General features: G+C 41.1%; 52 protein-coding genes (2 of these 52 only partly in view). 36 read left to right on the top strand and 16 right to left on the bottom strand.

Annotated features, from left to right (window positions below):
* Positions 1-193: the 5' end (the start) of a hypothetical protein gene (locus J7384_RS01540; protein WP_209110530.1), read on the bottom strand. Its footprint begins 323 nt before the window's first position; only the first 193 of its 516 coding nucleotides appear in the window; its start codon is at positions 191-193; the stop codon falls past the left edge of the window.
* 82 nt (positions 194-275) lie between these two features.
* Complete coding sequence (locus tag J7384_RS01535) at positions 276-668, bottom strand: phasin family protein (RefSeq protein ID WP_209110528.1); 393 nt, start codon at positions 666-668, stop codon at positions 276-278.
* Positions 669-922: 254 nt separating this feature from the next.
* On the opposite strand from J7384_RS01535, the gene J7384_RS01530 reads away from it, so the two are divergent.
* From J7384_RS01530 to J7384_RS01485, 10 genes are all read left to right on the top strand, one after another.
* On the top strand, positions 923-2,089 hold the full coding sequence (locus J7384_RS01530; RefSeq protein ID WP_209110526.1) for a 4-phosphoerythronate dehydrogenase: 1,167 nt from the start codon (positions 923-925) through the stop codon (positions 2,087-2,089).
* A 68-nt stretch (positions 2,090-2,157) separates the two neighbouring features.
* Positions 2,158-3,177, top strand: coding sequence for an aspartate-semialdehyde dehydrogenase (locus tag J7384_RS01525; protein ID WP_209110524.1), 1,020 nt, complete (start codon positions 2,158-2,160; stop codon positions 3,175-3,177).
* A gap of 448 nt (positions 3,178-3,625) precedes the next feature.
* Positions 3,626-7,219: a FimV/HubP family polar landmark protein gene (locus J7384_RS01520; RefSeq protein ID WP_209110516.1), complete on the top strand. Its 3,594-nt coding sequence runs from the start codon at positions 3,626-3,628 to the stop codon at positions 7,217-7,219.
* A gap of 81 nt (positions 7,220-7,300) precedes the next feature.
* Positions 7,301-8,086, top strand: a complete 786-nt coding sequence (gene truA / locus J7384_RS01515; protein WP_209110514.1) for a tRNA pseudouridine(38-40) synthase TruA — start codon at positions 7,301-7,303, stop codon at positions 8,084-8,086.
* A 201-nt stretch (positions 8,087-8,287) separates the two neighbouring features.
* Positions 8,288-9,148: an acetyl-CoA carboxylase, carboxyltransferase subunit beta gene (gene accD, locus J7384_RS01510; RefSeq protein WP_209110512.1), complete on the top strand. Its 861-nt coding sequence runs from the start codon at positions 8,288-8,290 to the stop codon at positions 9,146-9,148.
* 94 nt (positions 9,149-9,242) lie between these two features.
* Positions 9,243-10,535, top strand: coding sequence for a bifunctional tetrahydrofolate synthase/dihydrofolate synthase (gene folC, locus J7384_RS01505; RefSeq protein WP_209110510.1), 1,293 nt, complete (start codon positions 9,243-9,245; stop codon positions 10,533-10,535).
* Between the two features lie 95 nt (positions 10,536-10,630).
* The gene (locus J7384_RS01500) at positions 10,631-11,293 is read left to right on the top strand and encodes an SPOR domain-containing protein (RefSeq protein ID WP_209110508.1); all 663 of its coding nucleotides are present in this window, start codon (positions 10,631-10,633) and stop codon (positions 11,291-11,293) included.
* Positions 11,294-11,387: 94 nt separating this feature from the next.
* A complete protein-coding gene (locus J7384_RS01495) occupies positions 11,388-11,870 on the top strand; it encodes a CvpA family protein (protein WP_209110507.1) in 483 nt (160 codons plus the stop codon).
* Between the two features lie 36 nt (positions 11,871-11,906).
* On the top strand, positions 11,907-13,427 hold the full coding sequence (purF, locus tag J7384_RS01490) for an amidophosphoribosyltransferase (protein ID WP_209110505.1): 1,521 nt from the start codon (positions 11,907-11,909) through the stop codon (positions 13,425-13,427).
* A 188-nt stretch (positions 13,428-13,615) separates the two neighbouring features.
* On the top strand, positions 13,616-14,575 hold the full coding sequence (locus J7384_RS01485; protein ID WP_209110503.1) for an alpha/beta hydrolase: 960 nt from the start codon (positions 13,616-13,618) through the stop codon (positions 14,573-14,575).
* Positions 14,576-14,618: 43 nt separating this feature from the next.
* Here the strand turns inward: J7384_RS01485 and J7384_RS01480 are convergent, their stop codons facing one another.
* On the bottom strand, positions 14,619-15,776 hold the full coding sequence (locus tag J7384_RS01480) for an agmatine deiminase family protein (protein ID WP_209110501.1): 1,158 nt from the start codon (positions 15,774-15,776) through the stop codon (positions 14,619-14,621).
* Positions 15,777-15,799: 23 nt separating this feature from the next.
* Entirely contained in the window at positions 15,800-16,411 is a 612-nt protein-coding gene (locus tag J7384_RS01475; protein WP_209110499.1) for a PilZ domain-containing protein, read from the bottom strand.
* 131 nt (positions 16,412-16,542) lie between these two features.
* On the opposite strand from J7384_RS01475, the gene J7384_RS01470 reads away from it, so the two are divergent.
* The 3 genes from J7384_RS01470 to lolE all read left to right on the top strand — a co-directional run bounded on the left by J7384_RS01470 (position 16,543) and on the right by lolE (position 19,862).
* A complete protein-coding gene (locus tag J7384_RS01470; RefSeq protein WP_209110491.1) occupies positions 16,543-17,799 on the top strand; it encodes a lipoprotein-releasing ABC transporter permease subunit in 1,257 nt (418 codons plus the stop codon).
* Between the two features lie 74 nt (positions 17,800-17,873).
* Entirely contained in the window at positions 17,874-18,563 is a 690-nt protein-coding gene (gene lolD, locus J7384_RS01465; RefSeq protein WP_209110489.1) for a lipoprotein-releasing ABC transporter ATP-binding protein LolD, read from the top strand.
* On the top strand, positions 18,564-19,862 hold the full coding sequence (lolE, locus tag J7384_RS01460) for a lipoprotein-releasing ABC transporter permease subunit LolE (protein ID WP_209110487.1): 1,299 nt from the start codon (positions 18,564-18,566) through the stop codon (positions 19,860-19,862).
* A gap of 1 nt (position 19,863) precedes the next feature.
* Here lolE and J7384_RS01455 read toward each other — a convergent pair whose 3' ends face one another.
* Positions 19,864-20,376 (bottom strand): DUF2062 domain-containing protein, encoded by a 513-nt coding sequence (locus J7384_RS01455; protein WP_209110485.1) that lies wholly within the window; start codon positions 20,374-20,376, stop codon positions 19,864-19,866.
* 32 nt (positions 20,377-20,408) lie between these two features.
* Here J7384_RS01455 and J7384_RS01450 point away from each other — a divergent pair, with 32 nt between their 5' ends.
* The 7 genes from J7384_RS01450 (at position 20,409) to J7384_RS01420 (ending at position 28,036) form a co-directional block, all read left to right on the top strand.
* Positions 20,409-22,913 carry a DNA internalization-related competence protein ComEC/Rec2 gene (locus J7384_RS01450; protein WP_209110484.1) on the top strand — a complete coding sequence of 835 codons (2,505 nt, stop codon included), beginning with the start codon at positions 20,409-20,411 and terminating at the stop codon, positions 22,911-22,913.
* A gap of 104 nt (positions 22,914-23,017) precedes the next feature.
* Entirely contained in the window at positions 23,018-24,766 is a 1,749-nt protein-coding gene (gene msbA, locus J7384_RS01445; protein WP_209110482.1) for a lipid A export permease/ATP-binding protein MsbA, read from the top strand.
* A gap of 15 nt (positions 24,767-24,781) precedes the next feature.
* Positions 24,782-25,840 (top strand): tetraacyldisaccharide 4'-kinase, encoded by a 1,059-nt coding sequence (lpxK, locus tag J7384_RS01440; protein WP_209110480.1) that lies wholly within the window; start codon positions 24,782-24,784, stop codon positions 25,838-25,840.
* 70 nt (positions 25,841-25,910) lie between these two features.
* Complete coding sequence (locus J7384_RS01435) at positions 25,911-26,087, top strand: Trm112 family protein (protein ID WP_209110478.1); 177 nt, start codon at positions 25,911-25,913, stop codon at positions 26,085-26,087.
* Between the two features lie 78 nt (positions 26,088-26,165).
* Positions 26,166-26,933: a 3-deoxy-manno-octulosonate cytidylyltransferase gene (gene kdsB, locus J7384_RS01430; protein WP_209110476.1), complete on the top strand. Its 768-nt coding sequence runs from the start codon at positions 26,166-26,168 to the stop codon at positions 26,931-26,933.
* Positions 26,934-26,961: 28 nt separating this feature from the next.
* Positions 26,962-27,627: an SDR family oxidoreductase gene (locus J7384_RS01425; RefSeq protein ID WP_209110474.1), complete on the top strand. Its 666-nt coding sequence runs from the start codon at positions 26,962-26,964 to the stop codon at positions 27,625-27,627.
* Between the two features lie 37 nt (positions 27,628-27,664).
* Entirely contained in the window at positions 27,665-28,036 is a 372-nt protein-coding gene (locus J7384_RS01420) for an MGMT family protein (RefSeq protein WP_209110472.1), read from the top strand.
* 83 nt (positions 28,037-28,119) lie between these two features.
* On the opposite strand, the gene lipA is transcribed toward J7384_RS01420, so the two are convergent.
* The 7 genes from lipA to ribE all read right to left on the bottom strand — a co-directional run bounded on the left by lipA (position 28,120) and on the right by ribE (position 32,964).
* On the bottom strand, positions 28,120-29,088 hold the full coding sequence (lipA, locus tag J7384_RS01415; RefSeq protein ID WP_209110466.1) for a lipoyl synthase: 969 nt from the start codon (positions 29,086-29,088) through the stop codon (positions 28,120-28,122).
* A complete protein-coding gene (gene lipB, locus J7384_RS01410; protein ID WP_348523834.1) occupies positions 29,078-29,722 on the bottom strand; it encodes a lipoyl(octanoyl) transferase LipB in 645 nt (214 codons plus the stop codon). The genes lipA and lipB overlap by 11 nt, the downstream gene beginning before the upstream one ends.
* Positions 29,723-30,190: 468 nt before the next feature.
* Positions 30,191-30,454, bottom strand: coding sequence for a DUF493 family protein YbeD (ybeD, locus tag J7384_RS01405; RefSeq protein WP_209110464.1), 264 nt, complete (start codon positions 30,452-30,454; stop codon positions 30,191-30,193).
* Between the two features lie 119 nt (positions 30,455-30,573).
* Complete coding sequence (locus J7384_RS01400) at positions 30,574-31,029, bottom strand: phosphatidylglycerophosphatase A (protein WP_209110462.1); 456 nt, start codon at positions 31,027-31,029, stop codon at positions 30,574-30,576.
* Positions 31,030-31,072: 43 nt separating this feature from the next.
* A complete protein-coding gene (gene thiL / locus J7384_RS01395; RefSeq protein WP_209110461.1) occupies positions 31,073-32,041 on the bottom strand; it encodes a thiamine-phosphate kinase in 969 nt (322 codons plus the stop codon).
* A 23-nt stretch (positions 32,042-32,064) separates the two neighbouring features.
* A complete protein-coding gene (gene nusB / locus J7384_RS01390) occupies positions 32,065-32,478 on the bottom strand; it encodes a transcription antitermination factor NusB (RefSeq protein ID WP_209110459.1) in 414 nt (137 codons plus the stop codon).
* A 15-nt stretch (positions 32,479-32,493) separates the two neighbouring features.
* Positions 32,494-32,964, bottom strand: a complete 471-nt coding sequence (gene ribE, locus J7384_RS01385) for a 6,7-dimethyl-8-ribityllumazine synthase (protein ID WP_209111264.1) — start codon at positions 32,962-32,964, stop codon at positions 32,494-32,496.
* 128 nt (positions 32,965-33,092) lie between these two features.
* Between ribE and J7384_RS01380 the strand changes: the two genes are divergently transcribed.
* Positions 33,093-33,401, top strand: a complete 309-nt coding sequence (locus tag J7384_RS01380; protein ID WP_209110457.1) for a DUF6170 family protein — start codon at positions 33,093-33,095, stop codon at positions 33,399-33,401.
* A 101-nt stretch (positions 33,402-33,502) separates the two neighbouring features.
* Here the strand turns inward: J7384_RS01380 and serA are convergent, their stop codons facing one another.
* The 4 genes from serA to J7384_RS01360 form a co-directional block, all read right to left on the bottom strand.
* On the bottom strand, positions 33,503-34,732 hold the full coding sequence (serA, locus tag J7384_RS01375; RefSeq protein ID WP_209110455.1) for a phosphoglycerate dehydrogenase: 1,230 nt from the start codon (positions 34,730-34,732) through the stop codon (positions 33,503-33,505).
* 166 nt (positions 34,733-34,898) lie between these two features.
* Positions 34,899-35,558, bottom strand: coding sequence for a ribose-5-phosphate isomerase RpiA (gene rpiA / locus J7384_RS01370; protein ID WP_209110453.1), 660 nt, complete (start codon positions 35,556-35,558; stop codon positions 34,899-34,901).
* A gap of 140 nt (positions 35,559-35,698) precedes the next feature.
* Positions 35,699-36,328 carry a 5-formyltetrahydrofolate cyclo-ligase gene (locus tag J7384_RS01365; RefSeq protein WP_209110452.1) on the bottom strand — a complete coding sequence of 210 codons (630 nt, stop codon included), beginning with the start codon at positions 36,326-36,328 and terminating at the stop codon, positions 35,699-35,701.
* 116 nt (positions 36,329-36,444) lie between these two features.
* On the bottom strand, positions 36,445-37,932 hold the full coding sequence (locus J7384_RS01360; protein WP_209110450.1) for a peptide MFS transporter: 1,488 nt from the start codon (positions 37,930-37,932) through the stop codon (positions 36,445-36,447).
* Between the two features lie 302 nt (positions 37,933-38,234).
* Here J7384_RS01360 and J7384_RS01355 point away from each other — a divergent pair, with 302 nt between their 5' ends.
* The 15 genes from J7384_RS01355 to J7384_RS01285 form a co-directional block, all read left to right on the top strand.
* Positions 38,235-40,937 carry an SLBB domain-containing protein gene (locus tag J7384_RS01355; protein WP_209110449.1) on the top strand — a complete coding sequence of 901 codons (2,703 nt, stop codon included), beginning with the start codon at positions 38,235-38,237 and terminating at the stop codon, positions 40,935-40,937.
* A gap of 195 nt (positions 40,938-41,132) precedes the next feature.
* Positions 41,133-42,137 (top strand): Wzz/FepE/Etk N-terminal domain-containing protein, encoded by a 1,005-nt coding sequence (locus J7384_RS01350; protein WP_209110447.1) that lies wholly within the window; start codon positions 41,133-41,135, stop codon positions 42,135-42,137.
* Between the two features lie 20 nt (positions 42,138-42,157).
* Positions 42,158-43,204: a UDP-N-acetylglucosamine--undecaprenyl-phosphate N-acetylglucosaminephosphotransferase gene (gene wecA / locus J7384_RS01345; protein WP_209110445.1), complete on the top strand. Its 1,047-nt coding sequence runs from the start codon at positions 42,158-42,160 to the stop codon at positions 43,202-43,204.
* 9 nt (positions 43,205-43,213) lie between these two features.
* On the top strand, positions 43,214-44,290 hold the full coding sequence (rfbB, locus tag J7384_RS01340; protein WP_247741563.1) for a dTDP-glucose 4,6-dehydratase: 1,077 nt from the start codon (positions 43,214-43,216) through the stop codon (positions 44,288-44,290).
* Between the two features lies 1 nt (position 44,291).
* Positions 44,292-45,158 carry a glucose-1-phosphate thymidylyltransferase RfbA gene (gene rfbA, locus J7384_RS01335; RefSeq protein ID WP_209110444.1) on the top strand — a complete coding sequence of 289 codons (867 nt, stop codon included), beginning with the start codon at positions 44,292-44,294 and terminating at the stop codon, positions 45,156-45,158.
* A complete protein-coding gene (locus tag J7384_RS01330; RefSeq protein ID WP_209110442.1) occupies positions 45,151-45,858 on the top strand; it encodes a GNAT family N-acetyltransferase in 708 nt (235 codons plus the stop codon). Before rfbA ends, J7384_RS01330 begins: the two co-directional genes overlap by 8 nt.
* Positions 45,859-46,989, top strand: a complete 1,131-nt coding sequence (gene rffA, locus J7384_RS01325; RefSeq protein ID WP_209110435.1) for a dTDP-4-amino-4,6-dideoxygalactose transaminase — start codon at positions 45,859-45,861, stop codon at positions 46,987-46,989.
* A complete protein-coding gene (locus J7384_RS01320; RefSeq protein WP_209110433.1) occupies positions 46,979-48,394 on the top strand; it encodes a polysaccharide biosynthesis C-terminal domain-containing protein in 1,416 nt (471 codons plus the stop codon). The genes rffA and J7384_RS01320 overlap by 11 nt, the downstream gene beginning before the upstream one ends.
* Positions 48,378-49,649: a glycosyltransferase gene (locus tag J7384_RS01315; RefSeq protein WP_209110431.1), complete on the top strand. Its 1,272-nt coding sequence runs from the start codon at positions 48,378-48,380 to the stop codon at positions 49,647-49,649. Before J7384_RS01320 ends, J7384_RS01315 begins: the two co-directional genes overlap by 17 nt.
* Positions 49,650-49,654: 5 nt before the next feature.
* Entirely contained in the window at positions 49,655-50,737 is a 1,083-nt protein-coding gene (locus J7384_RS01310) for a hypothetical protein (protein ID WP_209110429.1), read from the top strand.
* Positions 50,737-52,650: an asparagine synthase (glutamine-hydrolyzing) gene (asnB, locus tag J7384_RS01305; RefSeq protein WP_209110427.1), complete on the top strand. Its 1,914-nt coding sequence runs from the start codon at positions 50,737-50,739 to the stop codon at positions 52,648-52,650. The genes J7384_RS01310 and asnB overlap by 1 nt, the downstream gene beginning before the upstream one ends.
* 14 nt (positions 52,651-52,664) lie before the next feature.
* Positions 52,665-53,783 (top strand): glycosyltransferase family 4 protein, encoded by a 1,119-nt coding sequence (locus J7384_RS01300; RefSeq protein ID WP_209110425.1) that lies wholly within the window; start codon positions 52,665-52,667, stop codon positions 53,781-53,783.
* 11 nt (positions 53,784-53,794) lie between these two features.
* Positions 53,795-55,207, top strand: a complete 1,413-nt coding sequence (locus J7384_RS01295) for a mannose-1-phosphate guanylyltransferase/mannose-6-phosphate isomerase (protein WP_209110423.1) — start codon at positions 53,795-53,797, stop codon at positions 55,205-55,207.
* 22 nt (positions 55,208-55,229) lie between these two features.
* Positions 55,230-56,651 (top strand): phosphomannomutase, encoded by a 1,422-nt coding sequence (locus J7384_RS01290; protein WP_247741562.1) that lies wholly within the window; start codon positions 55,230-55,232, stop codon positions 56,649-56,651.
* A gap of 110 nt (positions 56,652-56,761) precedes the next feature.
* Positions 56,762-57,671, top strand: partial view of a nucleotide sugar dehydrogenase gene (locus tag J7384_RS01285; RefSeq protein ID WP_209110421.1) — the 5' portion only. It continues 257 nt past the right edge of the window; the window shows 910 of its 1,167 coding nt (coding positions 1-910); it begins with the start codon at positions 56,762-56,764; its stop codon lies off the right edge, out of view.

The following is a 57,671-nucleotide window of genomic DNA, read 5'->3' as shown; positions in this document are numbered from 1 at the left end:
TGCTTTTTACTTTCGCTTTTAATTCTGACTCGACTTTTTCGCCATTTTCGATTAACTCGTTGACGACTTTGTTGGCGTCGTCAATTGTCAACGTAACTTTATCTGATAAGTATTCCCAACCTTTAGCATAACCACCTAAAGTTGCGAGTAATGCTTGTCGGCCTACTTTTTCAACGTCTTTTAAATTTGCCATTGAACTGTACTCCTCAAAAGGAAAAACTAACGGCGCTGGACTAATAGCGCTTGATATTAGGTGCCGTTAGTTTTAAAAAAGATTACTTTTCAAGTTTGCTTAACGCTTCGGTTAAGGTATCGATTTTTGCTGAAAGTTCGTCAATCTTTTTGTTAGTGTCATCGTTGTCTAAACCTAATTTGCTGCGAACTTCTGCAACGCGTGTTTCAACATTTGACTTAACATTTTCACTTTCAGTTTTAAGCTTGTCTTTTGCTTCAGTCTCTAGCTTTTCACCTTTTTCAACAAGTTCGTTGAAAAGTTTAGTTGCTTCGGTATTAAGTTTTTCGTATTGACCTTGTGCTTCATCAAAGCCTTTGCCGTATGCACCGATACCAGCTAACCAAATTTTGCGTGCTAGATCTTCAGCTTGGTTTACTTTTTCTTTCAGCGTATCAATGCTTACTTTTTCTTTGATAGTGTCGATTTTAGACATTTTACATCTCCTGGTTCTTGAATATGTGAAGAGTGTAAAAAAGTAAATTAGAAAGCGCTGTCTAAAGACGAAAAAAAAAATTAAAATATTTTATTTGTCGAAAAATAAAATGTTAAAAAATAGGGCGCAAAGTCAATAATATAAAGCCCTGACAGTGTTTTTGCTTTATACTGATATTATTAAAAAATTTTCCCGCCTGTAGTAACTGAAGGTTAAAACAGCCAAAAGATAAACAATCAGATAAATAACCGATAATGAAAATATTTTTTGATGAAAATATGCCATTTGCCCGCGAATTTTTTGCCGACTTTGGCCTGTTAACTGCGTTTAATGGTCGAACGTTACGTTCAGAACACGTAACAGATGCCGATGTTTTGTTGGTGCGCTCGATTACTAAAGTGAACCAACAATTACTCGCGGATAATAAGCAAATAAAATTTGTTGGCAGTGCGACTATTGGTGTTGATCACGTTGATCAGGATTATTTGGCGACGCGCAATATTCCCTTTTACTCGGCTCCAGGCTGTAATGCCATTTCCGTGGGCGAATATGTGATTAGCGCTTTGGTGGTGATGGCTGAGCGCTATTTACTCGACTTATCTCAATTGACTGTTGGGATTGTTGGCGCCGGTAACACAGGTTCACGGGTTAGTGAAAAGCTCACAGCCATCGGAGTTAAACACCATTTATGTGATCCACCACTAGCGAAAACCGATGACCCACGCGATTTTGTCGAGTTAGAGCAAGTGTTGAATTGTGATGCTATTTGCTTGCACGTACCTCTGACCAAATCTGGTCCAGATGCGACTTATCATTTGTTAAATCAGGAACGACTCGCAAAGCTAAGCGACCAGCAAATTGTGATTAATGCTTGTCGCGGCGAAGTTATCGACAACAAGGCACTACTTGCGCAGAAACAGCAAGGTCATGGCGTTAAGTTGGTGTTAGATGTTTGGGAAAATGAGCCGGATATTTTATTACCATTGATTGACCATGCAGACCTTGCTACCGCCCACATTGCTGGTTATAGCTTAGAAGGAAAAGCACGTGGCACCGAAATGCTCTATCGGGCATTATGTCATGAGCTACATTTACCTGTAACTAAGTGCCTAGCTGATTTTTTACCACAGCCTGTGGTTAGCGAATTAAACGTTGACGCAGCAAGTTTGGTCGAGCACAAACAAGCTCTACCATTCGCGTTAACGGCAAGTGAGCAATCACAGCAAGTTTTGCTAACCCCAATGGTAAAAATGGTTTACGATGTCAATCGAGACGACGGGCTATTTAGACAGCAAATTAACCAGCATGGTTTTGACTTTATCAGGAAAACATACCCGACTCGTCGAGAGTTTTCTTCGCTAACGGTTAATGACGGCAACAGTCAGTATAGTTCGAGTATTAGAGCACTTGGTTTTAGTTAACTTTTGGTTTTAGCTAAATCAGGTATGAATAGATAAATTAAGGCAACAGAGAGAGGAAGTTTGAGATAATGGCACAGCAATTTGATGTTTGCGTACTTGGCGCAACAGGCTTAGTGGGTAAAACCATCATCGAGATTTTGGAACAACGCGATTTTCCAATTAACAAGTTATACCCATTGGCGAGCTCGCGCTCGGCGGGTGGTTTTATTGAGTTTAAGGGCGAGAGCATTGAAGTTATCGATGTTGACACCTTTGATTGGAGCTTAGCGCAAATTGGTTTCTTCTCTGCTGGCGGATCGGTATCTGCTAAATACGCACCGCTAGCTGGTGATGCAGGCTGTATTATTATCGACAATACTTCAGAGTTTCGTTACGAACCAGATATTCCTTTGGTTGTTCCAGAAGTTAACCCACAAGCACTTGCCGACTATCGCAACCGCAATATTATTGCTAACCCGAACTGTTCGACAATTCAAATGATGGTGGCGTTAAAGCCAATTTATGACGCTGTTGGTATTGATCGTATTAATGTCTCGACCTATCAATCAGTATCGGGCGCCGGTAAAGAAGCGATGGATGAACTTGCCAAACAATGTGCTGATTTACTCAGTGGCAAGCCGGTAGAGCCGAAGGCGTTTTCACGTCAAATCGCGTTTAACGTGATCCCTCAAATTGATGTTTTCCAAGACAATGGTTACACCAAAGAAGAAATGAAAATGGTTTGGGAAACTAAGAAAATCTTGGGTGATGACAGTGTACTAGTGAACCCAACCGCAGTTCGTGTACCTGTATTCTTTGGTCACGGTGAAGCGCTTCACATTGAAACTGGTGCACCGATTTCGGCAGAAGAAGTGAAAGACTTATTAAAGCAAGCGCCCGGCTTAGAAGTGTGTGAAAAAGATGAAGATTTTCCAACGCAAATTGGTGAAGCGAGTGGCGTAGACGCAACTTTTGTTGGCCGTATTCGCGAAGACATCAGCCATAACCAAGGCATTAACATGTGGATTGTTGCAGACAACGTCCGCAAAGGTGCGGCAACTAACAGCATTCAAATTGCTGAGCTGTTAATCAAAGAGTACTTGAGCTAGTAGGTTTACACTGCTCGGCTGTTTTTGATTATTCAGCCTATTAAAGTATTAGCAGTAATTTAAACAAGCACTTAGTTTAGCGACTAGGTGCTTTTTTATGGCCGATAGAAAATATAATGTGGCTGGTAAGCAGTAAGTTGAGTTAATTCTTTGCAACACTCGGCTGGTTGACCCTGCGGAAGACGATATTGACATGACTCAAGCTTTTTCCTAAAGAAATTAAGCTTCTAGCCGACATGGTGAAGGAGGACACCGCGATCTAATGAAAACAGATAAAACTATTTTGTTCTCTTTTGTTATTCGTTATTATTCAGACATGGTTGTTTATTGAATGGTATAACTATTGCTACCTGATTCACATGCAACAATACCGTGCGCAGAACCGCGTTAATGTGGTCAATAATAAGTCAAAAAATTGGCAATAGAATTAAGGGTTAGGAAAGGCTGAATGCAACGAATGTTACGCCTGTGTATATGGCAGTTAGTTTTTATAAGCTTTGTTTCGTTTATTGGTAGTTCTTGTGCTGCAGAGCAAGGTGGTATTCGTATTAGAGGCCCGAAAAGCTCAGATGCTTTTCCGTATGACCGCTATGGCCCTGTTACCAAAGCCGATACCTTGTGGAATATTGCCTTAAAAGTGCGCCCCGACCCGCGTTTGTCTGTTTATCAGGTCATGCAGGCGCTCTATCAAACTAATCCACAAGCATTTAAAGATAATAACCTCAACCACTTAGTTTCAGGTCAATATCTCAAAATACCTTCAATCGATATTATTAGAGCGGTTAACTCTGAACAGGCTCGTCAGCGCTCTGATCAAGACGATGATGCGTGGCAAGAAAAAGTCGCAAAACTCAATTTAGCTAACAAAAAAGCGGCAAAACCTGCCGAGCAAACAGTTAAAAAGAAAGATCTAGAAGCGGCAAAATCTGAAATTAACGAGAAGTTAGTCGATTTTGGCTCTAGTCAGGAGCAAAAGCTCGCCACTATTCAAAACGATGTACTCGACTCAATCGACGGCTTGCAAGCTATTTTGAAAGAGAACGAAGCACTGAGAAAACGCCTTAGCAATTTCAATGAGCAACTTAATGTTATGCAAGAGGAAGTTGCAAAGGGTGAAGAGATCAAGCTGCAAATGGATGGCTTGTTAACTCTTCAACAAGAGTTAGTAGCAAAAGCCAACGCAAACGATCAGGAAAGGTTATTAGAAAAGCAACGCCGAGAGTTAGAAGAACAAAGTATTTTTAACAAAACTTGGTTTAACATGCTAATGGGCTTTGTTCCTGCTTTGTTGATTATGGGGCTCGTCATGTTTTTTATGATGCGCAGAAATCAACCCGCTGGCGAGACAGTTGAAAAAGCGCCGAAGAAAGCGAGTAAGAAGTCAAAAGAAAAAGCAGCTGAACCAGAAGTAGCTGCCGAGCCTGAAGAAGTTACCAAGGCTGATGACGATGAACTATCACTTGATGACAGTCTATCGCTAGACGATGAATTATCACTTGACGACGAGTTGGCGATTGATTTATCAGAAGATGATTTAGAACCATTAGCGGCCGATGATCAATTGTTCTCTGATGATGATTTAGACGATGCCCTCGACGATACACTTGATGATGCCTTAGATGAGCCAGAAGTCGATTTAGAAAATAATAAAGAGGGTGAAGATTTAGATGAAGTGATTCACCTCGATGACGAACTCGATGACTTAGAAGATATCTCGCTTGACTCAGGTGATGAGGGCGAAGTACTTGAAGGCGGATCACTTGACCAAGGTGATTTGGATGACTTGTTATCAGGTTTGACAGATGACAGTCAAGGCGAAGCGTTAGAAGGCGGCGAATTAGATCAATCTGCACTTGATGACCTATTAGCGGGCGATGATTTATCTGTTGCGGATGAACCTGAAGTTACCAGTGACGCTGAAGATATCGATGCACTGCTCGACGCTGATGACTCCGATATTGTTGAGGATTTGCAAGAAGTTAGTGAAGACTTAACAAAAGAGCTATCAGATCCTGACGATATTGATGCTTTACTCGATAACGTTACAGAAAGTGCAGTTGCCGAAGAGTTAACCGAAGACCTAACACAAGAGCTATCAGACCCTGACGACATTGACGCTTTGCTTGATAATGTTGCTGACAGTACTGTAGCCGAAGAGTTAACCGAAGAACTAACACAAGAGCTATCAGACCCTGACGATATCGATGCCTTGCTTGATAACGTTACAGAAAGTGCTGCTGCCGAAGACTTAACCGAAGACCTCACGCAAGAACTATCAGACCCAGACGATATCGATGCTTTACTTGATAATGTTGCTGATAGTGTAGCAGAGGAAGACTTAACCGAAGACCTAACACAAGAGCTATCAGATCCTGACGATATCGATGCTCTACTTGATAATGTTGCTGAAAGTTCAGCAGAGGAAGACTTAACCGAAGACCTAACGCAAGAGCTATCAGACCCTGACGATATTGATGCTTTACTTGATAATGTTACAGAGAGTATTGCTGAAGATACAGTAGAGGGCCCCGAAGAAGACCCCGCGACAGAAATATCTGAACAGGATGATATCGACGTCTTGCTAGCTGATCTTGGTCTTGAAGATGATGACATACAAGCAGATGGTAATGAAGAAATTACTGACCCAGATGATATTGATGCCCTATTAGGAAACATCGCGGGTAACGCAGCTGATGATACAGCAAGCGATAACAATAACGAATCGAACATTGATAGTATTGATAGTGCAGATGCAGACGCTGACGAAACAGATGCCCGAACTGAAGAAACATCTGAGGTATCTGAGCAAGATAGCAGCGCAAATAAAGCATTGATTGACAACTTTACCGAAGAATACGTCGCTCCGTTTTTAAATATCGACTTTAGTGATATTACTGAGCAATCAGCGACTGAAGATAGTGCAGACAATGTAGAAGTTGATACTGACACTGTTGAAACTGATACCGTCGAAACCGAGTCAGACTTTGATATTGACAGTATTATTGATGCTGGTGGTGAACAATCAACACCAAGCGCTGAGCAAGACGATTTAGCGATTGATGATGACTTAGATATCGACGCCTTGTTGTCTGAAAATGCGCCTACATCTGATGACAGTGATACCAATGAAGACGACATTCTTGACATTGGTGATGATCTCGACCCTGACCCAATTGCTGATCCATTAGAGAACGAGCAACCCGACTCCGAATTAGATAGCGCAGAGCAAGATATATTATCTGAGCAGGAAGATTCAGGCCTTGACGAATCAAGCTTAGACGACTCTGGTTCCGAAGATGATGCCGGCATTGTTGAGCAAGATGTTTTGGATACTAAGCAAGCTCAATTGGATGATGATGACTTGGCGGAAACCGACTTAGCAGAGCTAGAGCAAGCATTTGATGAGGCAGCGCTCAGCCAACTTCTCGATGAACAAGCTGAGCCACATGATGAACCAATAGAGCTAACACCTGATTTTACTGACGCCAGTGTTTTATCTGATTTATTGAGCGATCAAGATAACAACCGTGAAAGTGAGCAAGACGTTCTCTCAGAAGCTAGAGAGATCGATGATATCAAGGAACTCGACGATTTAGATTTTGACGAGCTATTGGCAAATATCGAGGAAGAAACCAAAGACAGCGGTGATGATCTGCTGACAGAGCTCGATGAGATTAGCAACCTCGACCAACTCGATATTGGCGACGAGTTACTGACGGCACCTGAAAGTGAAGATGATAACTTTGTCTCAGTCGATGATTTGTTGTCTGACACCCTTGACGCCAGTACTGAGCAAGAACCCTATGAGAAAACCAACATTGATGTCGGCCTCGATGAATTCCCTGAGTTCACTGATGGCGTTAACAAAATTGATGTTGATCAGGAAGATAGCGACGGCTTTAAAGCCAAGTTAGATCTCGCAAAAGTGTATCTGGATATGGATGATACCGATAATGCCGAAGTGATTTTACTTGAAGTATTAAAGCAGGGCAGCGTTGAGCAACAAGAAGAAGCTCAACGCCTGCTAGAGGGCTTAAAGTAGCGGCAGTAAATTAACGGTCGGGGCTTGGCAAACGACGGTTAAATCATGGATAATGCGCCTCCTTAAATCGGAGGCTTTTTTATGCGTTATGCGTTGGGTATTGAATATGATGGCGAAAACTACTGCGGTTGGCAGCGCCAAAACGAAGTCAGTAGCGTTCAAGAAACACTTGAGCGGGCGTTATCTAAAATAGCCGATGAACCGATAGAAGTTGTCTGTGCCGGTAGGACCGATACTGGTGTTAACGCGACCAATCAAATTGTTCACTTCGATACCACGAAAACTCGCAAAGATGTCGCTTGGACATTAGGCGTTAACACAAACTTGCCTAAAGATGTTGCGGTGCGCTGGGTGAAGCAAGTAGATGAAAGCTTTCACGCGCGCTTTAGTGCAACGGCGAGACGTTATCGTTATATCATTTGCAATACGATGTTTCGGCCGGCGATTTTGGCCAAGGGCTTGAGTTTTTGTCATCATCCGTTAGACGCCGACCTTATGCATCAAGCGGCTCAAACCTTAGTTGGAGAGCACGACTTTACTTCGTTCAGAACCGTGCATTGCCAGTCACATTCACCGGTGCGAACCATCAGCCACTGTAACGTTGAGCGCTTTGGCGATTACATCATTCTCGATATCAAAGGCAATGCTTTTTTACACCATATGGTTCGCAATATTGCCGGGAGCTTAATGCGTGTCGGTCAGCAGTTGCAAACCGTTGATTGGATTGGCGAAGTACTGGCAGCAAAAAATCGCTGTTTGGCTGGTATTACTGCGCCTGCGGGCGGACTCTACTTCGTTGCTGTTGATTATCCTGAACATTTTGACTTACCTCAAGCGCCAATGGGGCCGCTATTTTTAACTGACTAAGACAACCGACCAGTTTTTAGTATCAACAACCGCCTGAACTGTGTTTTAATTCATTGTTTATTATATATTTGGCTTGGTTGTTGTTTTATTGGTCATAGTATTGGTTATAATGAGAAACAGTTAAGCACGGGTTAGTAAGTGACATTGGTGAAAAATGCCAATGAGCACATAAGCAAGCGTTACAAAGGCAAAAAATAAATTATGAGCTGGATCGAAAAAATTCTCCCTAAGGCAAAAGCAACTCAAAAGCGCAATATCCCAGAAGGCGTTTGGAGCAAGTGTACATCGTGTAATGCGATGCTCTACAAAGCTGAACTAGACCGCCTGCTTTCAGTTTGTCCAAAATGTGACAATCACATGCGAATTTCAGCGCGCAAGCGTATCGACAGCTTTCTTGACCAAGGTGAACGCCTAGAGTTAGGTACTGAATTTGAAGCGCAAGATATCTTGAAGTTCAAAGACTCAAAACGCTATAAAGATCGGATTTCAGCGGCACAGAAAGCAACCGGCGAAAAAGACGCGTTAGTGGTCATGAAAGGTGAATTGCACGGCATGCCAGTTGTCGCCGCGGCGTTTGAATTCTCATTCCTTGGCGGTTCAATGGCTTCAGTCGTTGGTGCCCGTTTTGTCAAAGGTATCGAATATTGTCTAGAGCACAACTTACCGTTTATTTGCTTTTCAGCAAGTGGCGGCGCTCGCATGCAAGAAGCATTGTTTTCATTAATGCAAATGGCCAAAACCAGTGCTGCATTGGCTAAGATGAGTGAAAAGGGCTTACCTTACGTTTCTGTATTAACCGACCCGACTATGGGCGGTGTTTCTGCGAGTTTAGCGATGCTAGGTGATATCAATGTTGCTGAGCCTAAAGCACTCATTGGTTTTGCTGGCCCTCGCGTAATTGAACAAACGGTTCGTGAGACCTTGCCAGAAGGCTTCCAGCGCAGTGAGTTTTTACTAGAGAAGGGCGCAATTGATCTTATCGTTGATCGCCGTGAGATGCGCACAACGTTAGCGCGATTAATTGCTAAGTTTACCGGCCAACCATCGCCGTTAGCTTCGTAATTAATACAAGCCAATACAATGTAGGGTGGGTACGTATTTTGTACTCACCAAATGTATTTCTAACTAACGACTAGACCTCAATTCGAGAAATAATTTGAGTAGATTACCATCAAGCCATTGGTCAGAGCTAAATAGCTTAGACCAGTGGCTTTCTTATTTAGAACAGCTTCACAGCCAAGAAATTGACTTGGGTTTAGAACGGATATCGGCAGTCGCTGACAGGCTTAACATTAACCTAGATTTTGCCAAGGTGATTACTGTTGCTGGCACGAATGGCAAAGGGACCACTTGTGCTTTTGTTGAGCACGCGTTGCTTAGCCGAGGTCACAGTGTCGCAGTTTACTCGTCACCACATATCGAGGTATTTAATGAGCGCTTACGGCTAAATCGTGTAAATGTTAGCGACCAACCACTCATTGATGCCTTTATTAAAATAGAGCAAGCGCGCGCAGATATTTCGTTGACTTACTATGAATATACTACGCTGGCGGCTTTATTGGTGCTAATGATAGAGCGTCCTGAGTTTATTATTCTGGAAGTTGGCTTAGGTGGTCGTTTAGATGCGACCAATATGATCGACACTGACGTCGCGGTTTTGACGACAATTGATTTAGACCATCAAGCGTTTTTGGGCAACACGCGCGAGCTTATTGGTTTTGAAAAAGCAGGGATTATGCGCTCGGGTAAACCAGCCATTGTTGGCGACACTGAGGTGCCCAATAGCGTTATCGAGCACGGAAATAATATTGGTGCACAGTTGGTTGTTCGCAATCGCACATTTACCGTAACCACTTACGATGACAGCGATAGCTGGCAGTGGCAATTAGGACCACTTAGTTTAGCTGATTTACCGCCGACTAATATCCCTAGAGACAATGTTGCCACTGGTTTAGCAGTGCTTGCTAATCTCGGTTTGCCTTTGAGTGTTAGTGAAACGCGCCAATGGATTCTTGAAACCAAAGTTGCTGGTCGCACAGAGCTGTTTCCCGGACCGCCAGATGTGGTGTTAGACGTTGGCCATAACCCTCAAGCAGCACGTTACCTCGCCAGTTATTTGGCGGCAAAACTCGCTAATTCAAGCTATAAAAAAGTCTATGCTGTCGTTGCTATGCTTGCTGATAAAGACGTTGAGCAGACCTTAGCACCGCTAACCGATGTCGTTGAAGCCTGGTTTGTTTCTGAGTTAGATCTGCCAAGAGCCGCCGACAAAAGTCGTTTGCTCAACACGCTAAATGACTTAGGTCAGCAGGTAAATAGCTTTGACAATGTTAATATCGCCTATAAAATGGCAACACAAACAGCGGCTGAAGACGAGTTGGTTTTGGTATTTGGCTCATTTTTCACCGTTGCTGAAATTCGTCGTCGCCTCGTCGCTGATGTTGAATAAAACTATTAAATAAATGCGCGCATAAAAAGTCGTCTGCAAGCCAAACAACGCTTGTTTAGCGGCGAGATCATTGTTTTGACAAGTGGGAGTTTGAGTTGTCAACACCGTTTCAAAATCGTTTAGTCGGTACCGCGATTGTTGCCGCGGTTGCTATTATCTTTTTACCTGATTTACTCGATGGCAAAAAAGAGAAATATCAACAGCACTTTGCCGAAATCCCCCAACCACCAGAGTTAGCTCAGCGTCCGAGCTTAAAAACTCTGCCACAAGAGCGTATTGCCAAGCTCAAACCAGCCCCTTTGTCTGACGAACAAGCGCTTGACCAAGCTAGCGATTTCGAGCAACCAGCACTTCAACCTGAAGACAGAAATACTCAGACTAACGAAGTGACTCAGGTGACGGCGGCGATAAAAACAGCAAAAATCTCAGACGCTCAGAGCGCTGCGCAAAAAAGATCTAACTCAGATAATAAAGTTGTAAAGAAAAATCCACTGCCACCAAGAGCCAGTGCCCAACAGGCATGGGTTATTCAACTCGGCAGTTTTCGTCATCAACAAAATGTTGACCAGCTGCTTAAGGTTTTAAAAGCTAATGGCTACGTTGCTTTTACTAAGCCGATTAAAACAAGAAACGGCACCTTGACCAAGGTGTTTGTTGGCCCTGAGATTGTAAAGTCTAGCTTAGAGAAACAGCTACCAAAGCTTAAACAACTGACCAAAGTAAACGGAAAAATAGCCCGTTTTAGCCCTGCTAAATAGCCTTTACAAGTAATAGACTGGCGACAAAAAAGTAGCCTTTTATAAACTGCTTCTGATAGAATGCGCGCCTCTATTTAGTGAGAATGATCAGTTTATGGTTTGGATAGATTATGCCATTTTAGCGATTATCGGCATATCAACGTTAGTCAGTCTAATACGCGGTTTTGTCAAAGAAGCAGTATCTCTTGTCATCTGGATCAGTGCCTTCTTTATCGCGAGCAATTTTTACCTCAATCTATCGACATTACTCACCAATATATCCGACCAACTTCTGCGCAACGCTGCCGCCATCGGCATTTTATTTATTACCACGCTTATTCTCGGCGCCTTGATAAATTACATTATTGGTCAATTAGTCGCGAAAACCGGTTTATCGGGTACTGATCGCGTATTAGGTCTGGCATTTGGCGCTATTCGCGGCGTCTTAATTGTCAGTGCTTTGTTGTTTTTCACTGACGCCTTTACTCCAGCATCATCGGCGCATTGGTGGCAAAGTTCTCGTTTAATTCCAGAATTTACCTTGGTGATTGAGTGGTTTTTTGAATACCTCAAACAGTCATCAAGTTTTTTACGGTAAACAAGCAAATATTAAAGTTCGGCGGAGATTAGGTTCATGTGTGGTATTGTTGGCATTGTAGGTAAAACCCCTGTTAGCCAAGCGTTGTATGATGGTTTAACGGTATTACAGCATCGAGGACAAGATGCTGCTGGTATTGTCACTATTCACGACAATATGTTTAGGTTGCGCAAAGCAAATGGTTTAGTGAAAGACGTTTTTCACACTCGTCATATGCTGCGTTTGCAAGGCAATATTGGTATCGGTCACATCCGCTACCCAACCGCTGGTTCATCAAGCTCGTCAGAAGCACAGCCGTTTTACGCTAATTCACCGTTTGGCTTATCACTTGCCCACAATGGTAACCTAACCAATACTGAAGAGCTGAAAACTTGGCTCTACAACACTGCGCGTCGCCATGTAAACACGACTTCTGACTCAGAAGTGCTACTCAATATTCTAGCCCATGAGTTACAACACGCGGGCACACTCGATTTAACACCAGAGCATATTTTCTCGGCGATGGAAAACGTTCACCGTCGCGTTCGCGGCGGTTATGCAACCGTTGCTTTGATTATCGGTCAAGGCATGGTGGCATTTCGCGATCCAAATGGTATTCGTCCATTGGTTTTCGGCAAGCGCGAAACCGAGCAGGGCACTGAATACATGGTTGCTTCTGAGTCAGTGGCATTAGATGCCTGTGATTTTGAATTTGTCCGCGACGTAGCGCCAGGTGAAGCGATTTTCTTTAGCTTAGATGGCAAAATTCACAGCAAGCAATGTGCTGAGCATCCAGCAAATCGCCCGTGTATTTTTGAATTTGTTTACTTTGCCCGCCCAGACTCAACAATCGACAAAATGTCGGTTTACGCTTCACGCGTTGAAATGGGCAGAAAGCTCGGCGCTAAAATCGCAGACGAGTGGGAAGATTTAGACATTGATGTAGTAATTCCAATTCCTGAAACATCCAACGATATCGCCTTGCAAATAGCTCAGCAGCTTGAGATACCATACCGTCAAGGCTTTGTTAAAAACCGCTACATTGGCCGCACCTTTATTATGCCGGGCCAAGAAATGCGCAAAAAATCAGTGCGCCGCAAGTTAAATGCAATCGGTGCGGAATTTAAAGATAAAAACGTGTTATTGGTCGATGACTCAATTGTTCGCGGTACGACTTCAGAGCAAATTATTGAAATGGCTCGTGCTGCTGGTGCCAGAAAAGTGTATTTCGCGTCAGCGGCACCTGAAATTCGCTTCCCGAACGTTTACGGTATTGACATGCCAAGCGCTAATGAGTTGATTGCTCACGGTCGTGATTTAGACGATATTTGTGAATTGATTGGCGCGGATAAACTGATTTATCAATCAATTGACGATTTGGTCTCTGCGGTAAGCACGGGCAATACCGATATTAAAACCTTTGAAACTTCTGTGTTTGACGGTAACTATATCACCAATGACATCGATCAAGGTTACCTTGAAAAACTCGATGCCGCTCGCAATAACGAGAGCAAAGAAAAAACCGATAAAAACGCTGAGTCGATTATCGACCTGCACAATGAAGACGGCGACAGCTAATTTTATTTAGATGAGTTGTTCCGTTTAGGGCGCCACGAGCGCCCTTTTTTATTGTCGTAGTAGGAGAGCAATGAAAAGCGAGTGGTAGAGCTAGTCAGTGTTTTTACTATAATGAGCTAATATTTGACAGCCTGTCAGTTTGTTTAGTATTTTTACTCCAATTGATTGTTTAACTCTTCGAGGATGACGTGGCCTTAACCGAACTTTCTCAGTGGCATTATCAAACCAGCTATGGCTACCGGATTCACGGTTACCAACGACCATCAGTTGCTGAGCAAAGCTCACCTAGCGATGATGGCGGCGAGTTGATGAGCCACGCCCAAAAGCCTCGTATTCACTTTTTGCACGGTAACGGTTTCTCCGCTTTAACCTTAGCGGCGATGGCAGCTCAGTTGCCTGAAGATTGGCCATTGTGGCTGACTAATGTCCCCGGTCATGGCTTATCTGAACAGCCCAATCATCGCTGGCCAGATTGGCATGAAATGGCGTTTGCTGTTGCCCAGACCATAGCCGAACAAACTCAGGTAGCCGAGCAGGGGCCCGTGATTGGCGTTGGTCACTCGCTCGGAGGAATTTTAACGCTGCTGGCCGCCGCCGACCACCCTGAGTACTTCGAGCACGTGATTTTACTCGACCCACCTATGTATAAGCACTCATTTATTCTCGGCCATCGAATATTGCGAAAGACGCGAATACTACAAAATTCAAAATTTATTAAAGCGGTGCAAAGACGCCGTAGCCATTGGCCTGACTCTGAAGCAATGGCAAAAGACTTATCGAAAAAAGCGCTATATAAAGATTGGCATCCGCAAGTGATGCAGGACTTTATCAACAGTGCAACCAATAAAAGTGAGCAGAACAACGGCTTGTCGTTAGCGTGTTCACCACATTGGGAAGCGGGTATTTTTAGCTCTTACCCGAGTAAACTTTGGCAAAAGATCAAGAAGGTGCAAGTACCGGTTGATATTTTAACCGCTGATAACAGCTATAGCTTTATTCGCCCAGCGGTGACCAAAGCGGCTCGGTTAAACAGCCATATTCGCCAACACAAATTTGGTCAAAGTCACTGTTTTCCAATGGAGCAGCCGGTTGAGGCAGGTAAATTTTTACACAAGTTATTACTTGCGGCAGATCATAGTAAAGGTTGATAACAAGGCCACGCTCTAAATTATGAGGCTTGTTGTCCTATCATCAAGCTATCGCTGATAGCTCTACTTGAGCGGGAACTTGCATGGTTAAGCAGTGTAAGCTGCCAAACTGTTCAATAATCGGCAAGCAGTTAATGCCAACGATTTTTCTGTCAGGGTAAGCTTTAGCTATTTGCGCTAGTGCTATTGAGTCTTTCGCATCTTGGTAAGTTGGCACTAATACCGCGTTATTTATGATCAAATAGTTAGCATAAGTCGCCGGTAAGCGTTCGCTGTCTTGATTGTATTTGGCACTTGGCCAAGGCAGTGGAATAAGCTCAAAGGGCTGACCACTAGATGTGGTGAAGTTGGCTAGCTGTTGCTCCATTTGCTCAAGCGCCTCGAAATGGCTGTCGTTAGCATCATCACATTTGACGTACACCAGACGATTATCAGGTGCGAAACGGCACAGTGTGTCGATATGAGCATCGGTGTCATCACCCTCTAGTTCACCGTGGTCGAGCCATAAGACTTTCTTCGCCGTAAACCACTTTTTGAGTAAGGCATCGATTGCCATTTTGTCAAAACTCGGATTGCGGTTTGGGTTGAGCAGACAAGCACTAGTGGTCAAAATATGGCCGCAGCCATCACTTTCTATAGCGCCACCTTCTAAAACAAAATCAAGTGTTGCCAATACACTTGTTTGCAGCAAGCCTTGAGCGCTTAATTGATGATAAAGCGCTAGGTTAATGGCGTTGTCTTGCTTGGCTGCAAACTTATTGCCCCAGCCGTTAAAGGTAAAATTGAGTAACTTGCTCTTTGGCGCTTTGTCGGTGTCATTAACCTCGTTACCGTCTCGGCATGTTGACTCGATTAGCGTTATCGGCCCGTGATCCCTTGCCCAAGTATCGTCAGTGTTAGCAATGACACAATGTACTTGTTCCAGTGCTACGTTAGCGGCAGTCAAGAGCTGACAGATATGGTGTTTTAGTGCATGGTTATCAGCAACAATAATCAATTGCTGTTGTTGACAAATAGCTTTGCTAATCTCGATAAATACCGGTTCAACGCGGTCGAGTATTGAACCCCAGTCGGTGTTTTGGTGCGGCCAAGTGATAATAACTGCAGATTGTGGTGCCCATTCTGCGGGTAAAAAATAGTTTGCACAGTTGTTTGCAACGTGGTTTGCACAGTTATTTGAGCATTTGTTTACATTAGTCATCTTAAAAACTGTGGGGCTACTGTTTAGTCTTTTTGTGCTGCTTGATTGCGCTGTTTTGACAGAGCTTGTAATTGTTTTGATTGTTGGTGCAAGCTGGTACGCACCAGTTGTTCGCGGTCGGCTTCTCTTATTTGTTCAAAAATGACTTTATAGTTGCAGCCATCGTTTGACTGCTCAGTAATCTCTACAATTTCACCTAAGCAATATACCGCACAATTATCTTCAAGTAAGAAGATTTTCAAAATTAACTGCTCGCCGAGACTAAACGTTTGTTGGCTATTGAAAATAACGCCGCCGCCGCCAAATTGAACGCCGGTAAAACGGTTTTCTGGTTGGTCTTGTTGACTGAGAATATAGCCCACTAACATGTCTATTTTACTGGCTTGGTGCTGTAAATACTCCACCAGTTGGCCGGCACTATTACTCAAACCCTGCAAGGGCCTGAGGGCGGCTTGATCAATGCTGAGCATATCACCAGCCATCTTAAATGGCAGCGGGATTGAGTCGACAAAACCTTGATAATCAATATTGTGATCTGGCGCCAGTCGTTCAATATTGACATTAAATTTATGCTTGATGGAAAAGAACTCATCAAATTGCATCAGTTTGTCGTTTTCTGGTAAATCTGTCGTCATTGGCGCTCACTGCACTTTTATCTAATGTTAGATGTTTAATGTCAGAAATATAACACTATTTTGCTTCAAGGCTGAACTTTGATTTGCTATGCTAACTCGGATTTTCCCCGAGCAGAGATTTATTTCCGTTAATGCTGCAACCTATCAGTTTTTTTATCGGCTACCGTTATAGCCGAAGCCGCAGTCGATCTGGCTTTGTTTCTTTTATTACCTTTTTTTCGATAGCTGGAATTTTACTTGGCGTTGCCGCTCTAATCACGGTAGTTTCGGTGATGAATGGCTTTGAAAGCGAGCTAAAAAAACGGATTTTGGGGTTGGTGCCACATGTAATCGTTAGTCAATCACCATCTGTTGATCCCGATAACAAAAGACAAGACAACTTTGCCGATTGGCCGAGCTCGGCTAAACAGCTCAGTGATTATCAAGGGGTTGCTAACGTTAGTCCAATGCAGAGTGCAGAAGCCTTAATCCAATCGCCTTCCGGCCTAAAAGGGGTTTTGATGCAAGGGGTTATTCCCGAATACGAGCGCGATACAATTGCCGCGCAAAATATGGTGCTTGGCAGTTTTGAGAGTTTGGCGCATCAACCGTATTTTGTCGTACTCGGGCAGGCGTTGGCCAATAACTTAAAAGTCAGCTTGGGCGATCAGGTTCGACTTGTGTTGCCAAACAAGACTGTTTTTACGCCGATGGGCCGAGTGCCAGTACAGCGCAACTTTGTTGTTGGCGGCATTTTTAACGTCGGCTCTCAAGTTGATGACGGCTTGATTTACGTGCACGCCAAGTACGGCGCCAAATTATTGCGCCGCAAAAACGATGGTATAGGTCAGCTCAAGATAACCTTGGATGACGCTTTTGCCGCCGAAGACTTTGCTCAAATCCTCAACGCTGAGTTGCCAAACACAACGGTAACCACTTGGCAAACGAGTCAAGGGGCGTTGTTCTCTGCGGTTAAAATGGAAAAGAATATGATGTGGTTGATGCTTAGCTTAATCGTTGCCGTTGCCGCCTTTAATATTGTCTCAGCCTTAGTCATGGTCGTGATCGACAAGCAAGGGGAAATTGGTATTTTGCAAACCTTGGGCCTCAGCCGTACGGGTGTGTTAAAAATTTTTATCAGCCAAGGCATGATAAACGGTATTTGGGGCACAGTACTCGGCACTGCTCTCGGGCTCATTCTTACCCTGACACTAAATGATTTGCTAGCAGTTTTAGGTGTCAACCTATTGGGGAATGGCTATGTTAGCCAAGCGTTGCCGATCGAACTTGTTACCCAACACGTTGTGGTAATTGTTGTTGGCGCATTGGCAATGTCATTGTTGGCAACCTTGTATCCGGCTTATCGCGCGGCTCAAACCCAACCAGCCGAAGTACTGCGCAATGAGTAAGTCGCAGTACAGCTATTAGCTAGCGATAAATTTAACCGATAAAAAACACGTTGAAATAGAACGAGTAGAGCAGCATGAACAAAGTACTTGAATGCCTAAACTTAACCAAGGTTTACCAGCAAGGTCAAGAAAGCACGAAAGTGTTAAACAATTTAAACCTTTGCGTTGAAGAGGGCGAATTAGTCGCTATTGTTGGTCGCTCTGGTTGTGGTAAGAGTACCTTTTTACACTTAGCAGGTGCGCTCGATCTGCCAAGTTCAGGCCAAGTGAAAATTAACGATGTCGATATCCATCAGTTGAAAGAGCGAGAAAAAGCGGCATTTCGCAATCAAAATATCGGTTTTATTTATCAGTTCCACCATTTGATGATGGAGTTTTCAGCACAAGAGAATGTTGCTATGCCGTTGATGATTCGCGGTGATAAAGCAAAATCAGCAATGGCGAAAGCAAAGCAGATGCTCGAAAAAGTCGGCTTATCACATCGTTTACATCACCGCCCGTCAGAGCTTTCCGGCGGTGAACGTCAGCGGGTTGCCATTGCCCGAGCGTTAGTGACTGAACCTGCGTTAGTATTGGCCGATGAACCAACTGGTAATCTTGACTTTGATACCGCAGAGCAAATTTATCAGCTGTTGATTGAGCTCAATGCCAGCCTCAACATAAGCTTTGTGATTGTTACTCATGATCTGTCATTAGCGGCAAAAATGGATCGTCAACTGGCGCTCGACCACGGTCAGTTAGTCACTTCGGTGGAGCACGCATAAATGGCTAAGCAAGCGGCGGTTTATCGACCAATGAGTTTGTTTTTGGCGCTGCGCTATTTGGTTAGCCGACAAAAACGCGGGTTTGCCGCGTTTATTTCAGCCTCGTCGACACTGGGGATTGCGCTTGGTGTCATGGTGTTGATTCTGGTGTTATCGGCAATGAATGGTTTTGAGCGCGAACTAGCGCAGCGTTTGTTGTCGGTTGTTGCACACGGTGAGTTGATTAGTGTCAATCAGCCAATTGACAATTGGCGCACCGCTGTAGATAAAGTTGAACAGCAGGAGCATGTCACTGGCGCTGCGCCATTTATTAAAATTCCCGGCATGATGCAAAAGTCTAATGCCCTTAAGGCAGTAGAGTTTCGCGGCGTTGATCTGGCCTTAGAACAAAAAGTCTCTACTATCACAGAATACCTAGTGGAAGGAGACTGGCAAACATTAGCCAATAACAATAGTGTTGTTATTGGCAGTGGTGTTGCCAAAAAGCTCGGTGTCGGTGTTGGTGACAAAGTTCAGTTATTATTGCCACAGCAGCGGGCTAATGTGGGAAGTATTGGTGCTGGTCAACAGGGGCTGTCAGGGCGCTTTCCTGCACCTAAAGTGCGACACGTGACTATTGCAGCCATTTTTAAATTTGGCGGCACCATCGACGATACGCTCGCCTATATTTCTTTGGAACAGGCGACAGATATTCAGGGGTACCGCAAAGATCAAGTTGAAGGTATCCGACTGCAGGTTGATCAAGTATTTGCCGCGCAAAACATCGTTAGGCAAGTCGCCTACAGCTTTGATCACTATGTTTATATTCACGACTGGACCCGCACTGAAGGTCACCTGTTCAATGATATTCAATTAGTGCGAACCGTCATGTTTGTTGTCTTGATACTGGTTATCGCCGTTGCCAGCTTTAACATTGTCTCAACCTTGATTATGGTGGTGAATGAGAAGCAAGGCGATATCGCCATATTAAAAACCATGGGCGCGAGTAATGGTTTAGTGATGATGACCTTTGTTTTACAAGGTCTGGCTAATGGTATTGTCGGAGTTGTTTTAGGCGGAACACTGGGTGTCTATTTAGCCAACAATTTGACGGCATTAATTAGCGCAATAGAGCAGAGTGTTGGTGTTCAGTTTTTATCGGGCGATGTCTATTTTATTAATTACCTGCCATCGCACCTCATTTGGTCAGATGTTTATATCACAGTCAGCGTCGCTATGGTGATGAGCTTACTGGCAACTTTTTATCCGGCATGGCGGGCAACTAAGGTTGAACCAGCACAGGTACTCGGTCAGCTTTAAATCAGCGACTAAGCTGGCGTTTTTTCCAAGCGCTGCTCACCGAGTAGCGCCACAACCCTTGGATAAAACAGTAACCCAATATTGAAAATAGCACCGCCAACACGCCACAACCCAACAAAAATGCCGGGCCAATATTGGCCAAGCTATCAACCACCCACTGCCAACTAGCTTCAAACTCAAAAGCCTGTTCAGGCTCGTTTAAAATCCAAGTACCTACAAGATAACAAAAATAAAAAATTGCCGGCATAGTCAAAGGGTTAGTAATCCAAACTAAGGCAATCGAAAGCGGTAAGTTAGCGTGTACTATAATTGCAATAGCAGCGGCTAGTACCATTTGAAATGGCACTGGCACAAACGCGAAAAATAAACCAACAGCGAATGCTTTTGCAATAGAACGACGATTCAAGTGCCAAAGATTTGGATTGTGGAGTAAATCGCCAAAAATCTGCAAATGCTTATGACTTTTGATTTTTTGGTGATCTGGCATAAAGCGCTTAAAGGTTTTCTTAGGCATTGAGATACTTCTAGTCGAGGATAGACAACCACATGGAACGTTGGCTACTTACTTTCTTCTTAGGTGCTATATTGTCACTATTTTTGCCAATAGTGCCAGATCTTTTTTATGTCATTTCGGTGACTAGCGTTGGTATCGTGTTGTCGCTATTTACTATAACTCGCCTCTTTGCCGCGTTGTTATTAGGTATCGCGGTGGTGATTAACGCGGCGGCAAATTTGACCACTGTTCTACCAGAGATAGAGTCACAATACGGTTTGAACATGACCAAGCCGGTTGTTGTCGTTGGCGAAATCTTAACCATACCTTCTGTAGATGAACACGGTAGCCGTTTTAATTTTCGTATTATTCAAATAGAACAGCGTGCGTTGGATAACACCTTTGATGTCCGTTTGCGATGGTACAACCCTTGTCGTCAGTTTGTCAGCGTTGATGAGGGTAATCATAAAAGAGCTGATTTATCGCCTGAGTCGCTGCCCGCTAGCTGTCAAAAGAGCTATCAGCAAGCTAAGCAAGGGCAAAAATGGTTGTTCAAAATAAAAATTAAGCCCAGTCACGGTTTCGCTAATAGCGGCGGTTTTAGTTATCAAACTTGGTTGAAACGCCACCAATTGGTGGCGACTGGCTATGTGGTGAATGAATTGGCTGAGCCGGTAAGTTTATCGACCAGTGCTCGGCAAAGTTGGTATCAAGATGTCAAATTACTGCTACCTGAAGGCGAACTATCTGGGCTGTTGCTGGCGCTAACCTTTGGTGAACGCACCGATATATCACCTGAAATTTGGCACGTGTTGACCCTAACGGGCACTCAGCATCTGATTGCGATTTCAGGGTTACATATTGGTTTAATTGCCGGTTTTAGCTATTTTTTGATGTCACTTTCACTTAGATACTTGCCTTATCAAAAACTCTTGTCACCGGCTCATATCTTGAGTTTAGTTTGCGTAAATAGACAATATTTTGCCATCGTTTTTTCGATGTTTTGTGCACTGTTTTATGCTTATCTAGCCGGTTTTGCACTGCCGACTCAGCGCGCGTTAATCATGCTTAGTTTGTATTGGGGCAGTCGCTGTTTTGCTATTCACCTATCGTTAACGCGTTTGTTATTATTGACCGTTTTTATTGTCCTGCTGCTGATGCCACTCAGTATTGTCAGTGCAAGTTTTTGGCTTTCGTTTAGTGCAGTTAGCGTAATATTTTTTGTTTTTTGGCAATTTCGCGAATTCGTTGCCAATAAACCTGCATGGCTGCGTTATCTCGCAAGTTTGTTACTGATTCAAGTCGCGTTGTCTTTGGTGATGTTGCCGATATCAGTGTTGCTGTCTGGCCATATTTACCCATTGGCATTGGTTGCCAATATGGTTGCGGTACCTTGGATGAGTTTTACCAGTATTCCGCTGTCGCTCGCTGGCGCGGTTGCGAGCTTGTTTTCTGAAACGCTAGCGAAGAGGCTGTTAGGGTTAGCAAATACTTCTATTGAGCTGTTGTGGCAATGGTTAACTTACTTGGCAGAGTTTGACTTTGCTTCGATAACCATGAATGCACCAATCTTAACGATATTAGTTATCTTAATATTACTGTACTTTCTTAAATGTGTTTTGCCGATAAACAATGCTATTAAACAAAGAACTCCAAGCGCTAAGCGTTTTGTTAAACGGTTGGGTTTCAGCAGTTCAGCAAAACTCACAGCAATTAGTGCAACCTTTTTGGTTTTGACTGCTGGGGTTTCAACTTATATCGCCTTAGTTCAAGACTCAAAACGCGCTGGTGCTGATAGCGAAGCTGCCAATTGGTCGGTGACGACGCTTGATGTCGGGCAGGGCTTAGCTATTGTCATCGAACAAGGTCAACAAGCAATACTTTACGATACGGGTGCTAGCTACGTCAGCGGTTTTAATCTTGCCGAAGCGGTGGTTGAGCCATATTTACTGAGTAGGGGCATCAATCATTTAGATTTGCTGATTTTGAGTCATAGCGATAATGATCACGCCGGTGGTTATGATTATTTGAAGAAAACCTTCGCAATTAAACAAGTTATTGCAAACCATATAAATTACGCCCAGCCTTGTTTGGCAGGAACTGAACTTGAGTGGCAGCAGTTAACCTTGTCAGTGCTGTCACCAGAGCAGCTGATCGGGCAAGACAATGACGACTCTTGTGTTGTCATGATTTCTGATGGCAAATTCAAATTACTGTTACCCGGTGATATATCGCGAAAAATTGAATATCAGCTGGTGGCAAACCAAGGATTTCAGCCTTTGGTGGCAGATCTCTTGATCGCTCCACATCACGGTTCAAAGACTTCATCGAGTGAAGCTTTTATCAGTGCAGTTCAGCCAGAGCTTGCCATTTTTAGTACTGGATTTCAAAACCGTTGGCAGATGCCGAATAAAGCCGTGACCAGTCGCTATCAAGCGGCTCATATCAAAACCCTCAATACAGCTCAAGCTGGTATGATACGAGTTGAATTTGGTCAGTCGACCATGAAAGTTCAAGAACATCGCCGTGACCTTTGGCCCTATTGGTTTGCAAATTAACCATTACTCTTTTTAATCTTCCTTAAACTCTGATCAGATAGATTTGGTTACCAGCGATTTTAGCGCTAAAATAGCCGAGTATTTTTTCTTGTTCTGGATGATAAATGTCTGACTCTTCATCTGCTTCAACGTGGCAGAATTTTCTTCGCTTAATGACCTACAGTAAACCTTATCGCATTGGTTTTGTTTTTGCGGTGATTGGTATGCTTGGTTACGCCGCCGTTGATACTTTTGTTTTTGCCCAATTACAGCCGTTAATTGATGTTGGTCTGACGGGCAAAAGTCCAGATTTTATGAAGTGGGCGCCGATTTTTATTGTCGTGATGTTTTTGTTGCGCGGTATTTGTCATTTTGTCGGTAACTACTGCCTAGCTTGGGTTGGTAACAATGTTGTCGCCGATCTGCGACTGCAACTATTCCAGCATATTATTAATTTACCAGTCAGTTTTCACGACCAACAATCAACTGGCACCCTGATTTCCAAATTAACCTACGACACTGAGCAAGTATTAACCGCGACCAGTAAAGCGCTATTGACCTTGGTCCAGCAAGGGGCGTTTGTTACCGGTTTATTGGTAGTGATGTTCTATAACAGTTGGCAACTGTCGTTGATTTTTTTAGTGATTACGCCAGTAATTGCAGTCATGGTCACTATGGTGTCAAAGCGGTTTCGCAAGGTCAGCCAAGGTATTCAAAACTCTATGGGCGAGGTGACCAGTGCCGCTGAGCAAACCTTCAATGGCCAAAAAGTGGTGTTGACCTTTGGCGGCCAAACGCGTGAAACTGAGCGCTTTGCGGGTATCAATAACAACAGTCGTCGCCAGCGGATGAAAATGGTGACGGTACAAACGTTAAGCGTGCCTGTGATTCAAATTATTGCTTCGTTCGCGTTGGCGTTTGTTTTATATGTCGCCAATATGGATACTATGCGTGAGCAGTTAACACCGGGAATTTTTACCGCAGTATTAACCTGTATGGTGATGTTGTTGCGACCACTTAAATTACTGACTACGGTAAACAGCGAATTTCAGCGCGGGATGGCGGCGAGTGTTAGTATTTTTAAAGTGATTGATGAACATACCGAACCAGATACTGGTTTACAAAAAATTGACCGAGCTAAGGGCAATTTGAGTTTTGAAAATGTTGATTTTGCTTATCAAAACGAAAAAGAGTTAGCATTAAAATCACTGAATTTTGAGGCCAAAGCCGGTCAAACCATTGCATTTGTCGGTAGCTCAGGCAGTGGTAAATCAACAGCCACCAGTTTAATGCTCAGGTTTTATCAGGCAACTGGCGGTAAAGTATTGCTCGACGGTCACGATATCAACGATTATGTCTTGGCAGATGTGCGCAAGCAGTTTGCTTATGTTTCTCAGCAGGTTGTTTTATTTCACGACACTATTGCCAATAATATTGCTTATGGCAAACCTGATGCAACGCCAGAGCAAATTTACCAAGCCGCCAAAAGTGCCTATGTCTTGGAGTTTGCCGAGAGTATGCCGCAAGGGCTCGATACCAATATCGGCGAAAATGGCGGACTGCTCTCAGGTGGGCAACGTCAACGGGTTGCCATTGCCAGAGCATTGTTGTGTGATTCGCCATTCTTGATTTTAGATGAAGCGACCAGTGCACTAGACACTGAGTCTGAACGACATATTCAAGATGCACTGCAATTGTTACAACAAAACCGCACTTGCTTTGTTATTGCGCACCGTTTGTCGACTATTGAAAATGCCGACACTATTTTAGTGATGCAAAACGGCGAGTTGGTTGAACAAGGCAATCATCAAGAGTTAATGGAGCAACAGGGTAAATATGCTCAGTTGCACAATATTCACTTTGGCGATAACTAGGTTCGGTGGCACGTCATGCGGTTGATTGAGCGAGTCTGGTTTTATCGGGACAATGCCCGTTATTGGCTGGTGCCTTTATTGTTGCCGCTAACCTTAATCTTCGCCTTGTTAACTCGTTTTAGGCGTTGGTGTTACCGCATCGGCTTAAAAAAAACACAGCAACTTAGCGAACCCGTTATTGTTGTTGGTAATATTGGTGTCGGTGGCAATGGCAAAACACCGGTGACCTTGTCATTAATTGAATTAGCAAAGCAATGCGGCTATCGCCCTGGCGTGATCAGCCGTGGTTATGGCGGCAAAGCGCCACATTATCCTTATCTACTGACGAGCGAGAGTACAGCTGTAGAGTCAGGGGACGAATCTTATTTAATTTATCAGCGGGCACAAGTGCCTGTTTGCGTTGGTTCTGACCGTATTGCCGCAGGTAATAAGCTGATTGAACTGGGCTGTAATTTGATTATTGCTGATGACGGTTTGCAACATTACCGTTTAGCCCGTCAGTGTGAGCTTATCGTCGTTGATGCTAAACGCATGTTGGGCAATGGTTTATTGCTGCCAGCAGGCCCGTTACGGGAAGGTAAAGCGCGCTTGCAAAAAGCTGATTTAGTGATTTTTAATGGCGTTGAAACACTAGCCACTGAGCAATTAAATTTGCTCAATAGTGTCGATGGTCGTTATTTGCTTGAACGCACAATTACCATGCGCTTAGCGGCCACTAAAGTGGTTAACTTAGCGTCGAAGCAGGTAATGAGCGTTAGCGAATTTACTAAACGTTTTTCATCGGTTAATGCCATTGCAGGTATTGGTGACCCTGCTCGTTTTTTCACGACCTTGACTACAATTGGTCTGGATTGCCAGCACAGCCGTGGCTTTGTTGATCATCATCACTTTCAGGCCAGTGATTTTGCCGATTACGATGACAATATACCGCTGTTAATGACTGAAAAAGACGCGGTTAAATGTCAGGGTTTTGCTAAAGACAATTATTGGTATTTGACGGTGGATGCTGACTTTGAGCCATCTGCGCAAGAAAAATTAACGTCACTATTGGTTAAACTAAATATCGGAAAGTAATGATTAGATAATCCGAGTTTAATATTAGTAATAAATTAACGTAAATAAAGAATACAAAAGAGAGTAAATCATGGCTTTTGACGTAAAATTAATGGAAATTTTGGCTTGTCCTGTTTGTAAGGGAAAGCTTGACCTAGACAAAGAAAATCAGCAGCTTGTTTGTAAGTTTGATCGCGTGGCATACCCCATTGAGCAAGACATTCCGGTACTGTTAGAAACCGAAGCCAAACCAATTGAACTCGACTAGTCGCACCGAGTTTCTAAACCAAATTGCTAGCAAAAACCTAAACCTTAAACCCTCAACCAATATAATCAGAGAATAAATATGTCTTTTGTTGTTGTCGTTCCCGCTCGTTATGAGTCTTCTCGTTTACCCGGTAAGGTGTTAGCCGATATTGACGGTAAGCCGATGATTCAATGGGTTGTCGAAAAAGCTAACTTAAGTGGTGCCAGCCAAGTTATTGTGGCGACCGACAATGAGCAAGTTGCCAGTGTCGTTGAAGGTTTTGGTGGTGAAGTTTGTCGCACTCGTGCTGATCATCAGTCTGGCACCGAGCGCTTGGCTGAAGTGATGGAAAAGTATCAGTTTGACCCGCAGCAAGTGATTGTTAATGTCCAAGGGGACGAACCGTTTATTCCGCCAGCCAATATCAAGCAAGTTGCTGAAAACCTAGCTAATCAGCAGCAGGCCAGAATGGCAACACTGGCGTATAAAATTAACGATGTTGAAGAAGCTTTTAACCCAAATGCAGTCAAAGTCGTGTGCGACCAAGCAGGCTACGCCCTTTACTTCTCTAGAGCGACCATGCCTTATGATCGAGATCGCTTTTTAGGACAGACGCAAGTCGATGAAATTGGCGATTTTTATTTGCGTCACATTGGTATTTACGCCTATCGCGCTGGCTTTATTAAAGATTACGTCAGTTGGCCAGCCAGTGAACTGGAAAAAGTCGAGTCTTTAGAACAGTTAAGAGTACTTTGGCAAGGTGAGAAAATCCACGTAGCTGTGGCTTCTAGCAAGTTGCCAGTAGAAGGGGTTGATACCCCTGAAGACTTGGCAAAAGCTCGTGCGTACGCAGAAAGTATTAAATAATTAAACCGTCGACAATAGGATATTGGTGATGACTAAAAACGTATTAATTACTGGCGCCAATCGCGGTATTGGCTTGGCAATGGCGACCGAGTTTAGCCAACTGGGTTACTGTGTTTATGGCGTTTGTCGACAAAGCTCAGAAGCGTTAGATGCGCTAGGTACTAAGGTTATTAGCAATATTGACGTTGCCGATAGCGAAGCTGTTGAACGCTTGGCGAGTGAACTCAGCGGTGTCGCACTCGATATAGTGGTTTGTAATGCCGGCATTTTACGTGATGAAAGTCTTGGCGACCTTAACCTTGCAACTATTCGTCAGCAATTTGAAGTTAATGCCTTAGCGCCATTGGCCATTGTTGATGCTTTACATACGAATTTAATCAGCGGTGCTAAGGTTGCCATGATTACCTCTCGAATGGGCTCTATTGCCGATAATGGCTCAGGTGGTCGTTATGGCTACCGAATGTCAAAAGCAGCCCTCAATGCCGCAGCAATGTCTTTATCAAAAGACTTAGCGGCTCGAGACATCGCCGTTGGTATTTACCACCCGGGTTATGTTCAAACGGATATGGTCAGGGGCAATGGTGATATTTCGGCGACCGAAGCAGGTCAACGCTTAGTTCAGCTCATTGAGCAGTTATCGATGAGCGAGACCGGCGTTTTTAAGCATTCGAACGGCCAAGTGCTGCCTTGGTAGCCAAAGTAAATCCAACGGCTGACTAACGTAGAACGGTATGAGCGAACAAGCCGAAACACCTATAGCGAGCCATCGTCGAATTTGGCAAACGGTTCAGGCTATCCCCGCTGGTAAAGTGGCGAGCTATGGTCAAATTGCTGACTTGGCTGGACTGCCCGGGCGCGCTCGTTTAGTTGGCAAAGCACTTGGACAAGTGCCAAAACAAGGCTGGCGTGGTCAAGCTGTACCTTGGTATCGAGTGATTAACTCACAAGGTAAAATTTCGTTTGCCGTTGGCACTGAGCAATTTGAGCGACAAAAAGGTTTATTGCAAGATGAGCAAGTAGTCGTTATCGGTGCCAGAATCAAACTTAGCGAATTTCAATGGCAGCCCGATTTGGCTGAATTACTGTATCAGTTAGAATTTTAGCCAGTTAAAATTGTAGCGGTTTCAGTTGAAGATAAAAAAGAGCGCAGTTAGCGCTCTTTTTTATTGCTCGATGTTGCCGTGAGTTATTTTACTTCTTCACCGGCAGCTTGCTTATCCGCGTGGTAGCTTGAACGAACTAATGGACCACAAGCGGCGTGAGCAAAGCCCATTTTCATCGCTTCACGATGGAACATATCGAACTCGTCAGGGTGCACGTAGCGCTCTACCGGCAGGTGGTGCTTACTTGGCTGTAAGTATTGGCCAATAGTTAGCATAGTGACGCCGTGAGCGCGCAGGTCACGCATTACTTCGAGGATTTCTTCGTTAGTTTCACCCAAACCAACCATTAGGCCTGATTTAGTTGGCACGTTTGGATTCGCTTCGCCAAATTTTTTCAATAGGTCTAATGACCACTGGTAGTTAGCACCAGGGCGTGCTTTGGTATACAAGCGCGGTGCCGTTTCCATATTGTGGTTAAAGACGTGAGGCGGGTGCTGATTGAGTATCTCGAGCGCTCTGTCCATGCGGCCGCGAAAATCTGGCACTAAGATTTCCACTTTCGTATTGGGTGCATGCTCAGCAATTTCAGTAATACAATCAGCGAATTGTTGAGCGCCACCATCGCGCAAATCGTCGCGGTCAACTGAGGTGATGACCACGTATTTTAGCGCCATGTCTTTTAAGGTCAGCGCCAATTTTTTAGGCTCATCGCTATCAGGCTTGAGTGGGCGACCGTGGCCGACGTCACAGAATGGGCAGCGACGAGTACAAATATCGCCGAGGATCATAAAGGTCGCAGTGCCGTGGTTGAAACACTCAGACAAGTTTGGGCATGAAGCCTCTTCGCAAACTGAGTGCAAATTGTGCTTGCGCAGCGCCGCTTTAATGCCGTCGATACGCTCTGAGCTGCGCGGCAATTTAATTCTTAACCAATCAGGTTTGCGCAACATAGTTTCGCGCTCAGAGGTCACCACTTTAATGGGGATGTGCGCCATTTTTTCAGCGTCACGCAATTTAGTGCCAGGGGCAATACGCGATGATTTAACTGTCATATTTACTGTCCAATCCTGTTTGATATTCTAGCTCGCTGATCTTGAGTAAATCAGCAAAATGCTTCACTAAGCTTGTACTTGCTTGTTCTGTTGTTTTCGGGCCGTTGATATTACTGGTTTGAATGATTTCTAAGTCGCTGTAACCACACGGGTTGATGCGAAGAAACGGCGATAAGTCCATATCGACATTAAGCGCTAAACCGTGAAACGAGCAGCCTTTTCTGATTCTCAAGCCCAGTGATGCGACTTTTTTACCATCGACGTATACGCCCGGTGCATCAGCGCGAGGGTAGGCATCAATACCATACTCTTTTAAGCTGGCGACAATACCGTTTTCAATCAAGGTAACTAATTCTCTAACACCGATCTTACGGCGTCTTAAGTTAATCATGAAATAAATCACTTGTTGGCCTGGGCCGTGGTAAGTGACTTGACCACCGCGATCAACCTTCACTACGGGAATGTCACCGGGGTTAAGCAAGTGCTCTTCTTTACCTGCTTGCCCTTGGGTGAATACCGCAGGGTGTTCAACTAGCCAGAGTTCATCAAGCGTTTCAGCGTCGCGCTGGTCAGTAAAGTTCTGCATAGCGTGCCAGGCTTTGGTGTACTCGAGATCGTTGAGTTGGCGTACGATGAGTTTGTCGTTCAACAAATTTTCTTCCACAAGTATGTCGTTCAAGACTGATGCTCTTTATTTTTAACCAGATAAATCAGTGGGGCCAGATATTTTGTTTAGCAAACATCTGGGCGCTAATACTCGCTCCACGTCAAAGTGCCTGTTTCAGTTGGAATTAAAAACGAATTTAGACAAGGCATTGATTGCAAAGAATGGTTGGTCCCTTGTTAAAATCAATAACGCCGTATAAATCGTTTTTAAACCAACCCTTCGGGCGTTTCGCAGGAACTTACTCTCTGCGTTACAGCTAATTGAAAGGGAATAACCATTCCTGTTAGCTGCGCCTTGATATTAAGCCCCTGCGATAACGCTGAAATCAGGTATCTTGAAATGGAGCGAGTATAGTATAAATCAAAATATCTCGACTATCACCAGAGAGAAAGTAAGGCTTTATCAAGCCTGACGCAATGAGTCGAGCGACTAATACTAGATAATGTATCTAACCTGTTCAATTTTATCTAACGCTTGGTAAATTTGCTCAATGTGCTCTTTACTGGTTACACGCACTGGAATTGACAACGAGTGGTAGTTGCCCTTAGAGCTCGGCTTGATTGTTGGCGAGTAATCACCCGGTGCGAGCTTTTGAATTTCTGCGATAACTAAGTCAGGTAGTTCATCACAAGCGACGCCCATCACTTTGAAGTTAAGGACTGTTGGAAAGTCTAATAATTCATCAAACTTGGTTTTCATAAGGTACCTGTCAGGGTTGTTTAATGGTTTAGTCACTACTGATAAAGTTTAGCAGTGAACAACGCTGTACTAAAAGTTATTACTTTTGTACCGGGTAAACACACCGAATAAAGCGTTTGCTAGAAAATAAAGTACATCACCAGTGCTGCGGCAAAACCGGCCAGAATATCGTCGAGCATAATGCCTAGGCCGCCATGGAGTTTTTTATCGGCGATTGATATTGGCCATGGTTTGGCAATGTCAAATAGGCGAAATAAGGCAAAACCAACAGCTAAGCTCAGCCAAGAAACCGGCGTAAACAGCATGGTAATAAAAAAGCCTGCTATTTCGTCCCAGACAATCGCTGGGTGATCATCAACGCCGACTGCTTTCGCGGTATAGCCGCAAATATAAATGCCAGATAACGAAATTAGCACGGTTAGCACAACCAACATATGGTAAGGCAACAAACTGGCAAATACGAATAATGGCACAGCCGCTAAGGTGCCAAATGTGCCTGGCGCTTTAGGCGCTAAACCACTGCCAAAGCCAAGCGCTAAAAACTGTATTGGGTTAGAAAGCGTGAATGTCGACATCTGTAGCAGGTTCAACTTATTTGTATTGAGTGATTAACACGAACTAGTTAGCTTGACGAAAGTGCTGAAAGCCTTTGTAAGCGATATCAACAACTTGACCGTAGTACGTGGTACTAACATTTGCTGTGGCATTGGTTTGACCGATGCAAGTTACCGGTATTGATAATTGACTCAATGCTGTTTCCATTGCGACTTTGTTGTCATCGGATACCGTAAACAACAACTCGTAGTCGTCGCCACCCGTTAGGGCAACTTCACGTGCCTGTTGGTCACCTAAGTAGTCGATTAGAATCGGCGAAATAGGTAAAGCCTCTTGGACGATATTAGCGCCTAAATTTGAAGCTTGGCAAATATGGCCGAGGTCGGCTAATAAGCCATCTGAAATATCTACAGCAGCGGTTGCGTAGTCTTTTAACAACTGACCCGCGAGTACTTTGGGTTTTGGATAGTTTAAGCGCCCGAGTACTTGCTCTTTAACTAGGTTATCTAGCACCACTTGGCCATTCAAGTGCATCAAGGCAAGCGCAGGTAAGCCAATATCGCCGGTGACGTAGATCCAGTCGCCGACTTTTGCGCCGCTGCGAGGGATATGACGTTCGGCAGGGACAAGACCCTGAGCCGTTACGGTAATGCTCAGCGGACCGCTGGTGGTATCACCGCCAATCAACTGGACATTATAGTATTCACAAAGCTCAAATAGGCCCGCGCAGAATTCGTTCAACCAGGCTTCGTCACCTTGCGGCATAGTCAAAGCTAGTGAAATCCAACTTGGTTCTGCGCCCATTGCTGCTAAGTCAGACAAACTGACCGCTAACGATTTGTGGCCAATAGCTCGCGGCGGTGTTTCATGTGGAAAGTGAACACCGGCAACAAGTGTATCTGTAGTGACGGCAATGTGCATTTTTTCAGGCGCTTGCACCAAAGCACAGTCGTCACCTATGGGCAAAACTACATCTTTGCGGGTGACAACTTGCTCAGTAAAACAGCGCTTGATTAGATCAAACTCGGTCATGTTGTTGATAATTCTATTGCGAGCTATTCAGAACGAATAAGCTTGACGGCTTTGTCTAGGACACCGTTGACAAACTTGTGGCTATCGTCAGCAGCAAATGCTTTAGCTAGCTCAATGGCTTCGTTGATGACGACTTTGTAAGGCACTTCTTGATGGTGGTTCAATTCAAAAATTGCCGTGCGCAAAATCGCTTTTTCAACGTGATCTACGTCTTCAAGCGGACGGTCAACGTGTGGGCTAATCATGTTGTCTAGTTCAGTAATTGAACTGGTGACACCGCGCAGTAAGTTTTGGAAATAGTCGATGTCGAAACGACGTTTGCTATTTTCAGTTAAAAAGTGTGCCTCAACGTCAGCAACGTTGTTTTGGCTAAGTTGCCATGAATAAACCGCTTGCACGGCTAATTCACGGGCTTTTCTTCTAGGAGATGGCTTCACGCTTTATCGCTCCGCTTATAATTGCTCAAGTACGTTAACCATTTCTAACGCACTTAATGCAGCTTCAGCGCCTTTGTTGCCGGCTTTAGTGCCTGCGCGCTCAATGGCTTGTTCTATTGAGTCTGTGGTGATAACACCAAAAGCAACTGGCGTGGTGTATTCCATAGCAACTTGCGCTAAACCTTTGTTACATTCGCCAGCAACAAAATCAAAGTGCGGCGTACCGCCACGAATGACTGCGCCAATGGCGATAATGGCATCGTAGTCACCTTTGGCCGCGATGCGCTTAGCGGCTACTGGCAGTTCATAAGCGCCAGGAACGCGAATAACAGTAATGTCATCGTCACTTACGTTGCCGTGACGTTTAAGGGCATCAATAGCACCTTCTAATAAGCTTTCGACAATAAAGCTGTTAAAGCGAGAGACAACAATTGCAAATTTTTTGCCTGAAGCTACAAATGAACCTTCAATAACTTTCATTAAAATACACTCATGGTTAAAAATTGCGGCAATTCTAGCAAAATAGTGCGGTTAAGTGAAATTAATAAATTGACCTGTTTTCGATTGAGCGCTTGCGGTATGATCTCGGTAAATCAAGCGTGATAAAAACCATTATGAAGTTTTATTTTTCGTCGGCTGATGTCACTCAGCTCGCCTCATTTTCGCCAGTAGAACGCCGACAGATTATTGAGATGGCAGCCAGTAAATTAGCCGCACCAGAAAAGTTACTATTGAACATTATTAAGTTACTGATTTTGATTCCGCCATTTATTATGTTGGCGCGTATCGACAGCTGGTGGTTGTTTTTGCCGTTGGCGCTTTTATTGGTTGGCTACTTTGTGATTGTCAGACCAATTACGCTCTATTTTGTCGTTAAGCACATTGACGAGGCAATTAAGCAATTTAAACGAACTCAAGGTTAACGTTTTAAGTGATTGTGCTTTAACAAGTTAAATTGGGAATTTAAGGTAGGATAGGTTTAGATGAATTTAGGTGAGTCGCTGGCGACCCACCTAAATTAAACTTAGTGCAAGATACGGGCGCGAATAGTGCCGTCAATCTCTTTCAGCGCTTTTAGCGCCAGTTCACTGTTTTCTGTTTCAACATCAATAACAACATAACCAATTTGATCATCAGTTTGTAAGTATTGGGCAGCGATGTTGACATTATTTTCAGCAAAGATTTGGTTGATTTGCGTCAAAATACCCGGTTGGTTACGGTGAATATGCAACAATCGACTAGTGTTAATGTGCTCAGGTAATGACACTTCAGGGAAGTTTACTGCCGACAAGGTTGAGCCGTTGTCAGAGTACTTGGCCAACTTGCTTGCCACTTCTAAACCAATGTTTTCTTGCGCTTCTTTGGTTGAACCACCAATGTGCGGCGTTAAAATAACATTGTCGAAGGCGCGCAATGGTGAGACAAACTCTTCGTCGTTACTTTTTGGCTCAACGGGGAATACGTCAATAGCAGCGCCACCAACTTTACCACTTTCTAACGCTGTCGCTAGGGCGTCGATGTCGACGACGGTGCCGCGAGAGGCGTTAATTAAAATGGCGCCTGGCTTCATGGCGTCGAACTGAGCGCTAGCGATCATATCTTGGGTTTGCTCTGTTTCTGGTACATGTAAACTAACGACATCAGCTTCTTTGAGTAAAGCGTTTAAACTTTTACTTTGGCTCGCGTTGCCTAGTGGTAGTTTAGTTTCAATATCGTAGAACTTAACCTTCATACCGATAGTTTCAGCCAAAATACCCAACTGAGTACCAATATGACCGTAACCAATAATACCTATGGTTTTGCCGCGAGCTTCAACCGAGCCAACCGCTGATTTGTTCCAAACACCGCGGTGTGCTTGCGCATTTTTCGCAGGAATACCGCGAAATAGTAACAGAATTTCACCTAGTACTAGTTCTGCAACAGAACGAGTATTGGAAAACGGTGCGTTAAATACCGGAATACCGCGAATTTGTGCAGCTGGCAATTCAACTTGGTTAGTACCAATACAGAAGCAGCCAATAGCAACTAATTTGTTGGCGTGACTAAGGACTTTTTCGGTTAACTGAGTTCGAGAGCGAATGCCAACAAAATGGGCATCGGCAATTTTCTCAATTAAGTCGGCTTCGGCAAGTGAGGTTTTTAAATACTCTATATTGCTGTAGCCTTTTTCTTGAAAAGCATCAACGGCACTTTGATGAACGCCTTCTAGCAACAAGATTTTAATCTTATCTTTCGCTAATGATTTCTTAGTCATGGTGTCACTTCTTTAATATTTACGTTTAGATGGCTAGATGCCCAACTTAGCATGATGCTGAGTAGAATAAAAGCACTATTTGCTTATGAGTTATTAGCTGCTAGTTATAAGGTAAAATTTGATGTGACTGGCATAACAAATAGCTAGTCACATCATTTCAAGTTATTTAATTTTCAATAACTTGAGCGCCATTTTCTGTACCTAGAATAAGCTTGTCGGCAGCGCGCTCAGCAAACAGGCCATTAGTTACCACGCCAACAATGGCGTTAATTTGGTTTTCTAACTGTTTAGGATCAGTAATGGATAGGTTGTGAACATCTAAAATGACATTGCCGTTATCTGTTACAACGCCTTGACGGTAAACAGGATCACCACCTAACTTCACAAGTTCGCGGGCGACATAGCTGCGCGCCATTGGAATTACCTCAACTGGCAATGGGAAGGTACCTAACAAATCAACTTGTTTTGAGCTGTCGGCAATACAAATAAACTCTTTAGCTACGGCAGCGACAATTTTTTCTCGGGTAAGAGCAGCGCCACCGCCTTTGATCATCGCCATGTGTGGTGTTATTTCATCGGCACCGTCAACGTAAACATCGAGGCTGTCGACGTGGTTGAGATCGAAAACTTCTATGCCGTGTGCTTTTAATCGCTCTGTTGACTGTTCAGAGCTTGAAACAGCGCCTTTGATACTATCTTTCATTGTGGCAAGGGCATCAATAAAGTAGTTAACGGTAGAGCCGGTACCAACACCAACGATAGTGTCTGGTTTGATAAAGTCGAGCGCTTTTTCGCCGGCGGCTTGTTTCATTTGGTCTTGATTCATGGCTTTGCCTAATTGTCTGTAGAGTGGTAAATAGTAAAGTGGCGAAATTATAGCAACAGAGTTCTCGAACTACAGCACAAATTTAACCTATATTTTGGTTGGTTCATTTGAATGAAAAAGCAGCTTGATAAGTAGAATTGCTAGTTACAAATAAAGCGTTGGCTTGGTGTGATAATTTCAGACAGCGGTATATCCCATGACTCTGTTGGTATGCTCTCAACCTGTTGGCAATCATGTGCTAGTCCTATGACTTTGGGGGCTTGAGGTAATTGCTCACAAGCCGCTAATGTTCTGTCGTAGAAGCCTCCGCCCATACCGAGACGATTGCCTTTATCATCAAAAGCAACTAGTGGTGTCAGAATAAGGTCAAGTTCAGGTAAGGGTTTAACGTTTTTAACCTTTAATTTGGGCTCCAGAATACCGTAATGATTGGCTACCATTTCAGTATCTTGGTTATAGCGCAAAAATAGTAGGTGCCCAGGGCAAAACGGATGAATTACCGGTAAGTAAATGTGCTTTTGGTGTTGCAAACACCACTGGATAAAGGCCTGTGTTTGTAACTCACCTTTGTGGCTCAAGTAAATAGCAATATGCTTAGCTTCGGTTACTGCGGAGTGTTGCGACAGCTTTTTAACGAGCTGCTGCTCTGCTTGTTGCTGCTGCAGTGTTGACAGGCTTTCACGGCGTAGCTTGATTTCAGCTCTTAGGCTTTTTCTGTCTATTTGTCGGTTTGATTTATGAGAGGACTCTGACAAATAATTTTGTGGCATAAGCGTTTGCATAGACGTTGTGATACGGATTGTTTGTTTTAATCTTACTGAGTAAATGAGCTTAAAACAAAAATGGTGGCCAAGGCCACCATTTATCAATCAGTTAATATCGAAGCTTATTTGTTGTGATTTTCTGGCATTGCTTCATGAGCGCCAGTCACAGACATTTCTTCTTCAATTTTCTCGTCGAGTGTTTGTGGTTTGCTATCTTCTGCACCGTGCATCCAGTCGACAAGCTTGTCGCTTAGTAACCAAAGTAATAAACCTGCAACGAAAGCCATAATGGCAACACCGCCGAAAGCTGCTAATGGACCCGTTTCACCAACGAGTTTACCAACAAGTGCTGCAAAGTAGTTACCAACACCCGAGAAGAAGAACCACATCCCCATAAGTAATGATGTGTATTTCAGTGGTGCAAGCTTAGTGACCATAGAAAGGCCAATTGGCGATAAGCATAGCTCACCCATGGTATGGAAAAGATAAGCGAGTACTAACCAGATAACATGTGCTTTAGCAGTTTCAGAGTCACCAATTTGTAGCGCAGCCATTACCATAGAGACAAAGCCTAAGCCGAGGAAAAACATCCCCAATGCAAACTTTTTCGGTGAATTGGGCTCGCTATCGCCCATTTTTACCCAAACTGCTGCGAAAACTGGCGCAAGCAAGATAACAAAGATTGGGTTGACTGATTGTAGCCAAGAAGCTGGCATTTCCCAGCCAAAAAACACTAAATCAGTTTTGTACTTGGCAAATAGGTTCATTGAACCAGCGGCTTGTTCGAAGCCCAACCAGAAAATGATGGTAAAGAATGACATGATCAGAATAACTTTAACACGGTCACGCTCTTCAGAGGTTAGTGGTTTGTTAGAAGCCGCTTCATTACCTTTCTTTTGTTTAGCTGACGGCTCAACACCAACATTACCTAAGTACTTGTTTGACAATGCAAGTTGTAAAAGAACGCCGAGTAACATACCAACACCGGCCGTTAAGAAACCGTATTGGTAGTGAATTTTCTCACCGATAGTACCGACAACCATGTAGCCTAGAATAGAGCCTAAGTTGATACCCATGTAGAAAATAGTGAAAGCCGCGTCACGACGTTTGTCGCCATCTTCGTATAAGTCACCAACCATGGTTGAGATATTTGGCTTGAAGAAACCATTACCTAAAATCAAACAGATTAAACCAATCCACAAAAAGGTAACTTCCATACCTTTGATGTATTCGTGTGGTGTGCCTAAAGCAAATTGGCCACACATCATCAACAAACCACCGACGATAATGGCTTTGCGTTGGCCCCATTTATTGTCGGCCATCCAGCCGCCAAGTACTGGTGTTACGTATACGAAGAAGGCGTATATCCCCAAGATGCCAAGTGCGTTTGATTGAAGTGCTTTCGAGTAATCTTGTTCAGCTGTGGCAGAGAGTGGATCAATGTCAAAGTAGGCCATGTCCCAGCCAAAATTGCCAGCAAAGGCCACTAGGTAAAGAACAAAAATGCCACGCATGCCGTAATAGCTCATGCGTTCCCACATTTCTGTACCAAATAGCAGGAAGAGCCCTTTCGGGTGACCAAAAAGTGTCCCCGTGTTAGGTGTATTCATAAATTATCCTTGCGATATTTTTAAAAAATATTCTTGAAATAGTTATTCTGTCGGGGCTTTTATACCTTTGCTTATAACTAAAGGCAAGGGAAATGACGTAAATGGTATAAAATATAGACAACTGTGGTAAAGGTTAATGTTAACTATTTTGTTACATTTTTATGGAAGATAAAAAAGATGCTTTATCCGAGAAAATTATACTGCTACACTTCGTGCCTATTTGCCTGCCTGAGCTGATTTAATGTGCTTAGCAATTGGTAAACCACTATTTTCGCACTTGATTAGGATTGACTTTGCGTAATATGAATACTGTTAGCAATCGACAATGGCTGCGCATCGCAGCTCTATCTCTAAGTTTTTTCTCTTCTTTTTTTCTATATGTTCACGCTGCTCAACCAAGTGCTGCGCAGATAGAGCAATTTAGAAAACTGCCAAGAGCTCAACAACAAGCATTAGCGAAACAGTTTGGTGTTGATATTGATGCCTTGCAAAGTTTACAAGGAGGCAGTTCAAGTCAAGTTCAAAATGAACCACAAGAACTTTACCGTGGTGATGGACAACTAGGTAATCCAGAGCAAGATAACTTTGATTTGCGAATGCCAACTAAAGATATGGAAAACGAACAAGAGTTAAAGCTCTTTGGTTATGATGTTTTCGCAAATGGTCCGTCTTCATTTACCCCAGATTTAACGGTTGCTATTCCAGAAGATTATGTTTTAGGCTCGGGTGACGAATTGTTAATTCAAGGCTTTGGTAAAGAAAGTTTTGATTATCAACTTATTGTTAATAGAGAAGGGCAAGTGATTATTCCTGAGCTTGGTCCTTTTAAAGTGGCTGGTTTGAGCTTTGCAGAAGCAAAAGCATTTTTAAAAGCCAGAATTAAAGAACGCATCATCGGTGTTGAAGCGCTTGTCAGTTTGAGTAATTTGCGCGCTATTCGCGTTTTTGTTTTAGGTGAAGTTAATCAGCCAGGGCCTTATACTGTTAATTCATTGACCAGCATGACACAAGTACTGTTTGCTGCTGGTGGTATTTCTGATATTGGCTCACTGCGTAATGTCCAACTTAAACGCTCCGGTCAGTTGATTCAGTCTTTAGATTTGTATGACCTGTTGATTAAAGGTGACTCTTCTGGTGATGCCCTTTTAAAGGCTGGTGATGTTGTCTTTATTCCGCCGGTAAACAAAAGAGTAACTGTTGATGGTGAGGTTACTCGACCAGCAGTTTACGAATATAGTCACGACGAAGGTTTTGCTGATGTAATTGCTATGGCTGGTGGTATTCTGCCTTCAGGTTTTAAGCAACAAGTTAAAGTTGAGCGCTTTAATCGAGATGATAGTCGCGTTGTTTTAACTTTGAATATGGCGGACGCGCAAGCAGTAAATACTTTCAATGTCGAATCGGGGGATGTGATTCACATCCAAAAGTCAGCAGAGTTATTTACCTCTTCAGTGTCTGTTGTTGGAGCTGCTGTTAGACCTGGTGAGTATCAGTGGTCTGATGGTATAAAAGTGGCAGATATCATCGCTAATATAGATAGTCATTTGCTAGATGATGCTGACTTGAATTACAGTATTATTGTTCGTGAAGTAGATTTAGCGAGAAATATTGAGATTTTGCAGTTTAGCCTTGCTAACGCGATATTATTGCCAGAATCAGAAGATAATCTTGAACTGAAAGTCAATGATAAAATTTTTGTTTTTTCTGATGTTGTGACTAAAGACAAAGAGTTATTAGAACAAAATATCGAAACATCTGTAGCGCAACAAAATGGTACTGTTGCGTCAGCAGAAGAGTTAAAAAACGTCAGACAAAATCTTAACAGCCAGGCATTGCAAGTAAGTAATCAGAGGCTAAACCAGTCGATTAGTGACTTAGCTAATGTTTCAGCTGAAGATGCCGGTGAGAGTAATGCCAGTATGCTAAACGAACACTCTCGACAGCGCTTGTTATTGCCCGTGATCGAAAAGCTAAGGTTACAAGGAGGAAGTGGTTCTCCGATTCAGTTGTTTGAAGTGGAAGGTGAAGTGAAGTTTCCAGGTGTTTACCCGCTCGCAGTGAATGCCGATTTAAAACAAGCGATTGCCGCTGCAGGCGGTATAAATGAAGCAGCATATCTTTCAAATGCTGAAATTACTCGCACCAGTGTTGTTGATGGTGAAGCAAAAAAGTCAATTCTAAGTTTTGATTTAGCTAAAGCATTATCAAATTCAACAGTGAGTCAGCGGCTTTTACAAAGTAAAGATCGCATTCATGTACTAAAAATTCCTGCATGGAGTGAAAATCATGTTATTGAATTGAAAGGAGAGTTTGTCTTTCCAGGTAAATACACTATTCAACGAGGTGAGACGCTTTCTGATGTAATTGAGAGAGCTGGTGGTTTTACTGAGTACGCTTTTATCGAAGGGTCTGTTTTTATTCGTGAAAAACTTAAAGAACTTGAGCGAGAAAATATTGTAAAATTAACGGAGAGCCTAAGGTTAGAAATAGCCTCAAAATCACTTACAGATGAAGACTTTAGTACGTCGTATCCCGAAGTCCAGCAAATCTTAGCAGACCTAACTCGCTTGCAACCGGTCGGTCGTTTAGTCATTGATTTACCTAAGGTGGTCCATGAAAATAGCTATGATATTTTACTGGAAAAGGGTGACGTACTGCACGTGCCTTCTAAGAAGAATTCAGTGAATGTAATAGGCCAAGTGCAAGTTACCTCTTCTCATGTCTATGACGAACAATTAACCGTTGATGATTACGTAAAACTCAGTGGCGGAGCTAAAAATCGTGCTGATGTTGATAAAACTTATATTGTTGCCGCTAATGGCTCTGTTCGCGTATTAAGAGATGACAGCTGGTTTTCTTCAGAGATTAATCATTCATTGAAGCCCGGTGATACGATTGTTGTGCCACTAGATGCTGATCATAAAGATAAAATTAAGCTTTGGGGCACAGTGAGCCAAATTTTGTATAGTTCTGCATTGGCAGTTGCAGCAGTGAATGGATTGTAAATAAAATGTCATGAAAGTGCAGTAAACTAGTTATTTGGCTGATCGTAATAGTTTATTAAATAAATTATTTGATAGACTCGATATGTATAAATTTGTTTGGGTTTGTATCAATAAAGTATTATCACTAGTACTCTTTATAGAGATTGTTATAATGCAAACAAAATTCATCACTAGAATTTTAATAGAATTGAAATAATGGAATCAAAAGATCTTCAACGCCTTCAAGAATTAGAAACATTATTAAGGCTAAACCAGTTTTCTCGATCAAATACTTCAAATGATGAAATTGATTTAAAAGAATTGGTCAATGCCATTTTACAGGGAAAGTGGACAATTATTGTCGTTTCAATACTATTCACCATTGCTTCAATCGCATATGCCTTATCACAACCTAATGTTTACAAAGCATCTGTATTACTTGCTCCTGCTAGTAGCGAAAATGGTGCTGCTGGTCTATCTAAATTAGCAGGACAGTTTGGTGGTTTAGCGAGTTTGGCTGGTATTAATTTAGGTGGTGGTAATACAGATAAAACGTCTTTAGCATTGGAAGTCTTAAAGTCGCGAAAATTTATTGAAGAATTTATATCAGAAAATGATTTGGCTGTGTCGCTTATCGCAGTGGAAAGTTGGGATAGAGTCAATGATAAACCTTTATATAATGATGAACTCTATGACATTGATGCTAAAATATGGACTCGTGACGTTTCATTCCCGAAAACTATTATTCCATCGTCTTGGGAAACATACGAAGCTTTTAGTGAAATATTATCTATTTCACAAGATAAAGATACTGGTATGGTAACTATAACTGTTAGTTATTATTCTCCCAAAGTAGCGAAGCAATGGCTTACTCTTTTGGTTAAACAGCTCAATGAAAAAATGCGTCTACAAGACAGTAGAGAAGCGCAAAATAGTATCGACTTTTTAACGGCTAAATTGGAACAAACGCAATTAGCAGAAATGCAAAATGTTTTTTACCAATTAATTGAAGAACAAATGAAAACTATAATGCTAGCAGAAGTATCTAATGAATACGTACTTAAAACGATTGACCCTGCCAACGTGCCCGATAAAAACGATAAACCAAACCGCGTTTTAATTGTAATTTTAGGTTTAGTTTTTGGTGGTGTATTTTCTGTATTAACTGTATTAATTCGTTATTTTAGCGGTAAATCCTCAGCTAATAGTGAAGATGCTTAGATGCAAAAAGGAATTAGAATATGAATTTATTTATAACACTACTGACTAGTTTTATTTTTGCTTATCTAGCCATTAAAGTTTTTAAGCCAGTAGCTATCAACGTTGGCTTGGTAGATAAACCAAATGAACGCAAACACCATAGTGGGCATATTCCACTGATAGGCGGCATTTCAATATTTATTGCTGTACTTTTTTCTAGCCTTATTTGGTTGCCAAATACAATTGAGCTTCGTATGTATTTGATAGCGTCTGCAATGATGGTTTTTATAGGGGCCATTGATGACAAAAAAGACATAAGTGTTCGTATACGTATTGTTGGTCAAATCATTATTGCCAGCTTAATGATTTATGGTGTTGGTGCTTATATTTCAAATTTAGGTAATTTGTTTACTTTAGGTAATATCAATTTAGGTGTTTTAGGGATATTTTTTACTTATTTTTGTATCATAGTAACAATCAATGCGTTTAATATGATTGATGGTATAGATGGACTTATTGGTAGTTTAAGCATTAACACATTTGTCTCCATTGCTATTCTGTTTTTACTTAGTGGTAATAAAGAGCTTATTAGTTACCCGTTAATTCTTGCTGTCGCGACACTGCCATACCTGATGTTTAATCTTGGCTTGTTCAAGCAAACGTCTCGCAAGATATTTATGGGTGATGCAGGGAGTATGTTTATTGGTCTGAGTGTTATTTGGTTATTAACTATGGGAACTCAAGGTGATAATGTTACCTTTAGGCCTGTTACTGCGCTTTGGATTACTGCTGTTCCATTAATGGATATGCTTGCTATCGTTATGAGAAGAGTTCGAAAGGGGCAAAACCCTTTTAAACCCGATAGAGATCACTTACACCATATCTTTATGAGAGTTGGTTTTAGTGACCGCCAAGCTCTTGCTGCAATTACCGCACTCGCTTCGATATTTTCACTGATAGGTATTTTAGGTGAAGTATATTTGGTTCCCGAATGGCTCATGCTATTTTTATTTTTAGTCTTGTATGGCCTTTATAATTTGCTTATCAAACATATTTGGCAAGTTACTAAGCTAATCAAATCAAATTAGGTTGTTATTTTGAAAATTCTAGTAACTGGTGGGGCTGGCTTTATAGGCTCTGCTGTAGTAAGACATATTTTATTGAATACCGAATATCAGGTTATTAATGTTGATAAATTGACATATGCTGGAAATTTGGAGTCACTTGACGAAGTCTCAAACAATCCTCGATATCATTTTGAGCAGGTTGATATATGTAACAGAAGTAAGCTTTCTAAGCTTTTTGAAGTTCATCAGCCCGATATAGTCATGCATTTGGCTGCAGAAAGCCATGTTGATCGATCAATAGATGGACCTTCTGCTTTTATAGAAACTAATATTATCGGTACATATACATTACTTGAAGTAAGTAAAGAATATTACTTTTCACTTGAAAATAATAAGAAAAACGGTTTTCGTTTTCACCATATTTCAACGGATGAAGTGTATGGTGATCTTGAGTCTTTGGACGATTTCTTTACTGAAGATACTCCTTATGCACCAAGCTCTCCATATTCGGCATCTAAAGCTTCCAGCGATCATTTAGTGAGAGCATGGTCAAGAACATATGGTTTGCCAACAATTGTAACTAACTGCTCTAACAATTATGGTCCATACCATTTTCCCGAAAAGTTAATCCCCCTTGTTATTTTGAATGCGATTGAAGGAAAGCCTTTACCTATATATGGAAACGGCCAGCAAATTCGAGACTGGTTGTTTGTCGAAGATCATGCTCGTGCATTATGTTTAGTGGCACTCGAAGGTCAAGTTGGCGACACCTATAATATTGGTGGTCATAATGAAAAAACAAATCTATGCGTAGTCGAAACAATTTGTGAATTGTTAGAGGAACTAATACCAGATAATCCATTTTCAAAGGCTAGTGGTGCAGACGGCTTTGCTGATTTGATTACTTATGTAGACGATCGACCAGGCCATGATATCCGTTATGCCATTGATGCGAGTAAAATTCAACGGGAACTCGGTTGGGTACCTCAAGAATCCTTTGAATCTGGAATTAGAAAAACAGTGCTTTGGTATTTGAATAATAAAAAGTGGTGGGAACGAGTGCTCGATGGTTCATACGCTAGAGAAAGAATAGGATTAAATAGGTAAGATGAAAGGTATTGTATTAGCTGGCGGCTCAGGAACAAGGCTTTATCCGATAACTCAAGGCATTTCAAAGCAACTTTTGCCGATTTATGATAAGCCAATGATTTATTACCCAATATCGGTTCTAATGTTAGCCGGCATTAGAGATATTTTGGTTATATCGACCCCTCAAGATATCGCAGGATTTAAAAGATTACTCGGTGATGGCTCTAAATTTGGTGTTACATTCTCTTATGAAATACAAGAGTCGCCAGATGGGCTTGCACAGGCATTCACCATTGGAGAAAAATTTATTGGCAATGATTCCGTTTGTTTAGTACTTGGTGATAATGTTTTTTATGGACAAGGTTTTTCACCTAAATTAGTTGATGCAGCCAGCCGTTCAAGTGGTGCGACTGTTTTTGGCTATCAAGTAAAAGACCCTGAGCGTTTTGGGGTTGTTGAGTTTGATAAAAATTATAAAGCACTTTCTATAGAGGAAAAACCAGAACAGCCTAAATCTAATTATGCTGTAACTGGGCTTTATTTTTACGATAATGATGTTGTAGAAATAGCCAAAAATATTAAGCCGTCTTCACGAGGAGAGCTCGAAATCACATGTGTTAATAGAGAATACTTAAATCGAGGTAAATTAAACGTAGAGCTTCTTGGAAGGGGGTTCGCGTGGCTTGATACAGGTACACATGACAGCTTATTAGAAGCTAGCCACTTCGTACAAACCATTGAGAATAGACAAGGGTTAAAAGTCGCATGTTTGGAAGAAATTGCTTGGCGGAAAGGTTGGCTTTCTGAAACAGCTCTCAGACAAGTGGGTCAGTTAATGTCAAAAAATAACTATGGTCAGTATTTAATAAGTCTTTTAAATGATTAAAGAATATCTATCATATAATGAATGGGAATCTAAGTTTTTTGGTTATTCGATTTTCTCACTTAACCCTTGTCAAGTGAATGTTTTAACTAATATTAATACTGCAGACTTCGCTGAAAAATCATTGATAACTTGCAAGGCTGACTCTAACAACTATCTTCTTCTTGATTATTTAAGCGAAAACGATTTTAGCTTGATAGAAGGGGATGTTAGTCTTGAATGCCAGCTTTGTGAAAGTCGGTTACTTCCTGAACTATCTAAAGACAGTTTCGCTACATTATCTGATCTTGATAGGTTGTATTCGATAGTTGATAACTCTTATCCGTTTAGCCGTTTTAGGGAGCCATTTTTTAGTGTTAATGAAAAAAATAGGTTTTATAGAGAGTGGATAAGAAATGCAGTTTTAGGTTGCTTTGATGATTACTGCCTTGTTTTAAGGGATGAGGGAATAGTAATTGGCTTTGTCAGTATAAAAGAGAGGGATAATAAAGCAATTATAGGGTTGGTGGCCGTTGATGAGAATTATAGAGGACAGAAATTAGGTTTGAAATTGATGGACTTGGTGCAGGCCTATGCTAGTAGACATAACTTAACGAGTATTAGCGTTGCAACGCAAATTAGTAATAAACCAGCATTAAGACTTTACTTTAGTTCTGGTTATTCATTATCAAATATATCGTATTGGTTTTACAGGAAAGTTTAAATGATCCCTTTTAATGTCCCTCCCAAAGTAGGCACAGAAATAAATTATATCCAGCAAGCTATCAATTCCGATAAGCTATGCGGAGATGGTACCTTTTCGAAAAAGTGCGAGCGTTGGTTTGAAAACAAGTTTGATACCGCTAAAGCTTTGTTAACACCTTCATGCACAGCTGCGCTTGAGTTAGCTGCTATTTTGATCGATATAAAACCAGGTGACGAAGTCATTATGCCTTCATACACTTTTGTTTCTACCGCTAATGCTTTTGTTTTGCGCGGAGCAAAAATAGTATTTATAGATGTCAGACGAGATACTATGAATATCGATGAAAAGTTAATTGAGGCGGCAATAACAGAAAAAACTAAAGCTATTGTGCCTGTTCATTATGCTGGTGTGTGCTGTGATATGGATACAATTATGTCTATTGCCAATAAACATAATTTGTGGGTCATTGAGGATGCAGCCCAAGCCGTTATGTCTACATATAACTCTAAGGCGGCAGGTACGATTGGTCACATTGGCTGTTTTAGCTTTCATGAAACCAAAAACTATTCATCTGGTGGTGAAGGTGGAGCAATATTAGTGAATGCTCCTGAATTAATAGTTAAAGCTGAGATTATTCGTGAAAAAGGGACTAATAGAAGTCAATTCTTAAATGGCTTAGTTGATAAGTACACATGGCAAAGTGTTGGTTCTAGTTATCTTCCCGGGGAATTACAAGCTGCATATCTATATGCACAGTTAGAACACGCACATGAAATCAATGAATCAAGAATTGAATTGTGGAATACTTATTTTGAGGGGCTTTCAAAGAAATTCCCCATCACTAGTCTACCTTGTATTCCACAACAGTGCTCGCATAATGCTCATATGTTTTATATTAAACTGGCTAGTAGTGCAGAAAGAGCTGAATTTATAACTTTTATGAAGGGTTATGGTGTTACAACACCTTTTCATTATGTGCCCCTTCACTCGTCGCCAGCTGGCCTTATGTATGGGGCTTTTTCTGGGGAGGATGTTTTTACTTCTGCAGAAAGCTCGCGAATTGTTAGGCTTCCACTTTTCTATGGACTTTCAAAAAATGAGCAATGTCAAGTGATAGAGCTAGTATTAAGTTTTTTTGATGGTAAGTAAAGTCATTGCTCTAGGGGTAGGCCCAGTAGTTACAGGTATTGTTGGTGTCATATTGATTCCACTGATGTCATGGGTTTTACCTGTTGAGCTTGTAGCCAAGTATACTCTTTTACAAGCGGCACTAAATTTAAGTGTCGTTTTTTTTAGTTTGGCATTGTATCAGGCTTTTGTTCGTTTCTATTATGATGTTAAAGCCGATGCCCTTCTTCTAAAGGCTGCTTCTCTTCCTAGCTTACTTTTTATTTTATTAGTATACATTAGCTTTTTAGTATTTGATGTTAGGTTTACTGAGCTAATAACAGGTGAATACCTCTGGGGAGCAGAGCTGCTTTTTCTATCAGCTATTTTTATTGCTGTATGTAATGCTTTTTTACTTCATTTATTGAGGATGAATGGCAGTTATCTTTATTACTCAATTACAATGAGTTTGCCTAGTTTATCTTTACTAATAATCCTTTTAGCATACTCGATTTTAGGTGACTTGAGCAGTGTGTTAGTATTGTTTTACATGATTTTTATTGCTCAGTTAATAACTTTTTTTGTTCATTTATTTATTTCTAGAAAGTTACTTGTTCAATACTTTTCCTGTATGTTTGATATTGTTCTGGTAAAACGCTTACTCACTTTTAGCGCTCCATTAGTATTCAGTAGTGTCGCTTATTGGGGGTTGACAAGTATTGATCGTTTTTATGTCAATAAAATGAGTAATGAAATTGAGTTGGCATTGTTGGGGGTATCTGTTTCTATTGCAAGTGCAGTAAATGTACTGACATCCATATTTTCAAATATTTGGCACCCATATATTTATAGTTTAGAGACACTTCCGAGAAGAAAGATTAAATTTTTCGTCAATCTAATTTGTTTTACTATCATTTTAATCTGGTCATTAGTGTCGTGCTTTTCTTTTATTGTTGGCTATATATTACCAGTTGAATATAACGAAGTATCGAGTTTACTTTTATTGTGTATCGCTTCTCCATTATTGTACCTTGTATCTGAAGCAACGGGTGTAGGCATAGGTTATTATAAAAAAACTATTTATAATATGGTCGCTGCTGTTTTAGCTTTAATGCTCAATATAGCTTTGAATTATCTATTTGTACCTAAATTAGGCGCCGAGGGGGCAGCAATAGCTACAGCTATATCATTTTTTTTATTTTTTATCTTAAAAACAGAGCTCTCATTAAAGGCTGGTTTTCCTATTTACAGGTTTAAAATATATCTACTTGTTTTGTTGTGTTTAAGTAATGCTATTACTGTTAATTACTTTAATTATTCGGCTGTTTTAGTTTCACTTTTATATTCTCTAGTATTAGTTCTTTTAGTGTTTATCTACCGTAAAGAACTTTGGTTAATTTGTTTAAAAATAAGAAAAGTTGGTTTTAAGAATGTTATTTATTTATAGAGCACTTACCATGGGGGGAATAGAGACCTTATTTTTGAGGTTAGCTAAAGACAGATATAGAGAAGGTAAAGTAACAAAAATTTTACTGCTATCTAAACCTAATAAAAGCGACTTAGAATTACTAACTGATATAAAGCTTTATGCCGAAGTTTATTTTGCCAAAGATATTTTTACTTTAAGTGTGCTATCTAATGTGCTTCCATTATTGTTGCCAATAAAACAAGAGGCAGTAAGAGGTTTACTTGAAAATGTTAAGCAAATACATGTAAGTAGCGGACATAATGCTTTACTTGCATATAAATTAATAAATGAAACAAATATAAAAAATACATATATAACGGTAGGCTTTTATCACTCAAGAGAGTTTCCTAACTATCGTACATCTAATTTGCCATTTTATGAAAAGGTAAATAGTCATTTTGTTTTGAATTTCTTACCTAAAGAAAATCTATTAACTTTTAGTTCTTCTATTGTTGAATTATATCAAAAAAAATTCACTATAGACTTGGCCGAAGCTAAAACTTTTAGGATAGGTGTAATAGATACAACCTCTTTGCTCTATAAACAATACAAAGATAGCACTTCAGATAGGCAAATCAAATTATGCTCAATAGGAAGGCTTGTTAATTTTAAAACATATAATTTATGGATGATTGATGTTGTTTATAAGTTAAGAAATAGCGGTCTAAACATTACTTATGATATTTATGGAACAGGTCCATTATATGACTCTATGCAGTTAAAAATAAAACAATATAATTTAGAAAGATACGTTAGGTTGTTGGGTGGCATAGAGTACAAAGAAATTCAGAGCGAATTGACAAAATACGATCTTTTTATTGGCAGTGGTACTGCTATTATAGAAGCTTCTGCTGTTGGAGTTTGTTCAATTATCGGTTTAGAATCTATAAAAAAACCGCAAACCTACGGTTACTTTTGTGATTTCGCTGACATTGACTATAACATCATAGATAAAAGTATAGAACTTCAATCAGTCGAAAATATAATCAAAGAGTTTTCAGCTTTAACCAACGAACAACGAGCTTCGTTGTCTAAAAAACACATAGATGTGACAGCAAATATTTTCTCTATTCAAGCTTGCTCTAAGGCATTTGAAACGGGGGTGTACAAGAGTATAGCTTTAAAAAGCTTTGAATACTCCCCTGTTCGTTATGTTATGAGCTTTTTGTTTAATAAGCTTTTATCTAGTCTCAGTAAAGAGCACTACGTAAATAATAAATACAAAATAAACTAATATATATGCTGTCAATTAATCGCGCTTGGTTTATTTTTATATTATTGAAAATAGTCTATATGTTATTGGCTATTTTTGTATATTCAAAATTTACTCAGCTAGGGGATACCTACACTTATTTAGCAGGTGGGCAAGAGTTTAGCCTTGAGACATTTTTTCATTCGACAAAGCTTATGGTATTTGTTGCGGGAAATTTAAGCTACATTTTAGGGGGGGTGTTAGCTAATTTGCCATTCTTAATTTTAGCCGTTTACGGTGTATATTTACCGATTAAAAAATTAAACTTAAGTCAGCAACAACTTATTGTACTCCTGTTTTTTTTATCTTTCCCTAGTTATTCAATATGGACTTCTATAGCCTCTAAAGAAGCGGTTACAGTATTTTTTCTGGGAGGCTTGCTAAGCTGTTTCATCGATTACTCCAGAAGCAACAAAGTAGTTAATAAATTTCTTTTGGTGTTGTGTTTATATCTTGCCGTAGTATTTAAACCTCAATATATATTAGTAATAGCTTTTATTTTTCAATTTGTATTTATTTGTAGGGCTTTTAGGTTTGAGCCTCTTGGAAAAACGGTATATTTTGCTCTTAATGTATTGTTAGTTTTTTTTATTCTTTATTTTTTTAAAGATAAGATAAACGAATTGTCATTTATTTTACCTCTTCATTTTGATTCAGATGGTGGTAGTACTAGAGTTAATGATATTTGGGTTAGGGATTATGACTTTTTCTATAACGCACCGTATGGTATGTTCGTTGCCTTTTATGGGCCTACATTAGTTGAAGCTATATCCAAACCAGCACACTTCTTAGTATGGTTTGAAAGTGCCATTATTCTCCTGTTTTTTATTTATTTTATGATAAAAATTATGTGCCAATTTTTTGTTAATAAAAAAATAAATATATATAAAGTGAGTTTATTTTTAATAGTGTTTATAGGCTTTCTATTCGTTCATTACCCTTTTGGTGCCTTGAATTATGGTTCTGCTATTCGGTATCGGGAAGGTTTTTATCCATTCCTTGTGATTTGGTTATTTTATCTATCGTTTTGTCGTTCTAATTATATAAAAGTATTTCGAGGTCGTAGTTGATGTGTGGGATTGTTGGAGTTTATAACAAGCTAAAGAGTGAGGAAGATCTAACTCCGTTGTTAGCAGAAATTAATCATCGAGGACCAGATGATTCTGGTGTTTGGAACGACGATTTAGTCAATCTTCATTTGGGACATGCTAGATTGGCGATTGTTGATTTGTCGTCTGCAGGTCATCAACCTATGTATTCGCGTCTCAAACGCTATGTTATGGTGTTTAATGGCGAGATATATAACCATAAGACATTGCGAGCAGAAATCAATAAAGAAATATTAATTGATTGGCAAGGACACTCTGATACAGAAACCCTACTTGCTGCAATAGAACTGTGGGGAATAGAAGAAACATTACAAAAAGTAACGGGAATGTTTGCTATTGCTTTATGGGATATTGAAAAGAAGCTTTTACATTTAGTCCGTGATCGATTGGGTGAAAAACCTTTATATTTTGGTTGGCAAAAAGATTCATTTTTATTTTCATCTGAACTAAAAGCTTTAAAAAAGCACCCGAGCTTTCAAGGTAATATAAATAGAAAAGCAATTGCCCTTTATTTTAAATACAATTATGTTCCAACGCCTTATTCTATTTATGAAGGAATACATAAGTTGAAGCCAGGGTACATAGTTACTTTAGACATAAGAACTTGCAAATTAGTAGAAAAACAATATTGGTCTTTAAAACATACGGCAACAAACTTTAACCGTAGCCAGTTGTCTAGTACTGATTATATTTCTGAGCTTAACTCTTTGTTAACTCATTCTATAGAGCAGCAAATGATGGCTGATGTGCCACTAGGAGCTTTTTTATCTGGAGGTATTGATTCAACGACAGTTGTTTCAATTATGCAATATTTATCAAATAGGCCTATAAAAACATTTACTATGGGATTTGATGATAAAGACTTTAATGAAGCTGAGCATGCAAAGGCAGTCGCTAATCACTTAAAAACAGAACATTATGAATTTTATGTAAAAGGGAAAGATGCCCTAGGTGTTATTCCTCGTTTACCAGAAATCTATGATGAACCTTTTGCTGATTCTTCTCAAATCCCGACATATTTGGTTTCTAAATTGGCTAAAGAACACGTAACGGTTTCTCTTTCTGGAGATGCCGGAGATGAATTATTTTCAGGCTATAATAGATATACAATAACCCACGATTTATGGGGTAAATTAAATAAACTACCGAGAGGTATGAGAAATATCATAGGCTCTGGCTTAACTAAAGTTTCTCCAGATAGCTGGGATAATATTGCTAATCTCATAAAGCTAGATCGTAAGTTTCCTAATTTAGGTCATAAAGTACACAAAGGTGCGAGGGTTCTCGGAGCTGGGAGCTTTTCAGATCTATACTTAAATATAGTGTCAAACTGGGAAGAGCCTTTATTACTAGTTAAAGGGGTTGATGTTTTACCTGATTTAAATATATCTGAATCTAATATTGATAGTTTAACAGATATTGAAAAAATGATGTTATGGGATGGAGAGTCTTATTTAGTAGATGATATTTTAGTTAAGTTAGATAGAGCTACTATGGCTGTTTCTCTGGAATCGAGAGTTCCATTTTTAAATCACAATGTTGTTGAGTTTGCATGGAAAATCCCCCAAAAATATAAGATTAACGAAGGTCAATCTAAATGGATACTTCGGCAAGTATTATACAAATATGTACCTAAAGAACTTATAGAAAGACCCAAAAAGGGGTTCTCTTTACCTTTAGCAAAATGGCTACGTAACGAGTTGAAAGACTGGGCTTATAGCCTAATAGAGCCACGAAAACTGTTAGCTCAAGGCTTTTTGCATGAACCTGTAATAACAAATAAATGGCTTGAACACCAAACAGGTAAGAGAGATTGGTCTATTCAATTGTGGAGTGTTTTGATGTTTCAAGCTTGGTTAGAAGATAATTTATAGTATAGAGAACATTAATGAAAATTATTATTTCAGCAAACACAAGTTGGTATCTATATAATTTTAGATTGAACACTATCAAGGAATTAATTCGTGATGGACATAGTGTTATCGCAATAGCTCCGAAAGATGAATATAGTGAGAAACTATCTGCTGTAGGTTGTTCATGGTTAAATATTAAAATAGATCAATCAGGAACTAATCCTTTTTATGACTGTTACTCTTTTGTAGGATTTCTTTTGCTATACAAAAGATTAAAGCCTGATGTAGTTTTAAATTTTACACCTAAAAATAATATTTACAGTACCTTAGCTGCGTCTCTTTTTAATATTAAATGTATAAATAATATAGCTGGTCTAGGAAAACTTTTTTCTGAGTCTTCAGTACCATCACTTATCGCTCGGCTACTATATAAATTTACACAAAAAAAAGCTTCTAAAGTTTTTTTTCAAAATGAAGAAGATCGTCAGTTGTTTCTTGATCAAAATATAGTTCAATTTGAGAAAACTGAAAGACTTTTTGGTTCTGGTATTGACCTTGATAGGTTTTCATTTTCGAATAGAAAATTTGATGGTAATGTAAAGTTTTTACTTGTAGCTCGATTATTGAAACAAAAAGGTATCTATGAATATGCGTATGCAGCTAGAGAGCTTAAGAGAAAATATGGTGATTTGGTTGAATTTCAGCTGCTAGGTTTTTTAGAAGACGAAAAGCCTGATGCAGTTAATCGTAAGGATTTAGACCATTGGATCAAAGATGGAGTGATAAATTTTTTAGGAAAAAGTGACCGTGTAGAAGACAAGATAGCTTCTGTTGATTGTATGGTTTTGCCATCATTTTACAGAGAGGGTGTACCTAAATCTTTGTTAGAAGGGTTAGCATCTGGAAAGCCGATTATAACAACGAATAATGTAGGTTGTAAGGAAACAGTGATAGATGGTGTAAATGGATTTTTATGCACGCCAAAAGATGGCGACAGTTTATTAAGTAAGATTGACTTGTTTATTCAGTTAAGTATAGAACAAAAGAAATCTTTTGCATTAGAAAGTCGAAAGCTTGCAGAGTCTAAGTTTGATGAAAAAATAGTAATAGCGAAATATTTAAAAGCAATTGACGAAGCTGTTAACAGAGTATAAGGAGTGTTTATATGATTACGCCAATAATTATGGCCGGAGGCTCAGGCTCCCGTTTATGGCCGTTATCTCGTCAGCTTTTCTCAAAACAGTTTTTAACTTTATTCGGTGAAAACTCAATGCTACAGGCAACCGCTAAGCGCTTGTCTGGTGTTGACCACAAAGCACCAATGGTTATTTGTAATGAAGAGCATCGATTTTCTGTTGCAGAGCAGTTTCGAGCAAAGAGTATACCTAATAGTGGTATTATTTTAGAACCAGTTGGTCGCAATACTGCTCCCGCTATTGCTTTGCCTGCGTTTCAAGCTATTAATTCAGGCGAAGACCCTCTTTTGCTAGTGCTTGCAGCCGACCATGTTATTAAAGATGAAGCAGCATTTTGTGCTTCCATCGAAAAAGCTGCTGTTATTGCCGAACAAGGCAAGTTGGTCACGTTTGGTATTGTCCCGACAGCCCCTGAAACTGGGTACGGCTATATCAAGCGTGGCGATGAGCATAGCGAAGGTTTTATTGTCGATAGTTTTGTTGAAAAACCGGACTTAGCGAAAGCACAATCGTATCTTGTGAGTGAACAGTACTATTGGAACAGCGGTATGTTCTTGTTTAAAGCCAGTAGTTACCTAAATGAGTTAAAAGCATATCGCCCAGATATTTACTCCGCTTGTGAACAAGCTATGGCAAAAACCCAAGCGGACATTGATTTTATTCGCGTTGATTCAGAAGCTTTTGATGCTTGTCCTGATGACTCTATCGATTATGCGGTAATGGAAAAAACGGAACACGCGGTTGTAGTACCCATGGATTGTGGTTGGAGTGATGTCGGCAGTTGGTCTGCGCTTTGGGATATTGAAGATAAAGATATTGATGGTAACGTATTTAAAGGCGATGTGATTAATGTCAACAGTTCAAATACGTATGTCAATGCTGAAGAACGCCTAGTTGCCGTTGTCGGCCTTGATGATGTCGTGGTTGTTGAGACCAAAGATGCTATTTTGGTTTCTAAGAAATCAAAAGTCCAAGAAGTTAAGCAAGTGGTTAATCAACTTAAAACGGAACAGAGATCTGAATTTAAACATCATCGCGAAGTTTATCGTCCTTGGGGCAAGTACGATTCTGTCGATAATGGTGAGCGCTTTCAAGTTAAGCGTATTACCGTAAAACCAGGTTCCAAGTTATCTGTCCAAATGCATCATCACCGCGCTGAGCATTGGATTGTGGTTTCAGGCACGGCCAAAGTCACCAACGGCGAGCAAGAGTTATTGTTAACCGAAAACCAGTCAACTTATATCCCAATAGGCGTTGTTCATGCATTGGAAAATCCAGGTAAGGTCGATTTAGAGCTTATTGAAGTACAATCAGGTTCTTATCTTGGTGAAGATGATATTGTTCGCTTTGAAGACCGCTATGGTCGTGTTGAAAATAAGTAGCTGCTTGTATTAAGGAATTCGAATGTTAAACACGAAAGTAGTGTTAGCAGAATCTGGTGTTGCATTTGGCACCAGTGGTGCTCGTGGTTTAGTTGAGCAGTTTACTCCTAATGTCTGTGCAGCATTTGCACTTGCCTTTGTTGACTCTTTCAAAGAAAGCTTTAACGTTGAGCGCTTAGCTATTGCTATTGATAATCGCCCTAGCAGTTATGCCATGGCACAGGCCTGTAGTGGGGCACTTGAGCAGCAAGGGATTACAATTGAGTACTATGGTGTTATTCCAACGCCTGCGCTTGCCTATTGTGCGATGCAACAGAGTATTCCCTGTATCATGGTGACGGGAAGTCATATTCCTTTTGATCGTAATGGTTTGAAGTTTTATCGCCCTGATGGTGAAATTTCTAAAGCGGATGAAAATGCTATTTTAGCCAGTGACATTGATTTTCAATCAATAGAAAATTTACCGGAATTAATCGTTAGCGACCTTGCTGAAAAGCAGTATATCGAGCGTTACACCTCGTTGTTTGATTCTCCTGTTTTAGCCGATAAGCATATCGGTATCTATGAGCACTCTAGCGCTGGTCGTGAGCTTTACTATCAAATTTTTGAAGCACTTGGTGCTAAAGTGATGCGCTTGGAACCAAGTGATGTTTTCGTTCCTATCGATACTGAGGCCGTTTCTGAGCAGGATAAGCAAAAAGCCGTTGCGTGGTCGCAAGAGTATGGCTTTGATGCCATTTTTTCCACTGATGGTGATGGTGATAGACCATTAATCGCCGATGAAAAGGGAAGTTGGCTGCGCGGTGATATTCTAGGGCTACTTTGCGCAAAAGCATTAAATATTGAAGCCTTGTCTGTTCCTGTGAGCTCAAATACTTCAATTGAACTTTCTAACGCTTTTAAAAAAGTTAAGCGCACGCGTATTGGTTCACCCTATGTTATCGCTGAATTTACTCAATTGGATGAAAACTATAAATCTGTTGCAGGTTTTGAAGCTAATGGTGGCTTTTTATTAGGTACTGATACACAAGTCAGTGGTAAAGAGCTAAAAGCACTACCAACTCGTGATGCCGTGCTGCCTGCAATTATGCTGTTTTCGCAATCTAAAGGTGAGTCAACAATTTCCACTATGGTAGAGCAGGTATCAATTCGTTTTTCGGCCAGTGACCGTATTAAAAATTTTGCCACTGAAAAAAGTACAGCGCTGATTGAAAAATACAAAGACGATGCATGCAGTTTGGTTCAATTACTTGGTTTTGAATCTTCAGGTGTATTGAATGTCGACTTAACTGATGGTTTGCGCATGACACTTTCAAACCAAAGTACTATTCACTTAAGACCCTCTGGTAATGCGCCTGAACTAAGATGTTATGCTGAGTCGCTAAGTCCAAAGCAAGCTGAGCAGATAGTAACCAAGGTGTTAAGTAGAGTTATTAAACTTTGAATGTAACATAACGCATTTCAATTTTTATCAGTAATATGGTTAAATTGTTTGTGAAGTTTGTTAAAGAGCTTATGTATGGTACATAAGCTCTTTTTACTTAAGGAATATATATGAAAATAGCGGTAGCCGGCACCGGCTATGTAGGTTTGTCTAATGCGATGCTACTAGCTCAACATAATGAAGTTGTTGCAATAGATATCAATGCTGAAAAAGTGGCGTTGTTAAACGATAAAAAATCGCCGATTGTTGATAAAGAAATTGAATTGTTTTTAGCAGAAAATAAACTGAATTTTACTGCAACTTTAGACAAAGAGTTTGCCTACCAAGGCGCTGACTTTGTCGTTATTTCTACGCCGACAGATTATGACGTTGAAACTAACTACTTTGACACTAGCTCTGTTGAGGCAGTTATTAAAGATGTTATTGCCATTAACCCCGATGCGGTGATGATCATCAAATCGACAATTCCTGTTGGTTATACCGAGCGTATCAAGCAAGAATTTAATTGTGAAAATATTATTTTTTCACCTGAGTTTTTGCGAGAAGGTAAAGCACTTTACGATAATTTATATCCATCACGTGTGGTTGTTGGTGAACGAAGTGATCGAGCTGAACAATTTACTAATTTATTAGTACAAGGTGCAGTTAAAGAAAATATTGATGTCTTGTTTACGGATTCGACAGAAGCCGAAGCTATTAAGTTGTTCTCAAACACTTATTTAGCGATGCGAGTCTCATACTTTAATGAACTCGACTCTTACGCTGAAGCTCATGGTTTAGATTCTCGCCAAATTATTGAAGGTGTCAGCCTAGATCCTCGTATTGGTAACCATTATAACAATCCATCATTTGGTTACGGTGGTTACTGCTTACCTAAAGACACTAAACAGTTGCTAGCAAATTATCAAAATGTGCCAAATAATATTATTCGTGCCATTGTTGATGCCAACACTACTCGTAAAGATTTCATCGCAGAATCAATAATTAAACGTCAACCTAAAATTGTTGGAATCTATCGTT

Source organism: Endozoicomonas sp. G2_1, from assembly GCF_017744155.1.
In the GTDB taxonomy this organism is placed as follows: Bacteria; Pseudomonadota; Gammaproteobacteria; order Enterobacterales; family Alteromonadaceae; genus JAGHQT01.
This window is presented reverse-complemented; position numbering and strand designations above follow the sequence as displayed.

Bases quoted from the DNA above. Each gene is read 5' to 3' on its own strand.
- J7384_RS01535 (WP_209110528.1), bottom strand. From the start codon at position 668: ATGTCTAAAATCGACACTATCAAAGAAAAAGTAAGCATTGATACGCTG.
- J7384_RS01530 (WP_209110526.1), top strand. From the start codon at position 923: ATGAAAATATTTTTTGATGAAAATATGCCATTTGCCCGCGAATTTTTT.
- J7384_RS01525 (WP_209110524.1), top strand. From the start codon at position 2,158: ATGGCACAGCAATTTGATGTTTGCGTACTTGGCGCAACAGGCTTAGTG.
- J7384_RS01520 (WP_209110516.1), top strand. From the start codon at position 3,626: ATGCAACGAATGTTACGCCTGTGTATATGGCAGTTAGTTTTTATAAGC.
- truA (WP_209110514.1), top strand. From the start codon at position 7,301: ATGCGTTATGCGTTGGGTATTGAATATGATGGCGAAAACTACTGCGGT.
- accD (WP_209110512.1), top strand. From the start codon at position 8,288: ATGAGCTGGATCGAAAAAATTCTCCCTAAGGCAAAAGCAACTCAAAAG.
- J7384_RS01495 (WP_209110507.1), top strand. From the start codon at position 11,388: ATGGTTTGGATAGATTATGCCATTTTAGCGATTATCGGCATATCAACG.
- purF (WP_209110505.1), top strand. From the start codon at position 11,907: ATGTGTGGTATTGTTGGCATTGTAGGTAAAACCCCTGTTAGCCAAGCG.
- J7384_RS01480 (WP_209110501.1), bottom strand. From the start codon at position 15,776: ATGACTAATGTAAACAAATGCTCAAATAACTGTGCAAACCACGTTGCA.
- J7384_RS01475 (WP_209110499.1), bottom strand. From the start codon at position 16,411: ATGACGACAGATTTACCAGAAAACGACAAACTGATGCAATTTGATGAG.
- J7384_RS01470 (WP_209110491.1), top strand. From the start codon at position 16,543: ATGCTGCAACCTATCAGTTTTTTTATCGGCTACCGTTATAGCCGAAGC.
- lolD (WP_209110489.1), top strand. From the start codon at position 17,874: ATGAACAAAGTACTTGAATGCCTAAACTTAACCAAGGTTTACCAGCAA.
- lolE (WP_209110487.1), top strand. From the start codon at position 18,564: ATGGCTAAGCAAGCGGCGGTTTATCGACCAATGAGTTTGTTTTTGGCG.
- J7384_RS01455 (WP_209110485.1), bottom strand. From the start codon at position 20,376: ATGCCTAAGAAAACCTTTAAGCGCTTTATGCCAGATCACCAAAAAATC.
- J7384_RS01450 (WP_209110484.1), top strand. From the start codon at position 20,409: ATGGAACGTTGGCTACTTACTTTCTTCTTAGGTGCTATATTGTCACTA.
- msbA (WP_209110482.1), top strand. From the start codon at position 23,018: ATGTCTGACTCTTCATCTGCTTCAACGTGGCAGAATTTTCTTCGCTTA.
- lpxK (WP_209110480.1), top strand. From the start codon at position 24,782: ATGCGGTTGATTGAGCGAGTCTGGTTTTATCGGGACAATGCCCGTTAT.
- J7384_RS01435 (WP_209110478.1), top strand. From the start codon at position 25,911: ATGGCTTTTGACGTAAAATTAATGGAAATTTTGGCTTGTCCTGTTTGT.
- kdsB (WP_209110476.1), top strand. From the start codon at position 26,166: ATGTCTTTTGTTGTTGTCGTTCCCGCTCGTTATGAGTCTTCTCGTTTA.
- J7384_RS01425 (WP_209110474.1), top strand. From the start codon at position 26,962: ATGACTAAAAACGTATTAATTACTGGCGCCAATCGCGGTATTGGCTTG.
- J7384_RS01420 (WP_209110472.1), top strand. From the start codon at position 27,665: ATGAGCGAACAAGCCGAAACACCTATAGCGAGCCATCGTCGAATTTGG.
- lipA (WP_209110466.1), bottom strand. From the start codon at position 29,088: ATGACAGTTAAATCATCGCGTATTGCCCCTGGCACTAAATTGCGTGAC.
- ybeD (WP_209110464.1), bottom strand. From the start codon at position 30,454: ATGAAAACCAAGTTTGATGAATTATTAGACTTTCCAACAGTCCTTAAC.
- J7384_RS01400 (WP_209110462.1), bottom strand. From the start codon at position 31,029: ATGTCGACATTCACGCTTTCTAACCCAATACAGTTTTTAGCGCTTGGC.
- thiL (WP_209110461.1), bottom strand. From the start codon at position 32,041: ATGACCGAGTTTGATCTAATCAAGCGCTGTTTTACTGAGCAAGTTGTC.
- J7384_RS01380 (WP_209110457.1), top strand. From the start codon at position 33,093: ATGAAGTTTTATTTTTCGTCGGCTGATGTCACTCAGCTCGCCTCATTT.
- serA (WP_209110455.1), bottom strand. From the start codon at position 34,732: ATGACTAAGAAATCATTAGCGAAAGATAAGATTAAAATCTTGTTGCTA.
- rpiA (WP_209110453.1), bottom strand. From the start codon at position 35,558: ATGAATCAAGACCAAATGAAACAAGCCGCCGGCGAAAAAGCGCTCGAC.
- J7384_RS01365 (WP_209110452.1), bottom strand. From the start codon at position 36,328: ATGCCACAAAATTATTTGTCAGAGTCCTCTCATAAATCAAACCGACAA.
- J7384_RS01360 (WP_209110450.1), bottom strand. From the start codon at position 37,932: ATGAATACACCTAACACGGGGACACTTTTTGGTCACCCGAAAGGGCTC.
- J7384_RS01355 (WP_209110449.1), top strand. From the start codon at position 38,235: ATGAATACTGTTAGCAATCGACAATGGCTGCGCATCGCAGCTCTATCT.
- J7384_RS01350 (WP_209110447.1), top strand. From the start codon at position 41,133: ATGGAATCAAAAGATCTTCAACGCCTTCAAGAATTAGAAACATTATTA.
- wecA (WP_209110445.1), top strand. From the start codon at position 42,158: ATGAATTTATTTATAACACTACTGACTAGTTTTATTTTTGCTTATCTA.
- rfbA (WP_209110444.1), top strand. From the start codon at position 44,292: ATGAAAGGTATTGTATTAGCTGGCGGCTCAGGAACAAGGCTTTATCCG.
- J7384_RS01330 (WP_209110442.1), top strand. From the start codon at position 45,151: ATGATTAAAGAATATCTATCATATAATGAATGGGAATCTAAGTTTTTT.
- rffA (WP_209110435.1), top strand. From the start codon at position 45,859: ATGATCCCTTTTAATGTCCCTCCCAAAGTAGGCACAGAAATAAATTAT.
- J7384_RS01320 (WP_209110433.1), top strand. From the start codon at position 46,979: ATGGTAAGTAAAGTCATTGCTCTAGGGGTAGGCCCAGTAGTTACAGGT.
- J7384_RS01315 (WP_209110431.1), top strand. From the start codon at position 48,378: ATGTTATTTATTTATAGAGCACTTACCATGGGGGGAATAGAGACCTTA.
- J7384_RS01310 (WP_209110429.1), top strand. From the start codon at position 49,655: ATGCTGTCAATTAATCGCGCTTGGTTTATTTTTATATTATTGAAAATA.
- asnB (WP_209110427.1), top strand. From the start codon at position 50,737: ATGTGTGGGATTGTTGGAGTTTATAACAAGCTAAAGAGTGAGGAAGAT.
- J7384_RS01300 (WP_209110425.1), top strand. From the start codon at position 52,665: ATGAAAATTATTATTTCAGCAAACACAAGTTGGTATCTATATAATTTT.
- J7384_RS01295 (WP_209110423.1), top strand. From the start codon at position 53,795: ATGATTACGCCAATAATTATGGCCGGAGGCTCAGGCTCCCGTTTATGG.
- J7384_RS01290 (WP_247741562.1), top strand. From the start codon at position 55,230: ATGTTAAACACGAAAGTAGTGTTAGCAGAATCTGGTGTTGCATTTGGC.